The sequence below is a fragment of the Actinoplanes philippinensis genome (assembly GCF_900113015.1).
GTDB classification, from domain to species: domain Bacteria; phylum Actinomycetota; class Actinomycetes; order Mycobacteriales; family Micromonosporaceae; genus Actinoplanes; species Actinoplanes philippinensis.
The window spans coordinates 1-55,830 of the sequence record NZ_FONV01000031.1 but is presented as its reverse complement, the minus strand read 5'-3'; the positions used below and the strand labels follow the sequence as shown (position 1 = coordinate 55,830).

Genomic DNA, 55,830 nt, shown 5'->3' with positions numbered 1-55,830 from the left:
GGCTGGCCGCGCACCTACTCCAGCTCGCTCGGCAACGGCTACTGGTACATGGGCCGCCAGGCGGTCAACCAGGGCTACCATCCGCCGCGGATCTCGGCGCACGAGTTCGGTCACATCCTCGGTCTGCCGGACCGGCGCACGGGGCTGTGCGCCGACCTGATGTCCGGCAGCAGCGCCCCGGTGAGCTGCACCAACGCGAACCCGAACGCCACCGAGGCGCGCACCGTGAACAGCAACTTCGCGAGCGCGGTGGCCGTACCCCCGCAGGTCTTCGCCTGGCGGTGAGCAGAAACGGCCCGGAGGCGAAAGTGCCTCCGGGCCGTCCCGCATCGATTTCTCAGGACGCCGGGGCGTCCCAGAAGACATAGATCGAGCCGTACGGAACGGACGCCTTCTGCCCCGCGGTGCAGCTGCCGGACGGGGCGACGCCACCGGACGTGCGCAGCCGGTTGATGTAGTCGGCCCGGCTGAGAACGCCCTTGCCGGAGTGGGTCTCGACCTTGAGCAGCAGCTCCGGGATGGCGCCGTCGACGTTCACGCCCGCCGCTCGCGACGCGGTGACCAGCGAGCCGTCCCGCAGCGACTGCCAGGTCGGGCCGCCGAAGTGGTGAATGCGGCCGCCGGTGCCGATGAGCTGAGCCTCCGGCACCGACGGGGTGCCGGTGAACACGCCGGTCGCCGCGCCCTCCGGAACCGCGCAGGTGTAGGTCTGGGTGCCGCTGACGACGATGTACGCCCCGACCAGCTTGGACCCGGCCGGCGGCCGGATCTCCTTGGCGATCAGCGGAACGCCGACCTGACGGGAGCTGGCCTCCACGCTGTCGGTGTGCACCCCGGCGAGCGCGGGGCTCGCCACGGTGGCCGCGCCGATCGCCGCGGCGACGGCGACAGCACTGATCCGGGAACGGGTGGTGAGCATGACTTTTCCCCTGCCTGCTCGGGTGGGCGGAGCGGCCCACCGTCGTTCGACGGTGGCGGAGCTGCCGACCGTCATGGCGGCGGCGGGCGGAAGCTGCCCACCGTCGCGACATGACACGGACCCGAGCCGCGAACGGTTCGAGATCAATCAGTATTTGATCGATCGTTCACCCGGCGAGGGACGGACGGACCCGGCCGGCCACCGCACCGAGTCCCACGATCGAGCCGCCCGGCCCTGGCGCGGTCGCCGTGATCACCACCTCGTCGCCGTCGGCGAGGAAGGTTCGCCGCGAGCCGTCCGGCAGGTCGACCGGGTTCGTGCCGTTCCAGCTCAGCTCGATGAGGCAGCCCGGTGAGCCGCCGCTGATCGTGCCGGAGGCGAACAGGTCGCCGGTGCGCAGCGAGGCGCCGTTGGCGGTCATGTGGGCGAGCATCTGCGCGCCGGTCCAGTACATGCCGGCGAACGACGGCCGCGACACGACGTGCCCGTTGAGGCTGATCTCCAGGCGGATGTCGAAACCCCACGGCTGCGCCTTCTCGTCGTCGAGGTACGGCAGCAGCGGCACGGTCCGCTCCGGCGGGGCGACCCGGGCGTGGTCGAGCGCGGCCAGCGGCAGGATCCACGGGGAGATCGACGTGGCGAAGCTCTTGCCGAGGAACGGGCCGAGCGGAACGTACTCCCAGGCCTGGATGTCGCGGGCGGACCAGTCGTTGACCAGGCACACCCCGAACACGTGCCGGTCGAAGGCGCCCAGCTCGACCGGCTCGCCGAGGGCCGAGCCGATGCCGACCACGTAACCGAGCTCGGCTTCGATGTCGAGCCGGCGGGACGGGCCGAAGGTGATCTCGCCGTCCGGGCTGCGGCGCTGGCCGCTCGGCCGGGTGATGTCGGTTCCGGACACGACGACAGTGCCCGCCCGGCCGTGGTAGCCGATCGGCAGGTGCTTCCAGTTCGGGGTGAGCGGCGCCTGGTCGGGACGGAACATCCGGCCCAGGTTGGTGGCGTGCTCCTCGGAGGCGTAGAAGTCGACGTAGTCGGCGACGGTGAACGGCAGGTGCATGATCGCGTCGTCCCGGACCACGAGATGAGACCGGTGCACCTCGTCGGTGACCCAGACGGTCAGCAGGTCACGCAGTTCCGCCCAGACGTCCGGCCCGGCGGCGAGCAGCGCGTCGAGCGACGGCCCGGCGACCGCGCCGGCCAGCGACGGGGCCAGCCGGCGGACCGTGGCGGGCAGGTCGATGACCTGGTCACCGATCGCGACACCGGTCCGCGGGTGCGGGTCGGCGGGTGTGCTGAACACCCCGTAGGGTAGGGCGGCGACGCCGAACGGATGGCCGGCCGGGATGTCGAGCCATGTCACAGCGCTGCCTCCGAGATGAGTCCGTAGCGTCGCAGCCCGGCTGCCGGCTCGTCGATGCTGCAGGTGCCGAAGCTGATGAAATGGTGCCGGACCGCCTTGGCCAGCACGTCGTCGATCCCGGCGACCGCGGCCGCGACCCGGTCGCCGTCCTGGTCGGCGAGCGCCCGCTCGATCTCGTAACCCTGCAGGGCACGTGCGGTGGCGAGCAGCACGTTGAGAAAGCCGTGGTGTTCGAAACCGGTCACCGGGTCTCGATGACGGATCGGGTCGTGCAGGCCGGCGGTCAGCTTGAACGCGAGGCCGCCGCGCACCGCCGCCCAGATCGCGCCAGCCAGCTCGCGCTCCCTCGGGAACGCGTCCGCGCGTACCCCACCGGTCCTGATCTTCAATCGCAGGCCGGCCTCGCGCAGGGCCGCGACGCGCGTCGCGGTGACCTCCACGCACGGGATCTCGACGTACGTCGTGAGCGCCCCGCGGCCGAGCGAAGGTCCCTCCACCGCCACGATCTCGACGCCGCCGGCCGCGGGCAGGGCGTCGACCGGCCCCGGCAGCACGAGCGACACGCGCAGCGGGGCCCCGCCCGTGCAGGAGGCCAGTTCGTCGAAGCGAGCCAGCGAGCACACGAACGGCCCGACCAGCGGCGACCCCTGCCGGGCCCGATGGGCGGCCACCGCCTCGGCCATCGGCACGTTGCCCGGCGGGAAGATCGCCGCGTCGTCGAACAACCCCGCGAACAGGGTGCTCACGAGTTCCGTGCCCAGGTCCAGGCGTAGACACCGTCGTCGCAGAGCCGGCCGGCCTCACCGAGCCCCAGCGGCCGGAACGTGTCGACCATGACGGCCAGCTCGTCGAACCGTTCGGCGCCGAGGCTGCCCTCGATGGCGCGCGGCTGCGGCCCGTGCGAGTGCCCGCCCGGGTGCAGCGACACCGACCCGACGTTGATCCCCGACCCCTTACGCGCCTCGTAGTCACCGCCCACGTAGAACATGACCTCGTCGCTGTCGACGTTCGAGTGGTAGTACGGCACCGGCACGGCCAGCGGGTGGTAGTCGACCTTGCGCGGCACGAAGTTGCAGATCACGAAGTTGTTGCCCTCGAAGACCTGGTGCACCGGCGGCGGCTGGTGGACCCGGCCGGTGATCGGCTCGAAGTCGGCGATGTTGAACGCGTAGGGGTACAGGCAGCCGTCCCAGCCGACCACGTCGAACGGGTGGTGCGGCAGGACGTGCACGGTCCCGGCGAGCCCGGCCGGCCCGTCACCGCGATGCTTGATGTAGACCTCGACGTTCTCCCCCTCCACGACATGAGGGGCATCGGGGGTACGCAGATCGCGTTCGCAGTACGGCGCGTGTTCGAGGAACTGGCCGTACCGGGAGAGGTACCGCTTCGGCGGCGCGATGTGGCTGTTCGCCTCGATCGTGTAGAGCCGCAACGGCGCGTCCCCGGCCGGCGCCCACCGGTGCGTGGTGGCCCGCGGCAGGATGACGTAGTCGCCCGCGCCCACCTCCAGATCGCCGAAGACCGTCTCGACCGTTCCGGCGCCGGCCTCCACGTAGACGCACTCGTCACCGGTGGCGTTGCGGTACAGCGGTGACGCGGTGCCGGCCACCACGTACCCGATCCGCACGTCGGCGTTGCCGAGGACCAGCCGCCGGTCCCGGACCGCGTCGCACGACTTCCACTCCTCGCCGTCGAAGAGCTCGTGCAGGCGCAGGTGCCGGGGCAGCAGTGGCTGGTTCGCCTCGGTCGCCTGATCCGGCAGCTGCCAGATCCGCGCGCCGGCGACCGCCGACGGCACGTGCCGGTGGTAGAGCAGCGACGAGTCGGAGGAGAACCCCTCCTCGCCCATCAGCTCCTCGTAGTAGAGCTTGCCGTCCGGGTCGCGGTGCTGGGTGTGCCGCTTGGCCGGCACGTTGCCCATTCGTTGGTAGTGCGCCATCAGAAGTTCCCGCGTTTCGCCTGCTCCCGCTCGATGGCCTCGAACAGGGCCTTGAAGTTGCCCTTGCCGAACCCGAGCGACCCGTGCCGCTCGATCAGCTCGAAGAACACGGTAGGCCGGTCACCGATCGGCTTGGTGAAGATCTGCAGCAGATAACCGTCCTCGTCCCGGTCCACCAGGATGCCGCGCTTCTGCAGCTCCTCGATCGGCACCCGCACCTCACCGATCCGGGCCCGCAGCTCCGGGTCCTGGTAATAGGAGTCCGGCGTGGCGAGGAACTCGACACCCTCCTCGACCAGGGCGTCGACCGCGCCGAGGATGTCGTTGGTGGCCAGCGCCAGGTGTTGCGCACCCGGCCCGCGGTAGAACTCCAGGTACTCGTCGATCTGCGACTTCTTCTTGCCCATCGCCGGCTCGTTCAGCGGGAACTTGACCCGGTGGTTGCCGGACGCGACGACCTTCGACATGAGCGCCGAGTAGTCGGTGGCGATGTCGTCGCCGATGAACTCGGCCATGTTCGTGAAGCCCATGACCCGGTTGTAGAAGTCCACCCACTGGTCCATGGCGCCCAGCTCGACGTTGCCGACGATGTGGTCGAGAGCCTGGAAGATGCGCTTCGGCGCCCCGGGCCGCTTACGGTGCGTCGTGGTCCGGGCGACATAACCGGGGAGGTACGGGCCGGAGTAGTGCCGCCGGTCGACCAGGGTGTGGCGGGTGTCCCCGTAGGCGGCGATGGCGGCCGTCCGGACCGTGCCGTGCTCGTCGGAGACGTCGTGCGGCTCCTCGAGGATGGTGGCGCCCTGTGCGCGGGCGTGCTCGATGCACTTGTCCACGTCCGGAACGGTCAGGGCGATGTCGGTGATGCCGTCGCCGTGCACCGCGTGGTGGGCGATGACCGGGCTGTCCGGGTCGACGCCACCGTTGATCACGAACCGGATGGCGCCGCTCTTCAGCACGTACGACATGTGGTCGCGGTTGCCGTTCTCCGGGCCGGAGTAGGCGATCAGCTCCATCCCGAAGGCGGACCGGAAGAAGTGCGCGGTCTGGGTGGCGTTGCCGACCGCCCACACGATCGCGTCCCACCCGGTCACCGGGAACGGGTCGCCGGCGGAGTCGTACTCGACGAGCCCGACGAGCTGCTTGAGGGTGTCGAGATCAAGCTCCGCGAGGCGTTCCTCGCTGGTCAGCGTCTCGTTGACGGACATCGGCGCTCCCTTCAGCGGCCTTGCTGATGCCCCCAGCTTTACGAGACGCCGGTCACTGCACAACAAGTGGAGATTTCGCCGGGCAGATTGCTCAGATCAGCAGGTCCGACGGCCCTGGTGCTGGTCAGTTTGCCCAGACCCGGCCGCGACCGTCGTGCTTGGCGTGATAGAGGCTGCGGTCCGCGTCGGTCAGCAGCGTGGGCAGCTCCCGCCGGCTGCCGTGGTGCACGCCGATGCTCACCGACACCTTCAGCCCGGCCGCCAGGTCGTCCCACGGGTGCGACCGGACCGCGTCCAGGACCTGCTGGGCCCGTGCCGCGGGGATCCCGGTGTGCACGTCGGCCAGGATCACCACGAACTCGTCACCGCCCAGCCGCGCGGCCAGGTCGATCGGGCGCACGTGCAGCGCCAGGATCTGCCCGAGCCGGGCCAGCACCAGGTCACCCACGTCGTGGCCGAAGGTGTCGTTGACCGCCTTGAAATGGTCGACGTCGATCATCATGACCGCGTACGCCTGCTCGTCGGTCCGCTCACCCAGGCCCGACAGGAACGCCTGGTAGCCACGCCGGTTCGCCAGGCCGGTCAGCTCGTCCACCACCAGATCCCGGCGCAGCTGCTCGTGCTCGCGGCGGCGGCGCTCCACCGCGATCGCGTCGCGCATGCCGGACATCCGGTCCAGGCGGTCGTTCCAGCGCAGCACGGCCAGCTCGTCGCCGTACCGGATCGCCTCGGGATTGGTCCCCGGCCTCTTGGCGGCGATGCCCAGACGCAGCAGCGTCGTGCCGGTCGGCAGGGTGATCCCGACATCGTCGCCGGCCCGCACCGCCAGCCGCGCCGCAGCCGCCGCGTCACCCTCGCGCGCCGCCGTGAACGCCGTGCCCAGCACGGCGATCCTGCCCTCCGCCGCGACGGGCGGATCCCCGGCAAGAGCGGCCAGCAGATGCCGCATCGCATGGATCTCCGCGACCCAGGACGGCGGCCAGCCGGGATCCGTCGGATCACCGAGAGCCAGCGCGGTACGGGCCCGGGCCGCCGCCGCCTCCCAGTGGCCGATCGCGGCCAGGCAGCTCGCCCAGTCCAGCGTCAGGTCCACGGTGTTGTAGGCGACCACCCGCGCCTGCCGGGGCAGCGTCTCCGCCCAGCGGCCACCCGCCTCCTCCGCCATGCACCGGTCGGTGAGCTGGTAATACTCCTGCGCCAGCTCCCAGAACCCCAGCTCGTGAGCCACACAGGCGACCTGGATCAGCGCCGCCGCCCGGTGCACCACCAGGGTGTCCGCCGCCTCGTCGAGCAGCACCACCGACTCCACCAGCAGCGCCGCCGCCGACTCGCCGGTCGTCGCGATCCGGCGGCGGCCGGCACAGCGCAGCGCCTTGAGCGCCACCGCGAGCGCCAGCAGCGCCGGATCCCCCAGCAGCATCCCGGCGGACACCATCGCGTCGACGTGCTCGGTGTCGTCGACCCCGTCCTCCAGGCACGCCAGCGACCTCGCCAGATGCAGCAGCAGCCGGACATCGTCCCAGCCGCAGGCCCGCGCCTCGTGCTCGGCCCGCTCCACCGCGGCGGCGTCGTGGTGCCCCTGCGCGGCCTCGATGAGCAGGTAGGCGTGCTCGATGGCCGCCTCGTGGCCTCTCCTCAGCTCGCGGTCGGGCACCGGTGTCCTCACATTCCGCCGCCGTCACCATACCGGTCACCGATCGTCGAAGTACGCGAACCGGTACCGCCGGTCGATGTCTGCGAGTGCGTGGCTCCGCAACGGCGCCGCCCTCACCCCGGTTGCGGTTCGTGACCGGTGGGCGGGGAAGATCGGTGGCATGCCCGTTTCGAGCGCACCACCGGTACTCGCCGAGGTCACCGGCGGGCTCGGCCGGCTCACCCTCAACCGGCCGGCCGCGATCAACGCTCTCACCGCGGAGATGGTGGGCACGCTCCGGCGTACGCTCGCGGACTGGTCGGAAACGGACCGGGTCCGGACCGTGCTGATCAGCGGCGCCGGACCGCGTGGCCTCTGCGCCGGAGGCGACCTGCGGGCCATGCACGCCGACGCCGTCTCCGGCGGCACCGGCATCCTCGACTTCTGGGCCGACGAGTACCGGCTCAACGCCGAACTCTCCGCCTATCCGAAACCGGTCGTCGCGTTCATGGACGGCCTCGTCATGGGCGGCGGCATCGGCGTCTCCGCGCACGCCTCGCTGCGGGTCGTCACCGAGCGTTCCCGCCTGGCCATGCCGGAGGTCGGCATCGGCTTCCACCCCGACGTGGGCGGCTCGTGGCTGCTCTCCCGCGCCCCCGGCCGGATCGGCGTCCACCTGGCCCTGACCGGCGGCACGATCGGCGCCGCCGACGCCGTCGTCGCCGGCCTCGCCGACTTCTTCGTCCCCAGCACACGCCTCGACGACCTGGCGACGGCCCTGCAGACCGGCGACGCCGCCGAGGTCGTGGCATCGTTCGCCGGCCCCCTGCCACCCGGGGACCCCGCCACCGAGACATCACCGGCTGCCTCACCGCCCGGTGCCGGAGCAACATCACCCGGCGCCGGAGCAACATCACCCGGTGCCGGAGCAACATCACCGGGTGCCGAGGCAAAGTCACCCGGCGCAGTGGCTACATCGCCCGGTGCCACTGCGGTACCGCCCGGTGACCTTGCCGCTGCCCGCTATTGGATCGATGAGTGCTATGCCGGCGACGATGTCGCGGCGATCGTCGACCGCCTCGCGTCCTCCTCCGCTGCCGGAGCACAGGCGGCGGCCAAGGAGATCGCCACCAAGTCACCGACGTCGCTGGTCGTGGCCTTGCGGTCGATCCGGTCGGCGGCTGCCATGTCCGATCTCCGCGAAGCCCTCGACCAGGAGTACCGTCTGTCGGCCGCCCTCCTACGCCTGCCGGACCTGGCCGAGGGCATCCGCGCCCAGATCATCGACAAGGACCGCCGTCCCCGCTGGCAGCCGCCCACCCTCGCCGAGGTCTCCCCAGCCGTGATCGATGCTTGCTTCGCTCCACCGGCAACGCGCTGAGCCCTACCCCGCCACCGCACGGTCAGCCTTCCCCACCACCGCGCGGTCGGCCTTACCCACCAACGCACGGTCAGCCCTCGCCACCGCTCCCACCCGCCGCCGCTCGGTAAGCCCAACCGCCGCTCGGTAAGCCCAACCAACCACCGCACGGTGAGCCCAACCACCGCCTTGCGACCCGTCTTCGCCTCCACCTGCCGCCATCGCCTAGCTCCATGCGCTTCACTTTGACCCGATTCGCGGCGGCATGACCCCCGGCTTACCCCGCTCACCGCGACGCGATCCGTTTCGTCCTTCGGTAGGCCGTCGAGCCGCCGTTCCGAGGCGAGGGGTCACCGTTTCGGCCGACATTTGGCACTTCGAGCCGGGAACCAAGTCGGACGAGCCGACGACCACCCGGTAGCCCGCGCCTAGGGTGAACCGACCGCCGCCGCACCTCGTATCCGGGCACGGACCAGAACAGCGACCATCCGGGCACGGCCACGACAGCGACCATCCGGACACGGACCACGACAGCGAGAGGACCCCGCCGCATGGCCGACGCCGACCTGACCGCGTATGCGTTCGCCGCCGGCCGTGGCGACCGGGATGCGGCCGCCGCCCTGCTCCGCGCCACGCAGTTCGAGGTGGCCCGGTTCGTGCGGACGCTGTCCGGTGACGCGGACGTCGACGACCTCGTGCAGGACACCTTCGTGCGGGCGTTGCGGGCGCTCCCCGATTTCGAGGGCCGCTCCTCGGTACGGACGTGGCTGTTCGCCATCGCCCGCCGGGTAGCCGCCGACCACGTCCGCCACCTCACCCGGCGTCCCCGGATCGCGGCCGTCACCGACTGGGTGAGCAGCGCCGACGCCGCCGGGTCCGCCGGCCGGCCCCGCTTCGAGGAGGAGCATGCCCTCACCGCGCTGCTGGCCGCCCTACCCGACGAACGACGCGAGGCCTTCGTGGCCACGCAGGTGCTGGGCCTCTCCTACGCCGAAGCCGCCGAGGTCTGCGGCTGCCCCGTCGGCACGATCCGCTCGACCATCGTCACGGCGAGGGTGGGCGGCCCGGCGGTGGTCGCCCGGACCCCCGCTCCCGGCGGCCGGGCCTTCGTCCGATTCGACGTGACCGCCGGACAGTGGCTCGACGTGATCGTCCGCCCGGACCGGCCCGCCGACCTGGGCGCCGGCCTCCGGGTGCTCTCGCCGGACGACACCGACGACTACGGTGGCCGGGTCGCGCTCGCTTCCGGCGACGCGGACGGCGAAACCGTCACGTTCACGCCGCCGGCCTCCGGCACCTATCTGCTCGAGGTCGACCCCGATGAGGACCGGAGCGGGTCGGTGAGCGTACGGATCAGGAAGCATTAGGGTCTTGCGGTGTGACGATCCAACTCTGCGTGCTGTTGTGGGCACGGCCGGGCCGGGCCGACGCGATGGCCGCCTACGAGGACACCGTTCTGGCGCTGCTCGGCGAGCACGACGGCCGGCTGCTGCAGCGGGCCCGCACCGCGCCCGGCGCGCCGGACGGCGTCCCCGACGAGACGCAGCTGATCGAGTTCGCCGGCCAGGCCGGGTTCGACGGGTTCCTCGCCGACCCACGACGCGCCGCGCTGTCCTCCGAACGGGACGCCGCGATCGCCCGTACCGAGCTCTACCCGGTGACGCTCGACCGCGCCTGAGCTGTGTGGACGGCGGTGAGCCGTAATATCGGCGGATGCTGCGGTTCGAGGTGCTGGGACCGGTGCGGGTGTGTTCCGGCTCCGGCGAGCTGACACTGCCGCCGAAACCGCGTGCGCTCCTCGCCGTCCTGCTGGCCGCCCGCGGACGGCCGGTCACCGTGGAACGGCTGCTCGGCGAGCTGTGGCCGGACGGCGCGCCGTCGACGGCGAGCGCGACGCTGCAGATGCACGTGTCGGCGCTGCGCAAGGTGGTCGGTGACCGGATCCGCACGGTGCCGGGCGGTTATCAGCTCGACCTGGGCGGTGCCGGGTTCGACGCCGCCGAGTTCGAGGACGCCGGTGACCTGGGGCTGTGGCGCGGGGACGCCTACGAGGGGGTGCCCGCGGGGCCGTCGGTGGCGGCGGACGCGGCCCGGCTCGGCGAGAAACGGCTGGCCGCCCGGCTGCGGTGGGCCGAGCAGGCGCTCGACCAGGGGCGGCACGTCGCGGCGGCGACCGAGCTGGCCGGGTGGGCGGCCGCGGAACCGGCCGGTGAGGGCCTGGCCCGGTTGCTCATGCTGGCTCTGTACCGGTCCGGGCGGGCCGGGGAGGCGCTGGGCGTGTTCGGCCGTACCGCGAAGGCTCTGCGGGATCTCGAGGCCCGGCCCGGCGCTGAGCTGGAGGCGCTCGCGGCGGCCGTGCGGCGGCAGGATCCGATCCTGGACCGGCCGGCGCCGGGCCTGCCGGCGCAGCGCAACCGGTTCATCGGGCGGCGGGCCGAGCTCGATCGGCTGCTCGGCCTGCTCGGCGAGGCGCGGTTGCTCACCGTGGTCGGCCCGGGCGGGGCCGGGAAGACCCGGATCAGCCTGGAGGTGGTCCGGGAGGCCGCCGGAGAGTACGACTCGGTGCACGTCATCGAACTCGCCGAACATCGCGAGGGTCCGCTGGCGGTCCGGGTCGCCGCGGCCGCCGGCATCCGCGAGGAGCCCGGCATCCCCATCCTCGACACGGTGATCGCCCGGTTCAGCGGCCGGATCCTCGGCCCCGCCCCAGAGCCCGCGAAGAACGACCCGGCCCTCACCGCGACCGCAACGCCCGCGCGAGACGGCCGGCCCGACGAGCCCGCGGCGGGCGGCCGGATCCTGATGATCCTGGACAACTGTGAGCACGTCCGGGCCGACGCGGCCGAACTGGCTCACCTCCTGCTGGCGGCGTGCCCCGGCCTGCGGCTGGTGGCGACCAGCCGGGAGCAGCTCGGCCTGCCCGGCGAGGTGATCTTCACGCTGGGCGGCCTCACCACGCCGTCACCGGGAGTGACGGACCCGCAGGCCGACGCGGTGCGCCTGCTCGCCGACCGGGTCACGGCGGCCCGGGGCGGGGCCGGTCTGACGCCCGCCGAGCAGGCCGTCGCCGCCGAGCTGGTCCGGCGGCTGGACGGGTTGCCGCTGGCGATCGAGCTGGCCGCGGCCCGGCTGCGGGCGCTGCCGCTGGCCGAGATCATGTCCCGTCTGGACCGGCGGCTCGACCTGCTGACCGGCACGTCGCCGGTGGCGCGGCACCAGACGATGCGGGCCGCGATCGATTGGGGGTACGACCTGCTGGACCTGCCCCAGCAGGACCTGTTGCGGCGGCTCGGGGTCTTCGCCGGCGGCTTCGATCTGGCCGCCGCGGAGGCCGTGCACGGCGGCGACCCGCTGGACCCGCTGACCCAGCTGGTCGACAGGTCGATGGTCGAGTGGCGCGACGGGCGATACCGGCTCATCGAGACCATCCGGGCGTACGCGCGGGAGCGGCTGGCGGGCGACGAGCGCGTTCACGCGTACCGCCGGCTCGTGGAGCTCTGGGTGGAACGCCTCGCGACGCCGCCGCCCTCGGACGGACCGCGGCACACCGCCTGGCTGAGCGGCATCGCCGCTGATCATGACACGATCGTGGCGGCGATCGACTGGTCGTTGCGGGACGGCGATCCGGAGCGCGGACTGACCATCGCGTCGGGTATGTGGTGGTACTGGTGGATCGCCGGTCGCATGATCGAGGGCCGGGAGTGGCTCGGCCGCGCCCTCGAGGCCGCCCCGTCGGCCGCGCCGTCACTGCGTGGCCGGGCGCTGCGGGCCGCCGCCGCGCTGGCCCGCAACTCCGGGGACCTTTCCGACGCGCGCACGCTCGGTGAGGAGTGTCTGGTGACGTTCCGTGAGGCGGACGACCGCGCCGGTGTGCTCGCCGCTCTCAACAACCTGCTGATCACCGCGCAGGCGCAGGAGGACTATCCGGCGTCGCTGGAGTTCGGGCAGGAGGCGATCCGGGCCGCCGAGGAGGCCGGCGACCAGCGCATGATCGCCGCCGCGTCGAACAACACCGCGGGCACGCTGCGCTGCATGGGCCGCCTGGACGAGGCGGAGCCGCTGTTCCGCCGGGCGCTGGACGGTTTCCGCGCGCTCGGTGACCGGCGTGGCGAGGCGGCGGCGCTGTCGAACCTGTCGACCACCGACCGGCGGCGCGGGCGGCCCGCTCCGGCCCGCGAGGCGATGCTCGCCGCGCTGACGATCTACACCGACCATGGCATCACGGAGGGTCAGCTCGACGCCGTGGAAGGTCTCGCCCAGTTGGACATCGCGGCCGGCGACGCGGCGGGCGGCCTGCGCCTGCTGGCCCTCGCCGAACGCGAGCGCGCCACCCTCGGCGCCCCCAGCTTCACCCCCGACGAGATCGCCGACAAGGAGTCGGCCGAGGCCACCGCAAGATCATCATTGGGTACGGCCGAACGCGCCGCCATCTACCGCGAGGCCGACGCGCTGACCCTTTCGGAGGTGGTGAACGCCCTGCTCCGGTGAGTCTTTGGGGTTTCTTTGGCGGGCCGGCGGATCGTTCTCGGCAACGGCAACCGCCTCACTTCTTCCACCAGGAGAAACCCATGAAGCACCGCCTCGTCGCCCTGACCGCCGTCGTCGCCGTCGCGTTCACCGGCGGATGCGGCGTGCTCGGCAGCGCCGCCGGCGCGTCCGGCATCGTTTCCGCAGCGCCGGAGTCCACCGGGGCGCCGTTGCCCACCCCGGGCTCCGGCAAGCCGAAATCCGACAAGTCCGATTCCGGAAAGAGCGGCGCCGGAGCGGGAGCCGACACCGGTAAGTCCAAGTCCAACTCCGGCTCCGGCTCCGGCTCCGGCTCCGGCTCCGGCTCCGGCTCCGGCAAGGATGCCGGCAAGTCTCACTCCGCGCGGGACGCCGGCGACATCCCGGACCCGTGCACGCTGCTCGGCGAGGACGAGGTCGTCGACCTGACCGGCCGTGAGATCACCCAGATCGACGAGGACGGCGGCGCCCCCGGCGACCCGGTCCGCTACTGCCAGTGGCAGCAGTCCAGCGGCCAGCTCGCCGTGTTCCTGACCCGCACCACCGCGGACGACTTCCAGGTAACGATCGACGAGGCCGAGTGGGTCGACGGGGTCGGCCAGGATGCGTACACCCACTCGGGTCATCTGTACGTCCTGTACGGCACGGTCCAGATCGACGTCTACTCCCGTGGCGCCTCCGACGCCCGGAACCTGGCCGACGCCAAGAGGGTCGCGACGACAGTGATCCCGCGGATCTGACCAGTGCGGCCGGATCAGCCGAACAGACGGGTTTCGGCTGATCCGGCCCCCGCCTCGCGGCCGCGTGGTGACCTGGAACGATGATGAGGACAGCCACCGTGCTCGCGGGCCTGGCGCTCGCCGTCCTGCCGGCCCCGGCCCAGGCGGCCGCCCACGTGCCGGAGCCCGGCGAGGTGACCTGGTCGGCCGTCCAGCGGCGCAGCGCCGACGCGGAGACGCTGTGCAGCGAGGGCCGTGCCACCATGAAGGCGACCTACACCGGCGTGAACGGCATGACCGCCCTGCTGAAGTACGGCTCGAAGGCGGACTATCCCGACTACGACGCGTTCAACCGGGGCCCGCTGCTCTTCTCGTCGAGCACGTTCACCGGCCCGGACAGCCACAGCTCGTACATCAGCGTGCCCGCGCCGAGCAGCCCCGACGCCGACGGACCCGCCGTCCTCGGCCTCGAGGTGCTCGATCTGAGGTCGAACCGGTTCTTCTGGTTCTCCAGCTGGGACTTCCCACTGGCCTGCGGTTACGACTACGAGCTCACGATCGACGACGTGGCGACGAGCCCAGCGGCGTGAACCGGACGCCGGAGGTGTCGCTGTAGATCGCCGCGAAGCCGACGAGCATCAGCGCGGCGCGCCGGGACTGGACCGGCAGTGCCCGTGATGGCTCCCGGCTTCGTGCCACGCCCTCGTGCCGCCGCGGTCCTGTTGATCACGATGGCCCTAGAGTGCCGCGAAAGGCGCCCACCAGGGAGGAAACCGTGTCGGACCAGCACGCTTCACCATCATCGAGAGGCCGGCGGTGGTTCTTCGCGGCCCTGCTGATCCTGGTGACCCTGGCGACGGCGGCGGGACTGGCGCTGGCCCGCACCCGGGATGCCGACGCCGGGACGGGTCCGGATCCGGGCACGTCGTATTCTTTCGCGCCGTGACCCGCTAACGCGGAACGTTGTCCTCCACGTCGTCCTCGTCGAGGTCGTCGTACTCGTACTCGAAGTCTTCCCGCAGCTCAGGGGCCTCGTCAGCCAGCCACACGGGCACCGGCAGGCGCAACCCGAGCAAGTGGATGTCCTGGCGGGCGGCAACAGACATGGGAACTCCCCGAGAATGAGCCGGAATTTCGCTGAGAAAGACCGTAGGAAAGCGAAACGGAAACGGTCAACGAATCCCGCCACTCCCTTACGTCATTCCTAGTCGATGCACAGTGCTCGCACAGTGGAATTCGCGGGACTGCGGTGATCTACGCCTCTTCCCCGTCAGGGCTTGCGTGACCAGGTGTTTTAGGGCAGCCTAACCAAGGCAAGGCTAAGCAAAACAAGGGATCCACGGTCGATGTACGTCTGTATCTGCCACCACGTCCGCGAGCGCGAGGTTCGTGCCGTCATCCGTGCCGGCGCGCGCACCGAGGAAGCCGTGGGCGACGCCTGCGGCGCGGGGACGGGTTGCGGCAGCTGCCTCGACCGGATCTGCGACCTGATCGAGGAGGAGACCACCGACACGCGCCTTTCAAAAGTCGCATAGCGTCACCAACCCGTTACGATCAACTCCAGTCAGGCCATGACTGGGGGTATTTGGCATGCAAGGTGACGCCCGTGTCATCGAGTTCCTCAACGAGCAGCTCACCGCGGAACTGACCGCGATCAACCAGTACTTCCTGCACGCCAAGATGCAGGAGAACTGGGGCTACACCGTGCTGGCGAAGCACACGAAACACGAATCCATCGACGAGATGCGGCACGCCGAGGTCCTCACCGACCGCATCCTCTTCCTCGAAGGACTGCCCAACTACCAGAAGCTGTCCGTGCTGCGGATCGGCGAGACGGTCAAGGAGCAGTTCGAGTGCGACATGAAGATCGAGGTGGAGGCGGTCGACCGGCTGCGCCGCGGCCTGGAGTACATGCGCTCCATCGGCGACGTCACATCCGCGCGGATCTTCGAGGACATCCTGGCCGACGAGGAGCACCACGTCGACTACCTGGAGACCCAGCTCGGCCTCATCGAGAAGCTGGGCGAGCCGCTCTACCTGCAGAACGTCACGGAGCACCCGGAAGCCGGGTGAGCCGGCACGCTAGCCGGCCAGCAGCTCCGACAGGGTGACGGGCTCCAGGCCACGACGCCGGAGCCCGGCGAGGACGGCCGGCAGCGCGTCATCGGTGTACAGCGCGTTCGCCTCGGTCACGTGCATGATCACGATCGAGCCCGGCTTCACCTGCGACAGCACCGCATCGACCACCGGCTCCGGCCCACGGGCGAACGGGTCGCCGCTCACCACGTCACCGTCGACCACGGTGACCCCGAGCGGCGCCAGCGCCCGCAGCGCCGCCCGGTCGTGGCACAGACCCGGGAACCGGAAGTACCGGGTCTGCCGCCCGCCGAACGGCTCCAGCACCCGGAACGTCTTCGCCACGTCCTCGGTCATGCCGGCCGGCGCCACCCGGGGCAGGTCGTAGCAGTCGCCGGTGAACGCCGCATGCTCGTAGCTGTGGTTCGCCACCTCGAACAGCGGGTTCTTCACGATCCGCCGGGTGACCTCGGGATACTCCTCGGCCCACTGGCCGGTCACGAAGAACGTCGCCGGGATCTGCCGCTTCTCCAGGATCCCGAGCAGGCGCAGGTTCGCGTACGACTTCACCTCGCCCCGCCGCAGCCGGGCCGCCATCGCGTCGGTCATGTCCGCGTCGAACGTCAGCGCCACCCGCTTCACGTCGCGCGGGCCGTGCTGCACGACGGCCGGATCCTTGCCCGCCTCCGCGGCCCCCGGGATCACCGCCGGCGCAGCGGACGGGGTGGCTTCCACGATCGGTGACCGCGTCACCGCCGGCTGCCCGGTCCTGGGCGCGGGCTCGGCACAGCCCGCCAGCATCACGACCGCCATCAGCGCGAGCACCCGCCGAGGCGCTCTCCGGTTACTCCTTGACACCCACGGCACAGTACTGGTTGACGTCCTCCCCGGCGTCCCCGTCCGGGCGCCACCGGTTGCACGGGACGACACCCGGCTCGAGCAGACGCAGCCCGTCGAAGAACGCCGCGATCTGCGCCGAGCTCCGATACTTGATCTTCGGGGTGCCCCGCTCGTTCCAGAAGTCGACGATCCGGTGTGCCTCGTCGGTGTTGATGTCGTGGCACCCGTGCGCGATCACCAGAAAGCTGCCCGGCGCCAGCTCGTCGACGAGCCTGCGGACCACCGCGAGAGCCGTCGCGTCGTCCCGGATGAAGTGCACGATCCCCAGCAGGGTCAACGCGACCGGCTGCGCGAGGTCGAGCGTCTCCCGGGCCGCGCGCAGGATCGCCTCCGGGTCGTTGAGGTCGGCCTCGACATAGTTGGTGACACCCTCCGCCGAGCCGGACAGCAGCGCCCGGGCGTGCACCAGCACCAGCGGATCGTTGTCGACATACACGACCCTGGTCTCCGGCGCCACGGCCTGCGCGACCTGGTGGGTGTTGTCGGCGGTCGGCAGCCCGGTCCCGATGTCGAGGATCTGCCGGATGCCGCCGTCACGCACCAGGTGCTCCACCGAGCGCCGCAGGAACTTCCGGTCCTCCCGGGCGAGCGCGACGATCGACGGCAGCATCCCGGCGATGGCGTCCCCGGCATCCCGATCGGCCTGGAAGTTGTCCTTGCCGCCGAGCCAGTAGTTCCACAGCCGCGCCGAGTGCGGCGTCCCGGTGTCCAGATTCGTCGCCGTCGGCTCCGCCACGAGCGTCCTCCGTCAGTCCACGGTGCATATCGACGGCGATCATCATGCCATCCCGGCGCTCCCCGCGCGGTGCGGCGGCTCCGCGCACGGCTTTCTCCACCCCGATCTCCACCCCGCGACGGTGCCGCTCCACCCGGCCCGATCCGTAGCGTCCGGGCCATGGACGAGAACCGTAGAAGAGCCGTCAACTACCTGCTCACCGGCGACCGGGAGGGCTCCCGCGGCACCCGCATCGCCGGGGAGATCCTGGGCCGGGTCGCCGATCGCGACGGCGGCCGCGTCACCGGCCGGGTCGTCGTCGCGTTCCTGGTCATCCTCGGCGTGGCGGGACTCGCCTTCGTCGCCTACCGTCTGCTGATGCTGGACCTGATCCTGACCCTGGTGGGTGAACGCGGTTGACGTTGCGGGACGGCCTCCGGCGGATCCGGGCCGACGATCCGGAGACCGGCTGGCTGGTCCGGATCGTCCTCACCGCCCTGATGGCGTGGGCGTTCCTGACCGCCGGCCCGGCGAGCCCCGGCGTGCGGCCGGTGCTCGCCGCGGCCCTCGGCTGCTGGATCGTCTTCCTGCTGGCCGATCACCGGTCGCCGCGGGCGGCCCGTCTCGCGCTGGCCGGGGCGGCGCTGCTCCCGGCCACCGTCGCCGGACTGCCCGACGACGCGCACGCGCTGCTCTACCTGTATGCGGCGCTGTTCACGTTCGTCCTGCTCCCTCGCACCCCGATGCGGGCGATCCTCACCCTGACCGCGGCCGTCCTGACCACCCTGCTCACCGGGTTGTGGCTGGCCGGGCGCGGGCCGGCGGCGATGCTGACACAGCCGGCGCTGATCGCCGTGCTCGTGCTGTTCAGCCTGCACCGGCGCGAGCACCGGCTGCGCGCCGAACAGACCGCGCTCCTGCTGGACCAGACGTCCCGCACCCAGCAGGCCCAGGCCCGGGCGGCGGCCCTCGACGAACGCGCCCGCATCGCCCGGGAACTCCACGACGTGCTGGCCCACTCGCTGGGGGCGCTGGGCGTACAGCTGGAGGCCGCCGAAGCCCAGCTCACCGAGAGAGGCGATGTCGACGGCGCCGCGGCCCGCATCCGGCGGGCCCGGCGCCTCGCCGCCGAAGGCCTGGCCGAAGCCCGTTCGGCGGTGGCCGCGCTGCGGGCCGACGTGCCGCCGCTGCCGCGGGCGCTGGACACCCTGGCCGCCGCTTTCCGCACCGACCACGCCACCGCCATCACCCTCAGCACCGAAGGCCACCGTCGCAGTCTGTCACCGGCGGCGGAGGTGGCGCTGCTGCGCATCGCCCGCGAGGCGCTGACGAACGCGGCGCGGCACGCCCCGGGCAGGCCGGTGGCCCTGACCCTCGATTACCGCACGGCAGGCGTCCGCTTGACGATCCGAAACCCTTTCGACGGTACGGCTACGCCCGGCCCACCGGACCGGACGGACTCCCCGCCTCCCCCGCCCCGGGAAGGCGGGACCGACGGCGGAGCCGGGCTGGGGGCGCACGGGCTGGTCGGGGTGCGGGAACGGGTCGCGCTGGTCGGTGGGAGCATGCGGGCCGGTGTGACGGACGGGGTGTGGGAGGTCGTCGTGGAGGTTCCGGCGTGAGTGACCGGCCGTTGCGGGTGCTGGTCGTCGACGATCAGGCACTCGTCCGGGAGGGGCTGACCGCCCTCCTGGAGATCACCGAGGGTGTCGACGTTGTCGGATCGGCCGCGGACGGTGAACAGGCGCTGGCGCACGTCGCCGACCGCCGGCCGGACGTGGTCCTGATGGACCTGCGGATGCCGGTTCTCGACGGGATCAGCGCCACCGCCCGGATCCGCCGCGACTTCCCCGAGGTGGCCGTGGTGGTGCTGACCACCTACGCCGACGACGAGTCGATCGCCGGAGCACTGGCCGCGGGCGCTCGCGGCTACCTGACCAAGGACGCCGGCCGTGCCGAGATCACCCTGGCGCTGCGGGCCGCCGCGGCCGGGCATGCCATGTTCGACCCGGGTGTGGCCGGCCGTCTCGCCGACGCCATGTCCCGTCCGCCGGCCGCGCCGCCCGCGAACCGGCTTCCCGACGGCCTCACCCAGCGCGAGGCCGAGGTCCTCGGCCACCTGGCCGCCGGACACACCAACGCCGAGATCGCCGCCGCCCTGTTCGTGGCCGAGGCCACCGTCAAGACCCACATCAACAACGCCTTCGCCAAGATCGGCGTCCGCAACCGCACCGAGGCCGCCCGCTACGCCACCCGCCACGGCCTGAGCCACTGACCGCCCGTGTCTCGATGTCCCTACCGGGGACTGCTCGGCCGCTTCGCCGCGCGCGGCGTGCGGCCGGTCGTGCCAGACTGCGGTGGGGAGGTGGGTGCCGATGATCAGGCAGGACTTCCTGGAGACGGCCGCGGTCGCCACCACGCTGCTGGGCGCCCCGGCGGTCGGGCGGGCGTGGGGACAGTCGAGTGCGGTGCGGGAGTTCCGGATCAGCGGGCTAGCCGGGCATCTGGCCGGCCAGGTCACCGTGATCGCCGCAGTGCTCGACTCCGCCCCGCCGGATGCCGCGCCGATCTCGCTCGTCGACCATTACGGCCGGTCGGCGTGGACCGACGGCGACATCCACAGCCGCCTCAACACCGGCATCCGGGAGGCCGGTGAGCAGACCGCCGCCGTCGGCCACACCACACTGCACCGGCAGACCGCCGCGGCCCTCGCCGATCTGCGTGAGCGCCTGCCCGCCGAGCCGGCCGGACGAGTGATCGCACTGCCGTTCGGCCCGTGGGCGCTGACCCTGGACGACTTCCTGGCGACGCGCATGCTCGAGATCGCCGTGCACTGCGACGACCTGGCCGTGAGCCTCGGCATCCCCACGCCGGAACTGCCCAGGTCGGCGGCCGACACCGTCCTGACCCTGCTGTGCCGCTGGTCGGCGGCCCGTCACGGCGACACCGCCCTGCTGAGAGCCCTGGCCCGCACCGAACGAGCACCCGCCAGGATCAACGCCCTCTGATTCCCCTCCGGGCCGCCCGGCCGGCGGCAATCATGATCACCGCCCGGCGAGGTGACCGGTGCAGCGGCGCGACGCGATCGCGGCGGCACGGCGGCGCTGTCCGGGTGGCGGGAGAGGGCGGGCGTGGTGGGGTTCGGGGAGTGCTCCGGGCGTACCCTGGAAGGAAGGTTTCGGGGTCAAGCGGCGTGCCCGGACTGGGCCGCGTGGGCTATGGCCCGGCGCAGCACCGCAACCGACACCGTGAGGTCACCGGCCATGTCGGTGAGGCCGAGTTCGATCCACTCGCGGATCAGCTGGGAGTAGGGGATGCCGGCCTGGTCGGCGGCGGCCCGCACGCGCTGGGCCAGCGCGGGTGGGACCCGGATGCCGAGGGGGACCATCGGCTCGGCCTCGGGGGCCGGGGGCAGGGTCACCCGCACACCCTCGTGGTAGGTGACGTCCCCGGCGGCGAAGGCCGCCGCGGCCGCCGAGATCTGGTCGTCGCTGTACTGCTGGCTCATGACGCGTCCGCCTCCCATGCCTTGAACCGCACCAACTCGTCGGGGGTCATCTCGCGAGCGCCGATGATCTGCTGCCGATGCCCGCCGAGCAGTCGCACGGCGACGACGAGCGGCCGGCCGTCGACGGTGCGCCCGCTGATCGTGAGGAAGTGCACCCCGGCGCTCTCCGCGGCCAGCGGCAGACGCCGCCGGGCCGAGAGGACCTGGGTGACCTCCTGCGACTCGATGTCACGCAGACGCGCCAAGGCCTCGGTCAGCCATTCGTACCCCACGCCACCAGCGTAAAACGTTCGTTTGACGCCGTCCATCGGCCCTGCTGTGACAAGACCGTTGTTATTTGCTGGTAGACAACCATCCGTGGCGGACGACTACTTCACGATCGCGCTCGAACCAGCCGGTGGGAGCGCGACGTCGCGTGTCCTGCTCGGGGGCGCGTTCGACATCGGCACCCGCGAGGACCTGCGCGAGGCCCTCCTCGAACTGGTCGGCGGTGATCCCGGCCCGCGGATCACCGTTGACCTGCGGCAGGTGACCTTCATCGACTCGGAGGCGATCAACGCGCTGATCGAGGGCTATCTCGCCGCCGAGCGGGCCGGAGTCGTGTTTCGGCTGGCCGGGGCCCGGGGCATCGTCGACCGGGTGCTGCGGGTGATCGGCCTGGACCATCTGCTGGACCCGCCGGAAACCGGTGGTGATCCGGCAGACGGGTGATCGGGCGCTAACCTCGGCACGCGGGAGAGCACGCGGGAGCACGAGGAAAGGGGCCCTGGGGTCTTGGCGAACGGGGACGACCTGCGCCTGCTGCGCGCGTACGAGCCGGTGGCCAGGTTCACCGAGGGTGAGTACTTCTTCCCCGTCTCGGTCGAGCGATACGTCAGCCGCGCCAGCCTGTGGCGGCACGAGCCCGGGCAGGGCCCGGTGCAGATCGCCGCACCCGGTGACCTGAGCCTCGACGGGCTGGCCACGGCAGGCGGGGCCGAACAGGGACTCGGCTACGCGCTGTCCGGTATCGGCACCGGCGACAAACATCTCACGCACATCCCGCTGCGGGACCGGCCGCCACACCTGTCCCGTTCCAGCCGACTCGGCGCGGTCGGGCTCACCGGGCGGCTCGTCGACACGCTGAACCGTTTCTCGCTGCTCTTCCGGGGCAGTGTGCCGGGCGGTTCGGCGGCCCGGTCGTTCCTGCTGCAGCGCGACCACCTCGACACGAGCGTGCCCACCTACTACGGGCGGGTCGTGCGGGACGGGTCGTGGATCGTCTGCCAGTACTGGTTCTTCTACAACTTCAACAACTGGCGGTCCGCGTTCGGCGGGGTCAACGAGCACGAGGCCGACTGGGAGCAGGTGACCGTCTTCGTCGACGCGGCCGCGCCGGACGGGCCGGACGGGCTGCCGTCACCGTCGTGGGTGGTGTTCTCGGCGCACGACGAGGTCGGCGACGATCTGCGGCGCCGCTGGGACGACCCCGATCTGACGACGGTCGGCGGGCGGCACGCGGTGGTGTTCGTCGGCGCCGGCTCGCACTCCGGGGCCTATCTGCCCGGCGACTATCTGATCACGGTCAAGCCGCCGCGGCTGCGCGGCCTGGTCGGTGCGTTGCGGTGGTCGGCGCGGCTCCTGGCGCCCTGGTCGCCCGAGGATCAGAGCAACGTCGGGATTCCGTACGTGGACTACGCGCGCGGTGACGGACGTGCCGTCGGCCCCGGCCAGTCCGAGTCGTGGCACCCGGTGGTGATCGACGAGGAGACCGGCTGGGTACGGGACTTCCGCGGCCTGTGGGGACGCGACACCCGCGACCGCCTCGGTGGCGAGCGCGGGCCGGCCGGGCCACGCTACGCGCGCGACGGCACGGTGCGGCCCGCCTGGTCGGACCCGGTCGGGTGGGCCGGCCTGGCCAAGGTCGTCCCGGATCAGGCCGAGGAGCGACGGCTAGTGGCCATCCGTACCCAGCGTGATCTTGATCGTCTCGCCGAGCTCGACGAGGAGATAGACACCCTGCGGCACGAACTGACGGTGGCCGCCGCGGGCCTGCCCGCCGCGGCGCCGGAGGTGCGGGCGCTCGCGCCCCGCGAGCAGAGACTGCTCGGCCTGCGGATGGAACGCACCCGCCTCGCCGACGAGCTGCGCCGGGCCACGACGGCCGAGCCGGTCGCCCAGCATCCGCACGCCCATCTGCTGCACCGTCGCCTGCCGATCGAGCAGACGGCGGGTTTCCTGGGCCGAGCCCGGTCGTGGTGGGCGGTGCTGAGCACGCCGCTGATCCTGCTGGCCATCGGTGCCGTGGTCGCGCCGCCGCCGGTGTCCGGGCAGCAGACGGCGCTGGTCCTGCTGCTGGTGATGCTCGGCGTGGAGGGTCTGGTCCGCGGCAAGTTCCTGGCCGTGGTGCTGCGGATCCTGCTGGCGTTCGTGCTGATCCTGGCACTGGCGGTGCTGTGGTTCGAAGGCCGCTACGTGGTCACCTTCGCCTGCTCGGCGGCGGCCCTGCTGGTGCTGCTGGTGAACATCCGCGAGGCGACCCGCCGCTGAACCCCTGGCGGTTGCCCACCCGCGACGGTAGCCGGCCGGCTCCGCGGGCTCCCCTCACGCCCTCCCGAGCCGGCATCCACAAGGCGACACGCCGCCCACGGGCTTCCGCCTCACGCCGGTCCCGAGCCGGCATCGGCGAGGCGACACGCCGGTCATGGTGGGATGCGGCCGGCCGCTATCGTCGGCCGGTGGCCACCGTCCGTGTTGAGACCGCCCTGTCCGTTTCCGTTCAGCAAGCCTGGGAGGCGGTCGCCGACGTCGGGGCCGTGCACGAGCGCCTGCTGCCCGGCCGGGTGGCCGCCGCCCGGATCGACGGCGACACCCGCATCCTGACCATGCCCGACGGGTGGGAGGTCCGGGAGCTGATCATCGCGGTCGACCACGAGCAGCGGCGCCTGGCGTATGCCGTGGTGGACGGCCAGCGGCTGCCGCTGACCTACCATCACGCGTCGTTCCAGGTCTTCCCGGAGGGCGACGGCAGCCGCCTGGTGTGGATCACCGACGTGCTGCCGCACCCGATGGCCGCGCACGTCGAGGCACGGGTCTCCCGCGGCATCTTGGAGATCAAGCAGGTCCTCGAAGCAGCCGCCTAGCCAGCCCGCCGACGGTGGTCGGCTCACCACCGCGAACGGCGCCCGAACCGACCATGATCCGACGATCGGGTCCGGGCGGGCCACCGCTCAGGACAGGGCGGCCGGTGCCCGGAACCGGTCAGGCCGCCGCGTCAGGGGGTGGGGAACTCCTTCTCCGGCCGGTCCTGCATGTAGTCGGCGAGGGTCTCGTAGACGGCCGGGTTCACGATGCCGTGGGACATGCGGTCGGTGTGGGCCGCCCAGTCCGGGTTGGCCAGGTAGCCGGCGACGACCAGGTCGCGGGTGCCGACGACCAGGGCGGCCGTCTTGTCGCCGTCGGTGGTGCCGGTCTTGCCGAAGACCGGGTGGCCGACGACGCTGCGGACCTGCGGGGCGGTCGATCCGGCGCAGTTGCCGAGCTGGGCGCGGTCGCCGACCGGGCAGCGGGCCGCGTCGAGGGCCTTGCGGGCGACGTCCTTGGTGGTGGCGCGGGAGCAGGCCGACTTGCCGGTGTCGATCGTCGTGCCGTCAGCCGTGGTGATCTGCTGGATCGGGGTGGGCGCGCAGTACATGCCGTCGGCGGCCAGCGTGGCGTACGCGTTGGCGATGTCCAGCGGGGTGGACGCGGACACGCCGAGGCTGAACGCGCCCCACTCGTGCGCCTGCGCCGGGTCGTTGGCGCGGGTCGCGTCGTCGGCGGCCCGGAACAGCACCCCGAACCGCTTGGCGACGGCGACCACGTTTTCCGCGCCGGCCCGCTCCTGCAGCGGGATGAAGTAGGTGTTCACCGACCTGCCGAACCCGGTCCACATGTTGAAGTTGCCCTGCTCGGAGAGGGAGGCGTTGGCCGGGCAGTAGTAGCCGCCGCACCCGGCGGGGGCCGCCGAGTCCAGGTAGCGGGACTTGTAGCGCGGCGGCGAGTAGATGGTGGTGTCCAGGCCCATGCCCTTCTCCAGGGCGGCGACCATGGTGAACATCTTGAACACCGAGCCGGCCTGGTAGCCCGGGACACCGGTGCTGCCGGTGATGATGGGGTTCGTCGTGTTCGGGTAGGTGCCGCGGATCCCCTCACGAGCCTGCGCGGGGTTGGACGAGAGCCTGTTCTGCGGGTCGTCCGCGTCGTCGATCTTGAACTTGCGGTTCGTGGCGAGCGCCCGGACGGCGCCGGTGCCCGGCTCGACGGCGGCGAGCATCAGCGCGTTGCGGTCGGTGTCGGCGATGTGCTCGGTGACCCGCTTGCGCGCCGCGGACTGGGCCTTCAGGTCGAGCGTGGTCACGATGCGGTATCCGCCGCTCTTCAGCAGGCGCTCCCGGTCGTACGTCGTCTCGCCGAAGGCCTTCTGGTCCAGCCACCACCGGTAGAAGTAGTCGCAGAAGAAGCCCCAGTGGTTCTTGGCGACCGACACGCAACCCCGGCTGGGCCGCTTCGCCGTCCGCGCGACCTTCTCCTTCTTCGCCTCGGCGCCCTGGGCGGCGGTGATCTGCCCCAGGTCGACCATGTTGTCGATGATGTAGTCGCGGCGGGCCACCGCCTGCGGGTAGCCGCTGTCGGTGGTCGGGTCGAACGCGGTCGGCGCCTTCACCATGCCGGCCAGCAGCGCGGCCTCGCCGATCGTCAGGTCGGCCGGCTTCTTGCCGTAGTAGACCTGGCTCGCCGCGTTCACCCCGTAGGCGCCGTTGCCGAACGGCGCCATGTTCAGATAACGCTCCAGAATCTGCTGCTTGGACAGCTCTTTCTCGACCTGGATCGCATACTTCATCTCGTTCAGTTTTCGCTGGGCGGTGTCCTTCGTCGCGTTCACCACCTGCTGCGGATCGGTGGTCGAATAGGCCAGCGCCATCCGCACGTATTGCATGGTCAGAGTGGACGCGCCCTGCTTGCCGCCGCCCTGGTTGTTGTTCACGAATGCGCGGGCGACACCTTTCAGGTCGACACCGTTGTGCTCGTAGAACTTGTGGTCCTCGGCGGCGACGATCGCGTCCCGCATGCTCTTGGACATCTGCGCCAGCGGCACGTCGCTGCGGAACTCGTCATACATGAGCGCGATCTGCGTCTTTCCGTCGGACGCATACACCCGGGAGACCTGCGGCGATGTCTGCGCGGTGAGCGCCGGGGGCATCTCGCCGAGCTCCTCGGCGCCGGCCTTGGCCGCCAACCCGGACATCGCGACGGCCGGGAAGGACGCGGCGGCGACCACGAGACCGGCTATCAGGCCACAGGTGGCGAGCACTGCCACACTGCGGAGGACACGACGTTCAGGAACTGGCATTCCGGTATTCACTCCACTCAGGCTAACGAGCAGGAACGGCAACGTTCAGGGTTAGGGAAATCCGTCACACGCGGTATCCCGGAACCCCGTTGCGCAAACCTGTGCGGTGCCTGGGAAATGGCTTTGAATCAGCGGCGCAACCAGCGCGGCCCGCCCCCGGCCGGCAGCAGCTCACGGCGCCGCAGATCGGCCAGCAGCCAGGACGGGGCGGGTCCCCGGTACGACCGGAAGGCGTCCGCGGCCACCGGCACCGGCGTCAGGTCCAGCCAGCTGTCCTTGACCAGCACACCGCCGGTCCGGTTACGGGGCAGCGGCAGGAACCCGTCGAGATGACCCTTGTCCTGACTGGTGATCTTGAGCACGGTCACCGTGTCGCCACCGCTGAGGACCAGCACCGGCCGGTCCTTGCCCACGCTGTCGTCCTCCTCGAACGTGACGAACGCGTTCCAGATCTCGCCGGCCGCCGGGGTACGCCCGGTGGCCGGCAGCACACCGGGCGCGAAGTGCCGGATCAGCGCGACCGCGAGCAGGATCGCCGCCAGCAGGACCAGGGGCTCGACCAGCAGCATCACCCACATCGTGCGCGCCGAGGCGGTCTCCGGGCCGGCGAACACCGGCTCTGAGTTGGCCGCCGCCCACGCGGCGACCAGGCCCGCCAGCGCCAGTGCCACGAACGCCCGGGTCACCAGCGGCAGCACACCCGGCCGGCGCACGAGCACGAACGCGGTCGTGATGAGCAGGAACGCGGCGAGCGAGATCGCGGCCGCCGGCCAGAAGGCATCCACCGGATAGCCGGCCACGTGTGCCAGATAGCGGGTGCCCGTGCAGCCGGCCAGCAGGACCAGCGCCCGCACCGCGAGGGCGGCCGGCGGCTCGGCCCGGCGCGGGCGCAGGCGCCGGGCCACCAGCAGCGCCACCCCACCCGCGATCAGCACGTCCAGCCAGACCTCGGCGGCGCTCTCCGGAGCGGCGATGAGCAGGTCGGCCGGGGCGGCCAGGAGCAGGGCGGCGGCACCGTACACCGCCACCGTGATCGGGGCGACGAGCAAGCCGATCGGGCGCAGGAAATAGCCGATGCGGTCCTGGAGGATCACGCCCAGCAACACTCCGACGATCATCAGGGTGATGACGAACAGCGCGCTCGTACCGCTCAGCAGCTCCATCGGGTCAGCCTGCCATGCCACCGTCCTGTTCGGACATCGGCTCAACCGCCGGTTATGCTCCAGTGCCACGCCTCGGACGGCAGGTTCACGAAGCCGTACTCGGCGGCGTGCGCGGTCATCCACGCGAAGGCCTTGCTCTTGCGGGTGAGTGTCCGCCCGCCCGAGGTCACGTCCACGGCCAGACCGATCTCGTGCAGCGACCGGCCCGGGATCGCGGTCGGCACGCGGCACGACGACGCGGGGGCGGTCCAGACGTCCGGGCAGCCGTTGATGGTCCGCAGCTCGATCTGCCGCTCCTTCGTCCGGAAGCCGCCACCGGACAGCACGACGCCGTCGGCCCGGGCGTCGTCGACCATGCGCTTGAAGGCGAACGCCACGTTCTTGTGCACTGTCGTGCCGTACACGCTGGTGGTGTCGGCGACGGTGAAGACCGGCCGGACCTCGTCGACGACGCTGCGGCTGATCGCGGCGGCCTGGGCGGCGTAGCCGGCCGCGGTGCCGGCGGTGGCGATCCGGTTCTGGGTCTGCGTGACCGCCCGGGTCGCCCGGTCGGCCGCGGCGAGCGCGTTGATCACCGCGGAGGTGGTGGCGCCGGCGACCTTCTTCGCGGCGCGCAGCTCGGTGGCCGCCTGGTGCAGCCGGGTCCGGCGGGCGTCGCGGACCGTCGTCGCCGCGGCCACCGCCCGTTTCGCCCGGGCGATCGCGGCGTTGTTGCGGGGCCGCTGTTTGGACTGCCGGGCCACCGCGTTCTTCGCGTCGCTGAGGGCCCGCTCGGCCGATTTGAGCTTCTCGTGCACGGCCGAGTGCCCGGCGGTCACGGTGGCCAGCTTCTTCTGCGCGCTGTCGCTCGCCTTCTGCGCCTTGCCCGCCGTCACGGTGCGTTTCTTCAGATCGGCCTGCTGCTCGATCAGCGTGGCACGCAGCTTCGCCATCGTCGCGTCGGCGGTCAGGCTCCGGTACATCAGGCTGCTGTAGGACTTCGCGACACCGGGCACCGCGGCCTGCGCCGCCACCGGCGCACCGGCCATCGGCGCGACGCCGGTGAGGGTCATGGCGGCAGCGGCGACGAGACGGATTCCACGGTTGCGCTTCTTCACCGGGCGTACGCTCCTCAAGCTCAGTCGGCAGTGACATCCGACTGTGCTCAGCGGGAGGTGCGATTACGGCCCGGTAGCAGTGCGGGACGGTTGCACCGGTCTATCCGGCTGTGAGCCGGCCCACCAGGGACTGCGCCGCCGCCGTGACCAGACCCCGGTCGTAGGTCACCACGAACTCGAACTCCCGGTCCCGGTCGGCGCCGGTGTCGCCCAGGTCGAGGGCCATCAGGGCGGCCGATGTGTGGGCGCCGAGGACCACCACGGTCCACTCCCCCGCCAGCGGGTCCCGCGGCGACAGCGCGGCACCGCGGACCCCGGGCACCGGCGACGGCGGCATGCCGACCCCGAGCGCCGCCACGAACGGCAGCCGCGCGGCCAGCTCGGTGAACCGCCGTGCCGTCGACGGCCGGAAGAACCGGACGTCCTCGAACGCGGCGAGCACCACCGGCGGCACGCTCGCCTCCAGCGCCATCAGCTCCAGCGTCTTGGAGACCGGCACGAGCAGGTGTTTCGGCGCGTGGCGGATCCGCCGGCCGGCGCCGATCAGCTGGTACGGCGTGCCCGCCAGCGCCGCACCGATCGGCCGTGCCGCGAACCGCTCCGGCTGCGACTGCGACGGCCCGAACGCCCGCTCCCCCCGGCTCCACAGCCAGCCCTGACCGAGGGTCGCGCCGAGCACCTGCGCGCGGATCAGGTCGTCCGGGGTCTCGACACCCTCGGCGACCACCTCGGCGCCGGCCTGCTCGGCGTAGGAGCGGACCGCTCCGGCCACCACCACGGTCGCCGGGTCCTTGACCGTCCGCAGCAGCTTCAGATCGAGTTTGACCACCTCCGGCCGCAGCAGCGGGATGAACGCCAGCGACTCGGGGTGCACCCCCACGTCGTCCAGGGCGATCGCGCAGCCCGCCGCCCGCAGCTCCTCGGCGCCGGCGAGCACCCCGGCCAGGTCCTCGGCCAGCGCCCGCTCGGTGATCTCCACGACCACCTGCACGTGCCCGGCCCGGGCGGCCAGCGCCTCCAGGACGACGTCGCGCCGCCGGGTCAGCGTGTCCGGCTCCAGGTTGACGAAGAGCGTCACCGGCCGGCCGTCCGAGAGGCGGGCGGCGTCGCCGAGGGAGGCCCGCAGCGACGCCCGTTCCAGGTCGGCGAGCCGCCCCGCCGCACGGGCCGTGTCCAGCAGCTCCACCGGCGACTGCCAGCCGGAGCCGGCGGGCGCCCGCAGCAGCGCCTCGAAGGCCGTCACCGCCCCGCTGTCCACGTCGACGAACGGCTGGTAGACGCAGTACAGCCCGTCGTCACGGAGCAGGGCGTCGAGGCTGATGCGACCGGCGGTGCTCGTGGAACTCACCAACTACCCATCGGCACCCCGCCCGCACCGCTGAGTCAGACGTCGATCACGTCACCCAGAGGACGCCGCGGGGTCGCCACCGTCGGACGGCCGTAACCGGCCCGCAGCACCATCTGCGCCCACACGCCGGCACCGGTGTCGGTGAGCTGCTCGCGGATCGCCGGGATCTCCACCGGCTGGCTGATCGGGGTGGTGGCCAGATTGTGCCAGGTGGCGGTGAGCAGCACGCGCTGCAGCGCCTGCCCGGCGGCGAGCCAGGCGGCCCGGTCGTCGCCCGCGGTGGCCAGGACCATGATCACCGGGTACGGCTCGAACGCCTCGGTGGGCCGGGCCGGCGCCGGCCGCAGCAGCCCGAAGTCACGGATCGGCATCGTCTCCAGCGCGTCCCACGGCCCGGCGGCGGTGTGCGGGACCCCGTCCCGGTGCGGCTGCCGGTGGGTGGTCCAGCGGGCCAGCTCGGCCCGGTACCCGCCGGCGGCCCGCAGCCTGCGGTCGGCGACCTGGGACAGGGCGATGATCGCGTTGCGGCTGACCGGGTTCGCCACGGTCAGTGTCGCGTCCTCGGCGACGGCCGCGGCGCGCAGCGCGTCCAGGACATCGGCGGGGATGGTCGCCCGGGCGAACGGCTGCCGGTTGGTGTGCCGGTGCTCGATCGCCGCCGCGAGCCGCAGCGTCTCGTCCGGCGCGGCGACCGGCTCCCCGGTGGTCACCCGGGCGACCAGGTCGGGCCGCTCCGCATCCGGGAAGTACGCCACCGAGGGCCGCAGCCCGTCCGCCAGGATCCGCAGGCGCAGGGTGAACACGGCGGCCCCGACACTGATCATCAGCTCCCGGCCGCCGGGGTCGAGCACGTCGAGCCGCCGTCCGGGGTCGGCGAACACGTCGACCACGCCGTCGGAGATCCGGAACCGCCAGGGCTGGCTGTTGTGCAGCGACGGCGCGAGGGTCGCCGCCCGTACACAGTTCTCCAGCACGACCCGCTGCTGCCCGCTGCTCTCCACGATCATCACGGCCTCCCGGGGCTGGCGTAACGTCTCGACGCCTCCGAGTGTTCGCCGGATCCGCCCTCCCGCGAGAGGGCCGTCGGCCCCGGCCTTCCGGGCCGTCCCGCCGGGCCGTGACCGCGCGGGCGGGGCGGCCCGGCATGGTGGGGCGGCACGGGAGGGGCGCTTCAGGGTGAGCGGGCGCCTGCGGTGACCGGCCGGCCGGTCAGTCGGTGTGGATCGGCAGCCGCATCCGGACCCGGTAACCGCCGTCCGGGGTGGGGCCGGACTCCAGGGTGCCGCCGAGCAGGTCGGCGCGCTCCTGGAGGCCGATCAGCCCCTGGTGGGCGCCGGGCAGCGGCAGGGACGGGCGGGTCGGCGGGCCGTTCGTGACGGTCACGCCGACGTGCTTTCCGTCGTGCCACAGTTCGACGGCCGCGACCGCGCCGGGCGCGTGTTTGCGCACGTTGGTGAGCGCTTCCTGGACCGTACGATAGATGGCTCTCTGCCGTGGTGTGCCGACGGCGAGGCCGAGGTCGCCGGTGAGGTCGACGTCGATGCCGCTGTTGGCGATCAGGGTGCACAGGTCGGCGAGGGTCGGCTGCGGGGTGAGCTGGGTGATGTCGTCGCCGGAGGCGCGCAGCAGGGTGACCATGGTGCGCAGCTCGTCGAGCGTGCCGACGCTCAGCGACCGGATGGTGCGGGCCGCCTCGCGGGTGCCCTCGTCGCCGGCCGACACCTGCAGCGCCCCGGCCTGGACGGCGATGAGGCTCACCTGGTGCGACACGACGTCGTGCATCTCCCGGGCCAGCTGGGCGCGCTCCTCGGCGAGGATCGCCTGCGCGTGCAGCACCCGCTCGTGCTCCTTGACCTCCTCGATCTCCTCGAGGCGGTGCGACAGGTCGTGGCGGGTCTGCACCAGCTGCCCGAGCAGCACCGGCAGGACCACGGTGGCCAGGGCGTAGACGAAGTAGACGACGCTGTCGCCGATCGGGTCGGCGTCCGGTTCCAGCGGCGACGGCGCGGCCGAGGCGATCGCGGCCAGCACCACGCAGATCGACAGCAGCACCCGGTTACGGGAGCGCTCGGCCAGCGTGTAGAGGGCGACGCAGGGCGCGACCAGGGCGGCTTCGAGGAGCGTGGCCGGCAGGGTGAGCAGCACGACGGCCAGCGCGAACCGCCGCCGGACGGCGAGGGCGGCGCAGGCCACCACGGCGGAGGCGATGCTCACCGGATGGTCGCTGTACAGGTCGACCCAGATGTCCGCGGCGGCCGCGGCGATCAGGGCGATTTCGATCAGGCGGGCCCTCATCGGCCGGTGTCCAGCAGGCCGGCCCGCTGGGCGAGCAGCGCCGCCTGGACCCGGCCGGACACCCGCAGTTTGGTGAGCAGGGCGCTGACGTGGTCCTTGACGGTGCCGGTGCCCAGGTGCAGGCGGACCCCGATCTCGGCGTTGGACAGGCCTTCGGCGAGCAGCACGAGCACGTCGCGCTCCCGCTCGGTGAGCCGCTCGACGCGGGTGTCGGCCCGGTCGGCGGCGGCCTCGTCGGTGCGGGGCAGGCTGCGCAGCAGGGTCCGGGACGCCTTCGGCGACATCACCACCCCGCCCATGGCGAGCGTACGGACCAGCTGGGCCAGGTGCTCCGGCTCGGTGTCCTTGAGCAGGAACCCGGCGGCGCCCAGGTGCAGGGCCTTGAGCACGTACTCGTCGGCGTCGAAGGTGGTCAGCATCGCCACGACCGGCGGTTCGGGCAGCTCACGGACCCGGCTGAGCACGGTCAGGCCGTCGACGTCGGGCATCCGGATGTCGACGAGCACCACCTCCGGCCGGTGCTCGCGGACGGCGTCGAACGCGCCCGCGCCACTGGTGGCCGCGACGACCTCGATGTCCGGCGCCGCGTTCAGGATCATCCGGAAACCGGACCTGACCAGCGCCTCGTCGTCGACCACCACGACCCGGATCACGTACACCGCCGCTCTGCCCCGCTGAGTTTGCCGGTAGCACCCTAGAGCGTTCCCGCCGGCCGGCCACTCCGCCGACCGGCGGGAACGTCCCCGCCACCGGGCTGGATCAGCCGGTGATCCCGTACACCTTCGGCACCGAGAGGGTGCGCCGGCCGGCCGTGCCGCCGAGGACGATCTTGCGCAGCGCCGTGTTGTTGGCGGTGTTCAGCTCGCCCAGCCGCTTCGCCGGGTTGGCGACGACCTGGATGTAGTAGGTGCCGTTCGGCAGGTTCGTGATGTCGAACGACTGGCCCGGACGGTCCTGGCTGTAGGTGTCGCCGTTGCCGATGTCGAGGACCTCACGGACCGCGACGACGGTGTTGGCGCCGCACGAGGTGGACAGGTCGGTGTTGTCCGGCCGCCACTTCGCGCTCTTGACGGTGTAGTCGACAGCGTCGGTGTTGGCGAGGCAGAACGCCTCCTTGCCGCTGCGGACGGCGAACTTCTTGTCCGACTTCAGCAGGTTGTACTGCGCGAAGTCGGTGAAGTGCCAGTGCATGTGGCCCTCACGCGGGTCCCACTGCATGGTGCCGGCCGGCCGGGAGCCGACCTGCTTGCCGTTCGCGTCGAAGTAGTACTGGTAGGCGTCCATCAGCTCGGTGCCGGTACGCCGGAACCCGTCCACAACCAGGGGAGACGTGCCCGCGTTCCAGACCGTGGCGCCGAAGTTGACGTACCACCTCCGGTTCTCCTGCGACAGGGAGATGCCCCAGGCCGGCAGCGACCGCAGGTCCGGCTTCGGGCCGGACTTCGGGGTCGCCTTGAGGGTGGCCGGACGGCTGGCGGCCGCCCGGAACTCGGGCCGGAACGACGACACCTGACGGCTCGCGTCGCCCTCGGCCGTGTGCCGGTCGTGACCGCCGGCGGTGACCGCCTGGGCCAGCGCCGGCTCCTCCCGCGCGTCCCGGGACCGGGCCTCGGCCACCCCCTGCTCGTCGGTCTTGACGTCGACGACGTTGACGGTGACCTTGGCGGTGGCGTTCTTCGCCGGGATCCCGAACGCCTTGCGGTACTTCGGGTTGACCGAGGCCTCGGCCGTGTACTTCCCGGCGACCAGCTTCGCCAGCGGCGCCGACGAGGCGGGCTGGTCCGGCACCGGCGCGTTCCAGCCGGCCTGGACGCCCCAGACCGAGCCGAGGGTGAACGGGTTCTCGCCGCCGCACCGGGTCGGGTACGGGTTGGTCGCCGGAGCGTCGCGCCGGGTCCGTGCCGAGCTGTACGAGTTGCCGCAGAACGCCGTCTTGTAGCTGGTGACGACCTTGCCGGCCCTGTCCTTGATGGTGATCGTGGTGAAGTCGGCCAGCCCGGTGAAGTCCCGGACCGTCCCGGCCGGAAGCTTGACCTGGGTGTTCTTGCCGTTCTTGCGAACCGTCCGGTACGCCACGATCGGCTTGTCGTAGCCGGCCCGCTTGGCCCGGATCTCGAACGGGTCCTTACCCGCGATCACGTGCAGGCCCAGGTCGAGGGAGACGTACACCTCCCCCTCCGCGGCGTAGCGTTCCGCCGTGACCGTGCCGGTCGCGGCGACGAAGCTGAGCGCGGGCGGCGTCGTGGCCGCCTCGGCCACGCCGACCCCGCCCCCGGCGAGTACGAGCGCGCCCGCCGCGACGCCGACCACCGGCCAGCGCGTCCGACGACGGCGGTTCTGCGCGTCAGTCATCCGGTCTCCCCTCGATGTGGCCGGACCCGCTCCGGCCGTCCGAAAGGGATCCCACGCCACCGGCTGTGAAGGCCCTGTGAAACCGGGCCCCGGGGGCACGAATCCGGTAGAGAGTCCAGCCGTCCGGCGGGGGTCGCCCCGCCGGACGACGGGGAACCGGCGTATCGGCGCATTGACATGCGCCTGTGCCGCCGCGAGGCTGAGGCTCGATCGTCGCGGCGAGGAGGCAGGGTGGGCGGGTTCATCCTGGGCGTGGTGGTCGCGATCCTCGTCGGGATGCGGCTGGCCCGTCTGATCGACGCGCGTAAGGGCGCGCGAGGCGACTACAAGAAGGCGGACACCGGGCTGCCCGGCGCGCGGAAGAAGTCACGGACCGCCTTCTTCGCGCTGGTCCGGTTCGTCGCGCTGCTCGTGGTGATCGCCGCCGCCGTGATCTACGGGTTCATCCGGGCCAATGCGCCGACCTGACCGGGCCCTACCGGAACCGGACGCGGTCGGTCTCGTACGCCCACATCGCGATCTCCACCCGGTTGCGCGCCCCGATCTTCGCCATCAGGCTCGCCACGTGCGTCTTCACCGTGCTCAGGCTGATGTGCAGCTCGGCCGCGATCTCGGTGTTGGTGCGCCCGCGGGCGACCGCGCCGAGCACCTCCTCCTCGCGCTCGGTCAGCGCGTCGACCGGCTGCCGCGGCGGCCCGGCCGGTCCCGCCCCGGCGAACGCCTTCAGCAGCCGGGTCGTCACGCTCGGCGCGATCAGGGCGTCCCCGGCGGCCGCCGCGTGCACCGCCTGGGCCAGCAGCGCCGCCCCGGCGTCCTTGAGCAGGAACCCGCGCGCCCCGGCTCGCAACGCCGCGTACACGTACTCGTCGAGGTCGAAGGTCGTGATGACGACCACCGCGAGCGGATCGGCGACGGCGGGCCCGGCCAGCCTGCGGGTCGCCTCGATGCCGTCGACGCCGGGCATCCGGATGTCGAAGAGGCACACGTCCGGCCGCAGCCGCCGGGCCAGCTCCACCGCCCGCAGCCCGTCGGCGGCCTGGCCCACCACCTCGATGTCCGGCTCCGCGTTGAGGATCATCGTGAGCCCGGTCCGGACGATCTCCTGATCGTCGGCGACCACCACCCGGACCGTCGTCACGCGAGACCCCGCGGCAGCACGGCGGTCACGGTCCAGCCCCGCCCGGCGGCCGGCCCGGCCTCGCAGACGCCGCCCAGCAGTTCGGCCCGCTCGCGCATCCCGGCCAGCCCGAACCCGCCGCCACGGACGGTCCCGCCGTCGCCGTCGTCGGTGACGCACAGCCGGACCGTGGCCGCGTCGGCCGACACCCGCACCGCGATCCGGGTGGCGTGGCGGCCGTGCCGGCGGGCGTTGGTCACCGACTCCTGGGCCAGCCGGAAGATCGCCGTGCCCACCGCCGGCGACAGGTCGCCCAGCTCGCCGTCGATCGCCACGGTCACCTCCGGGCCCTCCGGCGACGGCCCGGCCAGCGCGGCGAGATCCGCGATCGCCGGGCTGGGCGTCAGCTCGGCCGGGTCACCGCCGCGCAGCGCGCGCACCATCGTGCGCATCTCGCCGAGCGCCCGCACCGCCTCCGCCTCGATCACCCGCAGCGCGTCGACCGCCGCCTCCGGCGAGGTCCGCGACACCGCGATGCCCGCCTGCGCACGGATCGCCATCGCCGACACGTGGTGGGCCACGGTGTCGTGCAGGTCACGGGCCAGCCGCTCGCGCTCCAGCAGTTTCACCTGGTCCACCTCACGAACCCGCAGCCGGGACCGGTAGCGCATGGCGGCGGCCAGCGCGAACACCGCGGTCATCACCAGGAGCCCGGCCACCAGATCGGCGCCGCGGGCCGTCGCGGCGATCTTCACCAGGATCAGGACCGTCCCGGCCACGATCTCCCGGCCCGACCCCCAGCGCACCACCGCGTAGGCGAGCAGCAGCACGAACGCGCCCGACACCAGCTCCGGCTGATGCCCGATGAGCAGCGGGAACACCCAGCTCACCCCGAACACGACCACCACCGTGAGCAGCGGCCGCTCGCGGCGCCAGAGCAGCGTCGGCACCAGCGCCGCGGTCATGATCACGGTGGCGGCACGGTCCGGCAGGCCGGTCCGGACCAGGCCTTCGACAGCCACCGCGACCAGCAGGGCGGCGGCCAGCAGCAGATCGCGGCGGTTGCGGGCCGGCGGCCCCGGCGGGCGCGGTTCGGCGAGCAGCGCCCGGAGCGGTTCGACCACGAGCCGATGGTACGCACGGAGCACGATCCCCGGATTGGCCTGAAGTACGGTCGCCGTCCCGCACTTTCGGCCGGTGCGATCCCGGCCCGCGCTCCGATGAGCACGATCCCGCCCGCGGCCACCATCGGTTCATGAAGTCCTCATCGAACTGGCTGATCCCGGCCGGGCTGCTCGGGCTCACGCTGGTGCCGGTGGCCGCGGGCGCGCTGCGGCTGTCCGAGATGGCCGGCGGCGCCGCGGTGCTGCCCGACGGCGACCGGGTCACCCAGTCCCCGGTGGCCCTGGTGGCCCACATCGTCAGCGTGACCGTCTTCGGAGTGCTCGGCGCGTTCCAGTTCGCGCCGGGCGTACGCCGCCGTCTCCCCCGGTGGCACCGCATCGCCGGACGGATCGTCGTGCCGGCCGGGCTGACCGCGGCGGTGAGCGGCCTGTGGCTCACCCTGTTCCTGCCGGCCGCCGCCGTGGACAGCGTCGTGCTGGCCGCCATCCGGGTCGTGGTCGTCACCTGGATGCTGATCGCGCTGGTCACCGGCTTCGTGGCGGCGCTGCGCCGGGACTTCGCCGCCCACCGCGCGTGGATGATCCGTGGCTACGCCGTCGGGATGGGCGCGGGCACCCAGTTCTTCACCCAGGGGGCGTGGCTGGCCACGGCCGGCGCGTTCACCCCGACCAGCCGGACCGCGACGATGGCCGTCGCCTGGCTGATCAACGTCCTGGTCGCCGAGTGGCTGATCCGGCGCCGGGGCGCGCCGCCACGCCGCCGGACAGCGCGGTCACGCCGCGCCCTGGTCCGCGCCGGACAGCCCCGGCTCGACGCTGCGCAGGATCGGCGGGTTCAGCGCGGCGGCGGGCCCGGACCGGTAGAGGGCGGCGGGGCGGCCCACCTCGGGCATCCGCTTGCCGCCGGTCGCCTCGACGAACCCGGGGGTGCCGAGCACCTTGCGGCTGAAGTTGCGCTGGTCGACCCGCCGGCCCCAGACCACCTCGTAGACCTCGCGCAGGTCGCCGATGGTGAACTCGGCCGGGCAGAACGCGGTGGCCAGGGTGGTGAACTCGAGCCGGGAACGGGCACGCTCGACCCCGTCGGCCAGGATCCGGTCGTGGTCGAAGGCCAGGGTCCCGGCCAGCTCGGCGACCGGCGCCCAGGAGGCGGTGCTCGCGTCGGACCCGGCGGTCGGTGACGGCGGGTTGGGCACCAGGGCCAGGAAGGCGACGCTGACCACCCGGCCGCGCGGGTCGCGGCCGGGAGCGCCGTACACCGAGAGCTGCTCGAGGTGCAACCGGTCGCCGTCGACCCCGGTCTCCTCCCGCAGCTCCCGGACCGCGGCGTCGAGCAGGTCCTCACCCGCCCGCAGGAAGCCGCCGGGCAGCGCCGGCCGGCCCCGGAACGGCTCGTTGCCCCGGGTGATCGCCAGCGCCTGCAACTCCCCGTCCCGGACGGTGAGGACCACGAGGTCGACGGCGATACGCAAGTAGAGGTGCTCCCGGTCGGTCACAGCGCCAGCCTAGTGAAAGTGTCGACCTGACACCATTCAGGCGGGCTCGCGCCGCAGCACCCGCCCCGAGGCCCAGATCCGCTCGAACTCGTCCCGGAAGTGCTGATACCAGACCTGATCACGGGCCGCGTGCAGGGTGAGCACCGGCTCCCGCTCGCCGGACGAGTGCGAGTAGATGTCGACGTGCAGGTGCCCGTGCGCCCGCCCGGCGTCGACGGCGAGGATGCCGACGGCCGGGACGAAGTCGAGCAGCCGCACCTCGACCCGGCCCGGACCGCCCGCCGCGGCCAGCCCGGCGAGCAGGTCCAGGGTGGGCTGCAGCCGGTGGGCGAAGATGTCGACGGCGCCCGGCATGCCGCTGCGACGGGCCGCCTCCTGGATCACCGCGCCGTCCGGGTCGATGACCGCGACCCGGACCGTGCCACCGCGCCGGACGCACTCGCGGAGCCGGGCGGCGTGGTTACGCACGGTACGGTTCAGCGTCACGCCGATGATGCCGATGTCGATCGCTCCGGCCAGGTCCACGTCGACACCGGCGGTCGAGGTGGTCAGCAGCCGGTCGGCGGCGGGCGGCTCGGCCAGCCGGCGACCCAGGTCGGCGAGCTCCGTGTTGGTGGCGACCAGGGCACGCATCTGCACCCGGGCGGCCAGCGAGCCGGCGGCGAGGACCGCGAGGGTGGCCAGGGTCGCGCCGGCCACCACCTCGTCACCGGCCAGGTCGAGCATGCCCAGGACCCCGACCGCGAGAGCGACGGCCGCGGTGACGATGAGATCGAGTGAGCGCCAGATCCTCATGAACCCACTTTACGTCATGCTGACAATAAAGTCGCTCCTGGAACGCCGTCGACAAATAGCACAGCGCCGTCAACGAGTTCGGTCATGGCGTCCGGGCCCAGCGAACCGGGGTCGGCGACGCTGGACAGATCATCGTTCGGGTCGGTCATGCCCGCGTGATCCCCACCCGCGCGACGTCGACACCTGTGTTCACCGAGGGTTCATCCGGCCGGCGCGGCGCAGGCTCCCCGCCGCTTCAGTAGAGGCTTCCCGAGGGTCGGGGTGGGTGCGGAAACAGCGACATGACCAGGGCGGCCAGCCCGGCGGCGATGAGGGCGGCCTTAATGGCGAGCCAGCCGTCCTGCAGGTCCCTCACGAGGTCGGGCCACGACCGCAGGTCCTGCACCGCCGCCACGTCCGGCTCCCTCTCCGTGATCGTGGGCCACGAACCGGGATTCTCGACCACTGACGGAGTGGCACCCCATGCGTTCAAGTCGGCGGGCCAGATCATCTCGACGGACCTCAGAGGAGTGGCTTCCCACCGCAGCTCGACTGCGGGGCTGAACTGCGCCTGGAGCGGATCCATGTCACTCAGCGACGTGAAGCCGGTCCATGCCAGAGCCCCCACGGCGATCAGGCCCACAGCGGCCGGCCGCCACCGCGCGCCCGAGGTCAGGGCGGCACCAACGGCAAGGCACAGCGTGGCGAGCCCGAGCGCCACCGGCATCAGAACGCCCAGGCGAAGCCCGATGTCGGGCGCGATCATGTCGAGCGGGACTTCAGGATGCAGTGCGGTGACGGCGACCCCCACGAGCACGGCAACGCCGGCCACGGCCCCCGGCAGGTTCCGCCACCGGACCAGACGCCCGACCCGGCCCAGCACTGCCGCGGCCAGCATCGCGGCCGCGGTGACCAGCAGAACGGCCTCGACCACCTGGGAGGTGCGGGCACGGCCCTGCGCCAGCCAGGCGAACTCGCCACCGGCGACCCAGAGCGGCCAGCCGAAGCCGTCGGTACGAAAGTCGGCCAGCAGAGCCGCCACGGTCAGCAGCGTCAGGCCACCGACTGCGGTGTGATGTGTCCAGGCACGGGCGGAGGCCGGTCTCCTGGCGCCTGTCACGAGGGCCAGGAGCGCGGTCATCGCAACCGTCCCGGTGAAGGGAACCACCTCCGTACGGACGTACTCCGTTGCCACCTGAAGCGCCGTGGCCATTAGGAACGTGAGCTGTAGCAGTCTCGTACGGTGCACCGCACGATGATGCCCACGCGCACCGCGCCCACCCCATCGGTAACCCGGCCCCGGTACGGCGCTCACCGGTGTCCCGTGGCCACTGAGACACCGGTGAGCGCCGTACCGGGACGGTGGGACGGTCGTACGAACGGCTGAAAGATCAAGAAAAGCTCAAGCCCACCGGTGTCACGCCGATGCCAGGCACCATGCCGAAGTTCAAGATGATCGCCTTCCCGGAAGCCAGCGTTCTGGACCGCCGCGTCGCCGTGATCCTGCCGCCGCAGCATGTGTGGGTGCGCGCCGTGGACGAGGCGCCGGAACCCGTCGCCGCACTACCGGAACTGACCGCGGCCGGGTAACCGATGGCCGCACGGCACCTGTGGGCCACCGGGCTGGCCCTGCTCCTGACCGGGTGCGGCACCGCGCCGGCGCCCCCGGCCTCAGCGCCGGCCGTCACACCGTCCCGCGCGTCCCCCTCCGCGCCGGGCTCGCCGGCGCCGTCGCCGTACCCCTCCCTGCCGTCCTCCCCTGCCGCGTCGCGCACGGCCTCGGCGCCCGCCTCCCGGGCGACGCCGTCCCGCACCGTCCGCAGCAGCGCCGACTGGGAGATCACCGTCTACTACACGGCGGTCGAGGAGTTCCACGACGGCGAGCCGCAGCGGGTCGTCGGCTGCCGGACGATGGACTGCTCCGACGGCGACGACGACCTGGGCTCCTATCCGGCCGACTTCGTGGACGCGGTCCACGACGAGGGCACCGGGCGCACCGCGTCCGGGCGATACCTGAACTGGTCGTACGACACCGGGTTCTGGATCGACTCGGCCCCGCGCACCAGCAGCGGCGGGTCGCTGATCCCGTTCGTGTCGGCCGCCGCGGACCCGGACGTGCTCCCGCGCGGCACCCGGTTCACCGTCGCCGGCTGCGGCAGCCAGGAGGACGGCTCGACCACGCCGCGGGCGGTGTGCGCGGCCCTGCGTGACGCCTCGTGGACGGTGACCGACGAGTTCACCCCCGGGCTCGGCGGGCCGAAGCACCTGGACGCCTACATCGGCGAGGAGACCGGCCCCGGATTCACCGACTCGCAGTGGTATCTCACGCTCACCGGCGCACAGCTTCAGCTCCGCTAACCTCGGGTTCATGATCGTGCCCGGTGGAACCGTGTGGCTGCGTCATCTCCAGCGCCGGAGGATGGCCCTCGTGGCGCCGTTCCGGGCCGTCGCCGACGTGGACGACGCGATTCTGCTGTGGATGCCGGCCGGCGCCACGGCCTGGCACTTCACACTGCCCGACGGCCGTGGCATGGCTCAGGTCCCGCTGCCGGAGTGGTCGGCGTCGGACCGGGTCCCGGCGCGGCACACCATCGACCACGGGGTGCTGAGCTGGCATCCGCGCGGCCGTGACTACTCGATCCGCTGGTTCTTCCGGCCGGACGGCGGCTTCTTCCGGTGGTACGCGAATCTGGAGGCCCCGCCCGCGCTCTGGCGGCACGGTGACCTGACCGGCCTGGACACCACCGACTGGGACCTGGACGTGGTGGTCGAGCCGGACCGTACGTGGCGCTGGAAGGACGAGGAGGAGTTCGCGGCCCGGCTGACCCTGCCGGAGGCGTACTGGGTGGACGACGAGGAGCGGGTACGCCGCGCGGGCCGGGAGGTGATCGCGCTGGCCGAGTCAGGCGCGTTCCCGTTCGACGGCACGTGGCGCGACTTCCGCCCGGACCCGTCCTGGCCCGCCCCGCCCCGCGAGCTGCCGCACGGCTGGGACCGCGTCGAAACCTGATCGCCGGTGAGGGCTTCGTGACTTGCTGAATCCATGATTGACAATGGCTGCCGAACTCTTCCGCGGCGGCGCGGCGACCCGGCCGTCGCGGCGTGACGATGGCCTGGTGACCGAGACAACCGTGATTCTGCTGCTGGTGGTGGTCACCGCCCTCGGGTTCGACTTCACCAACGGCTTCCACGACACCGCGAACGCGATGGCGACGTCGATCGCCACCGGAGCCCTCCGGCCCAAGGTGGCCGTCCTGCTGTCCGCCACGCTCAACCTGGTCGGCGCGTTCCTCTCCGTCGAGGTGGCGCTGACCGTGACCAACGCGGTCATCCGCATCCAGAACTCCGACGGCACACCGAAATCGGAGCTGCTCACCGGCGGCGGGACGGCGCTGCTGCTGATCGTGCTGGCCGGCGTGATCGGCGGCATCCTGTGGAACCTGCTGACCTGGCTGCTCGGTCTGCCCTCCAGCTCGTCGCACGCCCTCTTCGGCGGCCTGATCGGCGCGGCGATCGCCGGTCTCGGCTGGGCCGGCGTCGACTGGACCGGCGACGGCTCCAAGCTCGACGGCGTGGTCGGCAAGGTGGTGCTGCCGGCGGTCATGTCACCGGTCATCGCCGGGACGGTGGCCGCGGCCGGCACCTGGCTGATCTACCGGATCACCGTCGGGGTGGCGACCCGGTTCACCGACAACGGGTTCCGCTGGGGGCAGATCGGCAGCGCGTCGCTCGTCTCGCTCGCGCACGGCACGAACGACGCGCAGAAGACGATGGGCGTGATCACGCTGGCCCTGCCCTGTCCACCACGCACGTCGCCACCGGGTCGATCCTGGGCAGCGGCGTGGGGCGGCCGGGCGCGACGGTGCGCTGGGCGGTCGCCGGGCGGATGGTGACGGCCTGGCTGATCACCCTCCCGGCGGCCGCTGTCGCCGGCGCGCTGATGTGGACGGTCGCCGACCTGATCGGCGGGACGGCCGGCGCGGTGACGATCTTCCTGGTGCTGCTGGCGCTGTCGGCGCTGATGTGGCTGCGCTCGCGCCGGGCCCCGGTCGACCACACCAACGTCAACGACGAGTGGGACGCGCCCGTCCCCGGCCGTGAGCCGGCCGGCGCGGCGAGCTGAGGAGGAACAGCGTGCACAATCTGACCCTGGCCCTGGAGGGCGCCTGGAAGGTGCTGCTCGCGGGGCTGATCCTGGGCGCGGGGCTGCCGGCCCTCTTCGCCGTCGGCATCCGGTCGCTGGCGTACGGCGCCGACGGCCCGGCCCGCCGGCCGGCCGGCACCGTCGCGGGGTACGCCTGCTTCGCCCTGGTCCTGGCCGGGGTGCTGCTGGGCATCACGTTCATCGTGGCGTCGGGCTTCGGCAAGCAACTGTCGTTCGACGGCGTGCTCCCGGTCGTCACCGACAAGAAGTGACGGCGATGAGCGAGGAGCGGTCGAACTTCGTGAAGCGGGCCGTCGAGTGGCTGCGGGCGGGCTATCCGGAGGGCGTGCCCCGGCAGGACTACGTGGCGCTGCTGGGCCTGCTGCGCCGCAAGCTGACCGAGGACGAGATCCGTGGCATCGCCCGCAGCCTGGCCGGCCGGCACGACCCGATCACGCCGCGGGACATCGAGGACATGATCAACAGCACGGTCCTGCAGGACGCGAACCCGGAGGACGTGGTCCGGGTCTCGGCACACCTGGCGGCGGGCGGCTGGCCGCTGGCCGACCCGCCGGACGGCTGACCGGTCAGCCGTCCGGCAGCAGGACCTCGTCGAGGGACCGGCGCGGGGTACGCCCGCACCCCCGGCCGTAGCCGACCCGCAGCACCATCTGGGCGTGGACGGCCGGGGACGCGACGGTCAGCGCACGGCGTACCGCGGGGACCTCGACGGGCTGGCTGATCGGCGTCGTGGCCAGGCCGATCAGGGTGGCGGTGAGCAGGACCCGCTGCAGCGCCTGCCCGGCCCCCAGCCAGTCGAGGGCGGTGTCGCCGCGGGTGGCGAGCACCGCGACGGTGGTCCGCGGCCCGAGAAGCGGCACGGTTCCGGCCGCCCAGGCGGGGACGCCGTCGTGCCGGGCGCCGGGGCCGCTCCAGCGGGCGAGCTCCCGCCGGTAGTCGTCCTGCGACCGGAGCCATCGGTCGGCCGAGCGGGCCAGCTCGGCGACGCCCGCCCGGTCGGCGACGGTGAGCACGGCGCCCTCCTCGGCGGCGGCCTCGCGGAGCCGGGCGAGGGCGGCGGCGGGCACCGGCACGGGGGCGAGGGCCTCCCGGTTCGTGTGCCGGTGCGCGATGGCGCCGGCGAGCGAGAGGGTGAGCTCGTCGGCGGGCGCGGGATGGGCGGCGGTCACCCGGGCGGCGAGGGAGGGGATCTCCGGATCGGGCAGCAGGTCGAGACGCGCCCGGTATCCGGCCCGGCTCACGGCCAGGCGCAGGGTGAGGATCGCCGCGCCGACGCTGATCAGTTGTTCGCGGCCGTCCGGGTCGGCGGCGGCGAGCCGGCGGACCGGGTCGGCGTGCACCTCGACGACCGGCCCGCGGATGCGGAACGCCCAGGGCTGGCTGTTGTGCAGGGACGGCGCGGCGGTGGCGGCCCGGACGCAGTCGGCCAGCACCCGCCGCGACGGTGGGGCGAACGATCGGGTCATCGCTCCTCCTCTCCTGCCCCCAGGGTGCGCGCCCGGGAGTCCCGCCGGACAGTGCCCTCGGACCCGGATGTGATGTAAGCAACCGTTTACTTCACCGGGAGCGGGCCTATATTAAGTCAGCGATTGTTTACTACTAGCGTCGAGGACACCATGACCCCCACGATCGAAAACCGCGCCAGGGGCGGCGGCCTCCTGGTGCTCTACCTGGCCCTGGGCGGTCTGGCGTTCGCCTGCCTGCAGTCTCTGGTCTCCCCCGCGCTGTCCACGATCGGCCACGAGCTGAACGTGTCGACCAGCGACGTCAGCTGGATCGTCACGGCGTACCTGCTGTCGGCGTCGGTCCTCACGCCGATCCTCGGGCGCCTCGGCGACATGGTCGGCAAGCGCCGGATCCTGATCGTGGTGCTGTCCATCCTGGCCGTCGGCACTGTCGTCTCGGCGCTGGCCGGCAACCTGACCGTGCTGATCGTGGGCCGGGTCCTGCAGGGCGCCGGCGGCGCGATGATGCCGCTGTCGATCGGCATGATCCGCGACGAGCTGCCCCGCGAGCGGGTGCCCACCACGGTCGGCATGATCTCGGCGATCTTCGGTGTCGGCGCCGGCATCGGCATCGTCGCGGCCGGCCCGATCGTCGAGCACCTCTCCTGGCACTGGCTGTTCTGGCTGCCGCTGATCCTGGTCGGGATCGCCCTGATCGGCGCGATCTTCGGGATGAAGGAGTCGCCGGTCCGCACCCCCGGCAGGCTCGACGTGCTCGGCGCGACGATCCTGAGCGTGTCGCTGGTGGGGCTGCTGCTCGCGATCAGCAAGGGCCAGTCCTGGGGCTGGAGCGACCCGGAGACGATCGGCCTGCTCGCCGCGGGGGTCGTCGGCCTGGTGGTGTTCGTGCTGGTCGAGATGCGGGTCAAGGAGCCGCTGATCGACATGAGGCTGATGCGCATCCGCGGGGTCTGGGCCACCGACCTGGTCGCGCTGATCCTCGGCTTCGCGATGTTCGGCACGTTCTTGCTGGTCCCGACTCTGCTGCAGCTGCCGGAGATCACCGGCTACGGGTTCGGCAAGTCGGTCTCCGAGGCCGGCCTGTTCCTGCTGCCCACCGTGGTCATGATGGTGCTTTTCGGCCCGATCGCCGGTCTGCTCAACCGCCGGTTCGGCCCGAAGGTCCCGATGTTCCTCGGCTCGGTGCTGGTGGTGGCCGCCTTCGCGCTGCCCGCTCTGGGGCACGGCGAGATCTGGCAGGTGCTCGCCTCCGGCCTGCTGACCGGCGCCGGCATCGGCTTCGCGTTCGCCGCCATGTCGAACGCGATCATCGAGAGCGTCCCGCCGTCGCAGACCGGTGAGGCGACCAGCGTCAACTCGATCGCCCGGACCATCGGCAGCAGCATCGGCACCGCCGTGGTCGCCGCGGTGATCACCTCGAACACCACGCCGCAGGGCCTGCCGACCGACGCCGCGTTCACCGACGGCTTCTGGGTCTGCGCCGGCGTCGCCGTCCTGGCGATCGTGGCGGCGCTGCTGCTGCCGGGCGCGCACCGGCGGCACGAGCAGGCGGTCGCGGCCGGCGTCACCGACGTGCCGGACGAGCCCGACGAGATCCACGTCCTGCACCGCGCCAACGTCTGACCGGCGACAACGGCCACCTCCGTCTCACCGGAGGTGGCCGTCGTCGCCTATCCGCCGGTCACCTCGCCGATCGCCTGATCCAGGATCTCCAGGCCCAGATCCAGCTCACCCGTCGTCGACGTCAGCGCCGGCGCGATCCGGAACACGCCACCCATCCCGGGCAGCTGGACCACGTTCATGTGCAGCCCCAGCTCCAGGCAGCGCCGCGTCACCGCGGCTCCGATCTCGTCGGCCTTGCGGCCGCCGTCCTCGACCAGTTCGAGACCGATCAGCAGGCCGCGGCCACGCACGTCACCGATCACCCGGTGCCGGGTCGCCAATTCCCACAGACCCTTGCCGAGGTACGACCCGAGCTCGCCCGCCCGCACGTCGAGCCGCTCGGCCGTCAGCACGTCGAGCACGGTGTTGCCGACCGCCGCCACCAGCGGGTCGGACACGTGGGTGGTGAAGAACAGGAAACCCCGGTCGTGGGCGGCCTGCTCGATCTCCGGTGTGGTCACGACGGCGGCCAGCGGCAGGCCGGCGCCGAGCGTCTTGGACAGGGTGAGGATGTCCGGTGTCACCCCGTCGCGCTGGAACGCATACCAGTCCCCGGTCCGGCACAACCCGGTCTGCGCCTCGTCCAGGATCAGCAGCCCGCCCCGGGCGTGCACCCTCTCCCGCAGCGCGCCGAGGTAGCCGGGCGGCAGGTCGATCACCCCGCCGGAGCTGAGGATCGGCTCGACGATGCAGGCCGCGAGACTGCCCACCGACTGCGCGTCGAAGAGCTCGAACGAGAAGTCCAGCTGCCGTCGCCAGTCGAGCTCGCCCTCGGGTGTGGTGAAGTCGGGCCGGAACGCGTTCGGCGTGGGGATCGCGAAGTTGCCGGGCGCGGCCGGACCGTACCCCTTGCGCCCGGAACTGTAGGTGGCGCCCGCCGCCGCCTGCGTCATCCCGTGCCACGACCGGGCGAACGAGATGATCTCGTGGTTGCCGGTGACCAGCTTGGCCATCCGGATCGCCGCCTCGTTCGACTCGGCGCCGGTGGTCAGCAGCAGCACCTTGCTCAGCGGCTCGGGCAGCGACTCGGCGAGCCGCCGGGCCAGGTCGACGACAGGCCGGCTGAGCATGCCGCTGAACAGGTGGTCGAGGGTGGCCGCCTGCCGCTGGACGGTCGCGACGACGGCCGGGTGCGAGTGCCCGAGGATCGCGCTCATCTGCCCGGATGTGAAGTCGAGGAGCTTACGGCCGTCGGCGGTCCACACGAAACTGCCCTCGGCCCGCTCGATGATCTCCGGCACGAAGCTGCTCGCGCCGATGTAGCGGACCAGGTGACGCTCGGCGTCGGACCAGAAGGTTTCAGACATGCCTCCGACGCTAGAAACCACCGAGCGTCACGTCCATCTCACGTTTCCGCCGCTGCTGTTAAGCGGGGCCGTACAGTCCGGGGTCGTGACCCTCAATCCGTGGCGGCTACGGCTGCTCGCCGACCTCGCCGCCCACGGCACCGTCCGGGCCGTCGCGCGGCGCGGCAACCTGAGCCCGTCGGCGGTCTCCCAGCAGCTCGCCACCCTGGAGCGGGAGACCCGCACCACGCTGCTGGAACGCACCGGCCGCCGGGTCCGGCTGACGGCCGCCGGGGTGCTGCTGGCCGGCCGCGCCCGGGAGATCCTGGCGCTGATGGACGCCGCCGAGGCCGAGCTGCGCGGCCTGGCCGACGAGCCGGCCGGCACGGTCACGCTCGCCGCCTTCCAGAGCGCCGTGCACACCCTGGCCGAGCCTGCGATCACCCGCCTGGCGGCGCTGCACCCGGACGTCACGGTGGTCCTGCACGAGCTGGAGCCGCACGACAGCATGCCCGCCCTGCGCCGCGGCGAGGTCGACGTCATCATCACGACCACCGACTTCGCCGGCGCCGAACTGGACCCGGCGATCGACCTTGTCCCGATCGCCACCGACGAGATCGTGCTGGTCCTGCCGCCGGACCACCCGCTCACCGGCCACGAGGCGGTGCCGGTGCGGGCGTGCGCCGACCAGCGCTGGACCTTCGAGGCGGCCGGCGCCTACATGTCCGAGCTGGCCACCCGCCTGTGCCGGGAGGCGGGTTTCGAGCCGGCGGTGGTGTGCCGCTTCAACAACTACATGCTGGCGCTGGGCCACGTGGAGCGCGGCCGCTCGATCACCCTGCTGCCCGGTCTGGCCGTGGACCCGCGCTACCGGGTGGCGACCCGCCCGCTCGACCCGCCGGTGACCCGGCGCATCATCGCCGCCGCCCGGCGCCCGCCCACCCCACGCCCGGAGGTCACCGCCGTCCTGACCGCTCTCCGCGCCGGCCGTTCCCCCCACCCGCCCGACGGGACAAGCCTGCCCTGACCGCGCTCACCGGCCGTTACGGCAGGTCCGGGCCGAGGAGTGACCAGCACGGCCCCTCTCCGGACCGGCGGTCAGTGCCGCCGCAGGCCGGTGATCCGGACCGGCCGGACGTGGCCGGTGGTCAGTGGCGCAGCAGGCCGGTGATCGGGACCGGCCGGACGTGGCCGGTGGTCAGTGGCGCAGCAGGCCGGTGATCGGGACCGGCCGAACGTGGCCGGTGGGCGGGAGCGTCAGCGCGAGTGTGATGCCGATGTCCACCAGGGACGAGCGCGGGCGGTGCGGGACCTCGGACAGCGGAGTCCAGCACGGCTCGGTGGTGTCGCCGCTGGGCTCCGGGCGCAGCGTGCCGCCGGTGATCCGGATCCGGTAGAAGACGCCGACGTTCTGATGGTCGGCGGTCCGCTCCACCCGCTCGGCAGCCGGGATCACCCGGGAGTCCACGCCGAGCAGGCGCTCCACCACCGCCTCGTAGCCGGTCTCCTCCGCCACCTCCCGGATCACCGCGTCGAACGGGTCCTCGTAGGGGTCGACACCGCCACCCGGGAGCGTCCAGTGGGTGACGTCGTCGTGCGGGGACACCCAGCGCGTCAGCAGCACCTCATCGTTCACGATGCACACGCCGTAGGAGGCCAGCCGGAAGGTCACGCAGCGACCCTATCCGCAGCCACGGCAGAAGACCGATCAGGAGCAACAACAACAGCAGGGGTACGCGCCACCCGCCGCCGATCACCGCCTCGGGAGCCGGGGGCGCCGGGGTGGTCCACGGGACGGCCGTCTTCGACCAGGCCAGGAACGCGTCACCGATCGGGAGCAGGCCGAACGCGTACCGCTTGGTGCGCCACGTCGTCACCGGGACCCCGGCGAGCTCCCCGAAGTTGGCCAGCGCCCCGGCCAGCGACCGGTCGCCCTGCACCTGGGCCGCGCCGATCGCGACGACGGTGGTGGACAGGCTGATGCCCCGGATCAGCGGGCCCGAGTCGACGTCCCCCTCGCCGTCGACGCCGTGCGGATACTCGCGGATCGCCGGGCCCAGCCACAGCGGCCGGTCCAGGAACCCGTCCCGGAACAGCAGGTACTGCTCGCGGGCGAAGGCCGGGTCGACGTCGACCAGGAACCGCTGGATGATCGCCTGCGACGTGCCGCGGGCGCCGTCGAGCAGAGCGCCGGTCGCCGGGTCCACATAGTGCGGGAGCAGGCCGGTCGCCGGGTCGAGCAGCCGTCTCGCCCGGGTCACCCAGCGGTCCACGGTCGGCGCGAACCGTGTCCCGGCCAGCCGCAGCGACGCGATCGCCACCGTCGAGTCGCACGGCCACGCCTGCCCCGGATAGGCGGTGAGGAACGGTGTCGGTGACGCGTCGAACGCGGCCGCCAGCGTCTGCGAGTCGGCGTCGAACCGGGCCCGCTGTGCCGCGTCCTCGCGCAGGGTCAGCAGGCCGCCGCGCAGCCAGTTGGTCCAGCCGGTGTAGAAGACGCCGTACGGCGGGATCGCCGACGCGTCGAACGGGGCCCGGCCGGCCGGAGACTCCATCCGGGACAGCGCCCACGCCGCCTCGTCCGCGGCCCGCACCGGCTCGACGCCCCGCTTTCCCAGGTCGACCCAGGTCAGGCCGTAGAGGGCGTTGAGGAAGAAATAGCCCTCGGGGAAGAGCGTCTGCGCTTCACTGTCGGCGCCGCGCTCCAGCCTCTCTCGTAGGAAGGCGAGTTGTAGCCGTACCCCCGAAGGCTCTTGATCCGGCGACGTCGCCGGAGCGACGAGCCGGACCGCTCCGACCACCGCGAGGATCGTCAGGAGCGTGGCGAGAGCCTTCCGGAGCACGGACATCGGCACAGGATGTCAGACCTGCGCCTTGATCCACCGCTGGGCGCCGGTGGCGTTGCAGGTGTAGAGCTGCGGGCGGACGTTGTTGTCCGGGCTGCTGCCGGGGATGTCCAGGCAGCGGCCGGACCGCGGGTTCAGCAGGGCCCCGGCCGCGGTGTGCTGCCAGCGCTGCGCCGGGTCGCCGTTGCAGGTCTCCAGCTGGATCGCCGCGCCGTTCGTGGTGGCGCCGCCGACGACGTCGAGGCACAGGTTGTTGCGGGTGAGGATGCGCTCGTCGGAGTGGATCCACTGCTGCGCGGCGGTGCTGTTGCAGGTGTAGAGCTGCGGGCGCACGGCCCGGGTGAAATCCGACCCGGGCACGTCCAGGCATTTGCCGAGCGCGCTGGTCAGCGTGATCGTGTAGGTGGCGGTGTCCCACAGCGGCGTGGCGTCACGGTAGAAGACCAGGTTGCCGTCGTCCTGCAGGCGCAGCGTGCCGGGGCCCTTGCCGGCGGTTCCGGAGGCCCAGATCGCCGGGTTGGCGTAGGCGTCGCCGGCCTTGACCGTGTGGTCGTGGGTGTGGTCGTAGAGGACCAGGTTGCCGTCGTCCTGACTGGTCAGGCGGTACGCCTTCTGGCCGCCGCGGGCCCACAGCACCCGGCTGCCGTCGTAGAGGACCAGGTTGCCGTCGCCCTGCATCCACAGGTGGTATCTCCCGTTGGGCGAGCGCAGCGCCGCACCACGGAACAGCGAGCGGCCGGGCGCCAGAGTGGACGGCCACGGGTCGCCGCGCAGCGCTACGCCGACGTCGGTGTACATCGGCTCGCGCGGCGTCCCGGCGGCGTCGCGCAGGCCGAAGGCGCACTCGCCGGGGATCCTCGTGCAGATCTCCGCGTCCGGGTCGGGGCTCTGGAAGGCGTAGAGGAACAGCGGTCCGGCGTACGACCGGGTGCGCCAGTTGCGGACGCCCTCCTCCAGCGCGTCCCGGACGTAGCGCAGCGCCAGCGGCTCGCGCGGGCCGAGCGTGGAGAAGCCGAACTCGGTGGCCCAGATCTTCTTGTCCCCCTGGCCGTGCCGTTGCAGCACGTCGTACAGGGCCGCCGCGCCGCCGCACTGCGGGTCGCCGTCGGGGCCGAACCCGGACCAGAACCGGTACCAGATCGTCCCGGTGCAGGTGGTGCGGGAGAAGGTGGGCAGATGGCCGCCGCCGATGTCGGGGTACGGGTGGTAGGTGACGGCGTCGAACGTGCCGCCCTTGCCGAGCGTGTAGGCGTGCTCCAGCCAGTCGGCGGCCTCGTTGTCGTTGCGGATCGGGCTGACCGTGGTGTCGGCGTCGCCCCCCGCGGACCCGCCGGCCAGAACCACACAGCCGGGGCACCGCGCGTCGATCACGTCGTGCGCGATCTCGACCAGCCGCCAGTAACGCCCGGCCCGCTGGGCGAGGCTGTTGTCCCCGTAACTGCCGAAGTTCTTGAGGTTGGGCTCGTTCCACACCTCGTACGCCTGCACCTTGGGCCCGAAGTGCTCGACCGTCGCGGTGACGATCGTGCGCCAGTCGTCGTCGCCGGTGGGCAGCCAGTTGTGCTCGCCCTCGTGCCCGCCGGCCCAGGACGGCGCGTAGTCGAGGATCAGCAGGACCCGGACGCCCTGCTCGTGGGCGGCGTTCACCCGGTCGTCGAGGCGCCCGGCGTTCCAGTCGATCGGCCCGCCTCGCTGCGGCTGGAGCAGCTCCCAGAACAGGTCGAGGCGCAGGATCGGCTTCTTCGGCCCGAGGTAGTCGTCCATGGCGGCGATCCGGCCGACGGAGGTGTCGGCGTCACCGCCGTCGGCGAAGCCCACGTCGTCGGCGGTGAACACGTACGGATCGGGTATCGGGACGGGCGCGGCGGCGGGCGGCGCGGGCAGCACCAGGAGCGCCGCGATCAAGGATTTCCACACAGGAGAGTTATAGCGACGACCGCGCATTCTCACCGCCCCGCCGGTGATGCCGGCGATGATCCGGCGCCGGGCCAGGACGAGCGTGACGAACGGCACAGGTCCACGGTCACCCCGGGATCGGCGGCCGGCTGTGCGGCACGTCCCTCCGGTGCCGTACCGGAATCCTCAGATCAATTTCGGCCGTGCCGATCCTCGATTTGCGGCGGAATTCGAGCATCACGGGGAGGCGATGTGGCATCTACGACGCCCCTCCTCCGGTGGCGATCCTGGTACGTGCCGTTCGCGGTGCTGATGGCGGTGGCCGACGTGCTGCTGATCGTTCTCGGCACCCGGACGGGATTCCACCGGCTCGTGGTGTGGGTGCCCGCGGTCTGCGGCGTGGCCACCGCGGTGGCCTCCTTCGCCGCGACCGCCCGCGACGCCGACGGGCCGCTCGCCGCGTTCTGGCGGCGGGTGGCGGTGGCGATGGGCGCGGTCCTCGCCGGCGCGGTGAGCCACACCGTCGACGTCGCCCTGATCCCCTTCGACGGGATGCCGCCGCTCGGCGCGCGCACCCTGCTCTGCTACGTCGTCGGCACGCTGCTCGCCATCGTCGCGCTGCTGCGGCTGCCCGGCGGCGGCCGCAGCTGGCGTCAGCTCACCACGGCCTTGCTCGACCTGGCGGTGGTCGCGGTGACCGCCGGCGTGGCGGCCTCGGAGTATCTGGGCTGGGCCGTCGGCCGGTTCGGCGGGCAGGCGTCGGCATGGTGGCTCAACCTGGCCATGGTCGCGATCGGCGTGGCCGGCGTGACCGTCGTAGTCAAGATCATGTCGGCCAGCCGAAGCCCCGCCGCCCGTGCCGCGCTGTGGTGGCTGTCGCCGATCGGGATCGCCGGGCCGCTGTCGATGATCCTGATGACCGTCCTGCTGCCGTGGCCACACCTCAACGGCAGCGCGGTGGTGCTGCCGTTCGTCGGCCTCTTCGGCACCCTGGCCGCGTACGCCCAGCAGCGGGTGCTCACCGGGCACGGGGCCTCGTCGGCACGGGTCGCGCATCCGGCCGTCTATCGCCGGGGCGCGGCCATCCCGCTCTTCGCCACCGGGATGACGAGCCTGCTGGTGGGCGTGGTCTATCTGCGGACCGGGCACCTCACCACGATCCAGGTGGGCGGCACCACGCTGCTGCTGCTGCTCGTGGTGGCCCGCCAGGCGTTGGCGCTGGCCGAGAACGCGACCCTGCTGGAGACCGTCGCGCACCAGGCCATGCACGACGAGCTGACCGGCCTGTACGGCCGCCGGTCGTTCGCCGCGTCGGTGGCCGGCGCCGAGGGCCCGCACACCGTCGTGCTGATCGACCTCAAGGACTTCCGGTCGATCAACGACAGCCTGGGCGCGGGCGCCGGTGACGCGCTGCTGACCGGGTACGCCCGGCGGCTCACCGCGATCGCCGGGGAGCAGGCCGTCGTGGCCCGTCTCGGCGGCGACGAGTTCGGGCTGCTGCTGCCCGGCGCGCCGGACGCCACCGCGGGCACCGTGGCCCGCCTGGTCGCCGCCGGTGACGAGCCGCTGAGCGCGGCCGGTCACGAGGTCGTCGTCGAGGTGTCGATCGGGATCGCCGACGACACCGACCTGTACCGCCGGGCGGAGATCGCGCTGCGGGAGGCGGCCGGGCACGCCGACGCCCGCGTGGTGCGCTACGACGCCTCGCTGGAGCGGCAGATCAACCAGCGTGCGACGATCGCCGCCGACCTGCGCCGTGGTCTGCACACCGGCGAGTTCCACATGGTGTACCAGCCGATCGTGGCGCTGCCGCACGGCCTGATCACCGGGGTCGAGTCGCTGATCCGGTGGACCCGCGCGGACGGCCGGACCATCTCGCCCGCCGACTTCGTGCCGGTGGCCGAGGAGACCGGGCTGATCGTCGAGCTCGGCGAGTGGATCGTCGACGCGGTGTGCGCGCAGGCGGCCGACTGGCACCGGCGGTACGGCCCGGATGTCCTGGGCTCGGTGGGCGTCAACGTGTCGGCACGCCAGCTGCTCGACCCGGGCCTGCCGGACATGGTCGCGTCGGCGCTGGCCCGGCACGGTCTCCCGGCACAGCACCTGACCGTGGAGATCACCGAGACCGCGGTCTTCGGCGGCGGCCGTGCGCTGGCATCGGTGCAGGCGCTGTCCGACCTGGGTGTGCGCATCGCCCTGGACGACTTCGGCACCGGGCACTCGTCGCTCGGCCTGCTGCGGACCTGCCCGGTCGACGTGATCAAGGTCGACAAGTCGTTCGTCGACGGGCTCAACGGGACACCGCAGCAGGAGGCGATCGCGGGCGCCATCGCCGACATCGCCGAGAAGATGGAGCTGAGCACGGTGGCCGAGGGTGTGGAGCGGCCGGAGCAGGCCCGCCGGCTGTTCGAGCTGGGGTACCGGCGGGCGCAGGGCTTCCTGTTCGCCCGGCCGATGTCCGCCGCCGGCATCGACGCGCTTCTCGATCCGGGGGTCGGTGTCGCGGCCTGACGGTCTCTATACATGAAGTGATGCGCTGAATGCGGCTCTTACGCCGATTCGGAGCGGATTGCTGCGGTAGACGCCTATAACGGGTATAGGCCAGAAGTATCCGCATCCGCAGCCGAGGAGCTTTTGCATGACTACCGTCGCGCCGCGACCGGTGCCCGTCCGGCCACATCCGGTTCGCCGACAGGTCAAGGGGTCCGCGCTGGCGCGTATCCTGCGCACCACGGACGCGAAGCAGATCGGAATCATGTACCTGATCACGTCCGTCGTCTTCTACATGGTCGGCGGTCTGATGGCCCTGCTGCTCCGGGCCGAGCTGGCCAAACCGGGCATGCAGATCCTGTCGCCGGAACAGTACAACCAGCTGTTCACCATGCACGGAACGGCGATGCTGCTGTTCTTCGCCACCCCGATCGTGTTCGCGTTCGCCAACTTCGTGGTGCCCATCCAGATCGGCGCCCCGGACGTGGCGTTCCCCCGGCTCAACGCGTTCGCCTACTGGCTGTACCTGTTCGGCACGCTGACGGCGATGAGCGGGTTCATCATGCCGGGCGGGGCGGCGGACTTCGGCTGGTTCGCGTACACGCCGCTCAGCGACAGCCTGCACTCGCCGGGCATCGGCGGCAACGCGTGGGTGGTCGGCCTGGCGATCGGTGGCCTCGGGTCGATCCTCGGCGCGGTCAACCTGATCACCACGATCCTGTGCCTGCGGGCGCCCGGCATGACCATGTTCCGGATGCCGATCCTCACCTGGAACATGCTGGTCACCAGCCTCCTGGTGATCCTGATCTTCCCGTTCCTCGCGGCCGCGCTGTTCGCTCTCGCCGCCGACCGGGTGCTGCACGCCAAGGTCTTCGACGTGGCGACCGGCGGCCCGATGCTGTGGCAGCATCTGTTCTGGTTCTTCGGGCACCCCGAGGTGTATGTCATCGCGCTGCCGTTCTTCGGCATCATCACCGAGGTCATCCCGGTCTTCAGCCGCAAGCCGGTCTTCGGCTACAAGGGCCTGGTCGCCGCGACC

General features: G+C 72.2%; 56 protein-coding genes and 3 pseudogenes (1 of these 59 only partly in view). 29 read left to right on the top strand and 30 right to left on the bottom strand.

Features of this window, described 5'->3' with window-relative positions; genetic code table 11:
- Positions 1-285, top strand: partial view of a snapalysin family zinc-dependent metalloprotease gene (locus tag BM290_RS44670; RefSeq protein WP_093622085.1) — the 3' portion only. It extends 243 nt beyond the left edge of the window; 285 of the gene's 528 nt are visible here — the last part of the coding sequence; its start codon lies off the left edge, out of view; it ends in the stop codon at positions 283-285.
- Between the two features lie 52 nt (positions 286-337).
- On the opposite strand, the gene BM290_RS44665 is transcribed toward BM290_RS44670, so the two are convergent.
- The 6 genes from BM290_RS44665 to BM290_RS44640 all read right to left on the bottom strand — a co-directional run bounded on the left by BM290_RS44665 (position 338) and on the right by BM290_RS44640 (position 7,080).
- A complete protein-coding gene (locus BM290_RS44665; protein ID WP_093622084.1) occupies positions 338-919 on the bottom strand; it encodes a DUF3455 domain-containing protein in 582 nt (193 codons plus the stop codon).
- A 166-nt stretch (positions 920-1,085) separates the two neighbouring features.
- Positions 1,086-2,282 carry a fumarylacetoacetase gene (fahA, locus tag BM290_RS44660; protein ID WP_093622083.1) on the bottom strand — a complete coding sequence of 399 codons (1,197 nt, stop codon included), beginning with the start codon at positions 2,280-2,282 and terminating at the stop codon, positions 1,086-1,088.
- On the bottom strand, positions 2,279-3,028 hold the full coding sequence (locus tag BM290_RS44655) for a hypothetical protein (protein WP_093622082.1): 750 nt from the start codon (positions 3,026-3,028) through the stop codon (positions 2,279-2,281). The genes fahA and BM290_RS44655 overlap by 4 nt, the downstream gene beginning before the upstream one ends.
- Positions 3,025-4,221: a homogentisate 1,2-dioxygenase gene (locus BM290_RS44650; RefSeq protein ID WP_093622081.1), complete on the bottom strand. Its 1,197-nt coding sequence runs from the start codon at positions 4,219-4,221 to the stop codon at positions 3,025-3,027. The genes BM290_RS44655 and BM290_RS44650 overlap by 4 nt, the downstream gene beginning before the upstream one ends.
- The gene (gene hppD, locus BM290_RS44645; protein WP_093622080.1) at positions 4,221-5,426 is read right to left on the bottom strand and encodes a 4-hydroxyphenylpyruvate dioxygenase; all 1,206 of its coding nucleotides are present in this window, start codon (positions 5,424-5,426) and stop codon (positions 4,221-4,223) included. Before hppD ends, BM290_RS44650 begins: the two co-directional genes overlap by 1 nt.
- 124 nt (positions 5,427-5,550) lie before the next feature.
- Entirely contained in the window at positions 5,551-7,080 is a 1,530-nt protein-coding gene (locus BM290_RS44640; RefSeq protein ID WP_093622079.1) for a GGDEF domain-containing protein, read from the bottom strand.
- A 76-nt stretch (positions 7,081-7,156) separates the two neighbouring features.
- On the opposite strand from BM290_RS44640, the gene BM290_RS44635 reads away from it, so the two are divergent.
- The 7 genes and pseudogenes from BM290_RS44635 to BM290_RS48925 all read left to right on the top strand — a co-directional run bounded on the left by BM290_RS44635 (position 7,157) and on the right by BM290_RS48925 (position 14,590).
- On the top strand, positions 7,157-8,440 hold the full coding sequence (locus tag BM290_RS44635; RefSeq protein WP_239144034.1) for an enoyl-CoA hydratase/isomerase family protein: 1,284 nt from the start codon (positions 7,157-7,159) through the stop codon (positions 8,438-8,440).
- A gap of 530 nt (positions 8,441-8,970) precedes the next feature.
- A pseudogene (locus BM290_RS50455) lies at positions 8,971-9,525 on the top strand (sigma-70 family RNA polymerase sigma factor); the annotation flags it as partial.
- Between the two features lie 272 nt (positions 9,526-9,797).
- Positions 9,798-10,097, top strand: a complete 300-nt coding sequence (locus BM290_RS44625) for a hypothetical protein (RefSeq protein WP_093622077.1) — start codon at positions 9,798-9,800, stop codon at positions 10,095-10,097.
- Positions 10,098-10,132: 35 nt separating this feature from the next.
- Positions 10,133-12,907: an AfsR/SARP family transcriptional regulator gene (locus BM290_RS44620; protein ID WP_093622076.1), complete on the top strand. Its 2,775-nt coding sequence runs from the start codon at positions 10,133-10,135 to the stop codon at positions 12,905-12,907.
- Positions 12,908-12,987: 80 nt separating this feature from the next.
- The gene (locus BM290_RS48930) at positions 12,988-13,665 is read left to right on the top strand and encodes a hypothetical protein (RefSeq protein WP_177320170.1); all 678 of its coding nucleotides are present in this window, start codon (positions 12,988-12,990) and stop codon (positions 13,663-13,665) included.
- Positions 13,666-13,748: 83 nt separating this feature from the next.
- On the top strand, positions 13,749-14,234 hold the full coding sequence (locus tag BM290_RS44610) for a hypothetical protein (RefSeq protein ID WP_143134187.1): 486 nt from the start codon (positions 13,749-13,751) through the stop codon (positions 14,232-14,234).
- Positions 14,235-14,419: 185 nt separating this feature from the next.
- The gene (locus tag BM290_RS48925; RefSeq protein WP_177320168.1) at positions 14,420-14,590 is read left to right on the top strand and encodes a hypothetical protein; all 171 of its coding nucleotides are present in this window, start codon (positions 14,420-14,422) and stop codon (positions 14,588-14,590) included.
- A 4-nt stretch (positions 14,591-14,594) separates the two neighbouring features.
- Here BM290_RS48925 and BM290_RS48920 read toward each other — a convergent pair whose 3' ends face one another.
- A complete protein-coding gene (locus BM290_RS48920) occupies positions 14,595-14,750 on the bottom strand; it encodes a hypothetical protein (protein WP_177320167.1) in 156 nt (51 codons plus the stop codon).
- Between the two features lie 240 nt (positions 14,751-14,990).
- Between BM290_RS48920 and BM290_RS44605 the strand changes: the two genes are divergently transcribed.
- Both BM290_RS44605 and bfr read left to right on the top strand, forming a co-directional pair.
- Positions 14,991-15,179, top strand: coding sequence for a (2Fe-2S)-binding protein (locus BM290_RS44605; protein ID WP_093622074.1), 189 nt, complete (start codon positions 14,991-14,993; stop codon positions 15,177-15,179).
- Positions 15,180-15,234: 55 nt separating this feature from the next.
- Positions 15,235-15,717 (top strand): bacterioferritin, encoded by a 483-nt coding sequence (bfr, locus tag BM290_RS44600; RefSeq protein WP_093622073.1) that lies wholly within the window; start codon positions 15,235-15,237, stop codon positions 15,715-15,717.
- Positions 15,718-15,726: 9 nt separating this feature from the next.
- On the opposite strand, the gene BM290_RS44595 is transcribed toward bfr, so the two are convergent.
- On the bottom strand, positions 15,727-16,533 hold the full coding sequence (locus BM290_RS44595; protein WP_244903962.1) for a polysaccharide deacetylase family protein: 807 nt from the start codon (positions 16,531-16,533) through the stop codon (positions 15,727-15,729).
- A 31-nt stretch (positions 16,534-16,564) separates the two neighbouring features.
- Entirely contained in the window at positions 16,565-17,356 is a 792-nt protein-coding gene (locus BM290_RS44590; protein ID WP_093622072.1) for an SAM-dependent methyltransferase, read from the bottom strand.
- A gap of 159 nt (positions 17,357-17,515) precedes the next feature.
- On the opposite strand from BM290_RS44590, the gene BM290_RS44585 reads away from it, so the two are divergent.
- The 4 genes from BM290_RS44585 to BM290_RS44570 all read left to right on the top strand — a co-directional run bounded on the left by BM290_RS44585 (position 17,516) and on the right by BM290_RS44570 (position 20,343).
- A complete protein-coding gene (locus BM290_RS44585) occupies positions 17,516-17,755 on the top strand; it encodes a hypothetical protein (RefSeq protein WP_093622071.1) in 240 nt (79 codons plus the stop codon).
- Positions 17,752-18,957, top strand: coding sequence for a sensor histidine kinase (locus BM290_RS44580; protein ID WP_143134186.1), 1,206 nt, complete (start codon positions 17,752-17,754; stop codon positions 18,955-18,957). Before BM290_RS44585 ends, BM290_RS44580 begins: the two co-directional genes overlap by 4 nt.
- Positions 18,954-19,610 (top strand): response regulator transcription factor, encoded by a 657-nt coding sequence (locus BM290_RS44575; RefSeq protein WP_093622069.1) that lies wholly within the window; start codon positions 18,954-18,956, stop codon positions 19,608-19,610. The genes BM290_RS44580 and BM290_RS44575 overlap by 4 nt, the downstream gene beginning before the upstream one ends.
- A gap of 100 nt (positions 19,611-19,710) precedes the next feature.
- Positions 19,711-20,343, top strand: a complete 633-nt coding sequence (locus tag BM290_RS44570) for a maleylpyruvate isomerase N-terminal domain-containing protein (protein ID WP_203779784.1) — start codon at positions 19,711-19,713, stop codon at positions 20,341-20,343.
- A gap of 176 nt (positions 20,344-20,519) precedes the next feature.
- On the opposite strand, the gene BM290_RS44565 is transcribed toward BM290_RS44570, so the two are convergent.
- Positions 20,520-20,843 (bottom strand): hypothetical protein, encoded by a 324-nt coding sequence (locus tag BM290_RS44565; RefSeq protein ID WP_093622067.1) that lies wholly within the window; start codon positions 20,841-20,843, stop codon positions 20,520-20,522.
- Complete coding sequence (locus tag BM290_RS44560) at positions 20,840-21,115, bottom strand: hypothetical protein (RefSeq protein WP_093622066.1); 276 nt, start codon at positions 21,113-21,115, stop codon at positions 20,840-20,842. Before BM290_RS44560 ends, BM290_RS44565 begins: the two co-directional genes overlap by 4 nt.
- An 85-nt stretch (positions 21,116-21,200) precedes the next feature.
- Here BM290_RS44560 and BM290_RS44555 point away from each other — a divergent pair, with 85 nt between their 5' ends.
- The 3 genes from BM290_RS44555 (at position 21,201) to BM290_RS44545 (ending at position 23,965) form a co-directional block, all read left to right on the top strand.
- The gene (locus BM290_RS44555) at positions 21,201-21,554 is read left to right on the top strand and encodes an STAS domain-containing protein (RefSeq protein WP_177320166.1); all 354 of its coding nucleotides are present in this window, start codon (positions 21,201-21,203) and stop codon (positions 21,552-21,554) included.
- Positions 21,555-21,617: 63 nt separating this feature from the next.
- On the top strand, positions 21,618-23,372 hold the full coding sequence (locus BM290_RS44550; protein WP_093622064.1) for a hypothetical protein: 1,755 nt from the start codon (positions 21,618-21,620) through the stop codon (positions 23,370-23,372).
- Positions 23,373-23,560: 188 nt separating this feature from the next.
- Positions 23,561-23,965: an SRPBCC family protein gene (locus BM290_RS44545; protein ID WP_093622063.1), complete on the top strand. Its 405-nt coding sequence runs from the start codon at positions 23,561-23,563 to the stop codon at positions 23,963-23,965.
- A gap of 131 nt (positions 23,966-24,096) precedes the next feature.
- Here the strand turns inward: BM290_RS44545 and BM290_RS44540 are convergent, their stop codons facing one another.
- The 8 genes from BM290_RS44540 to BM290_RS44505 form a co-directional block, all read right to left on the bottom strand.
- Positions 24,097-26,214 (bottom strand): transglycosylase domain-containing protein, encoded by a 2,118-nt coding sequence (locus BM290_RS44540; RefSeq protein ID WP_093622062.1) that lies wholly within the window; start codon positions 26,212-26,214, stop codon positions 24,097-24,099.
- A 128-nt stretch (positions 26,215-26,342) separates the two neighbouring features.
- Positions 26,343-27,377 carry a hypothetical protein gene (locus BM290_RS44535; protein ID WP_093622061.1) on the bottom strand — a complete coding sequence of 345 codons (1,035 nt, stop codon included), beginning with the start codon at positions 27,375-27,377 and terminating at the stop codon, positions 26,343-26,345.
- Positions 27,378-27,418: 41 nt separating this feature from the next.
- Positions 27,419-28,474 carry a M15 family metallopeptidase gene (locus BM290_RS44530; protein WP_239144032.1) on the bottom strand — a complete coding sequence of 352 codons (1,056 nt, stop codon included), beginning with the start codon at positions 28,472-28,474 and terminating at the stop codon, positions 27,419-27,421.
- A gap of 100 nt (positions 28,475-28,574) precedes the next feature.
- Entirely contained in the window at positions 28,575-29,822 is a 1,248-nt protein-coding gene (locus tag BM290_RS44525) for a sensor domain-containing phosphodiesterase (protein WP_177320165.1), read from the bottom strand.
- Between the two features lie 35 nt (positions 29,823-29,857).
- Positions 29,858-30,829, bottom strand: a complete 972-nt coding sequence (locus tag BM290_RS44520; protein ID WP_093622059.1) for an Acg family FMN-binding oxidoreductase — start codon at positions 30,827-30,829, stop codon at positions 29,858-29,860.
- A gap of 202 nt (positions 30,830-31,031) precedes the next feature.
- The gene (locus BM290_RS44515) at positions 31,032-32,117 is read right to left on the bottom strand and encodes a sensor histidine kinase (protein ID WP_093622058.1); all 1,086 of its coding nucleotides are present in this window, start codon (positions 32,115-32,117) and stop codon (positions 31,032-31,034) included.
- Positions 32,114-32,776 (bottom strand): response regulator, encoded by a 663-nt coding sequence (locus tag BM290_RS44510; protein WP_307837982.1) that lies wholly within the window; start codon positions 32,774-32,776, stop codon positions 32,114-32,116. Before BM290_RS44510 ends, BM290_RS44515 begins: the two co-directional genes overlap by 4 nt.
- 100 nt (positions 32,777-32,876) lie before the next feature.
- Entirely contained in the window at positions 32,877-34,469 is a 1,593-nt protein-coding gene (locus tag BM290_RS44505) for a lysyl oxidase family protein (RefSeq protein ID WP_093622057.1), read from the bottom strand.
- A gap of 231 nt (positions 34,470-34,700) precedes the next feature.
- Here BM290_RS44505 and BM290_RS44500 point away from each other — a divergent pair, with 231 nt between their 5' ends.
- Positions 34,701-34,937, top strand: a complete 237-nt coding sequence (locus BM290_RS44500; protein WP_093622056.1) for a hypothetical protein — start codon at positions 34,701-34,703, stop codon at positions 34,935-34,937.
- Positions 34,938-34,944: 7 nt separating this feature from the next.
- On the opposite strand, the gene BM290_RS44495 is transcribed toward BM290_RS44500, so the two are convergent.
- Together BM290_RS44495 and BM290_RS44490 are read right to left on the bottom strand one after the other, a co-directional pair.
- The gene (locus BM290_RS44495) at positions 34,945-35,607 is read right to left on the bottom strand and encodes a response regulator transcription factor (protein WP_203779782.1); all 663 of its coding nucleotides are present in this window, start codon (positions 35,605-35,607) and stop codon (positions 34,945-34,947) included.
- The gene (locus BM290_RS44490) at positions 35,604-36,710 is read right to left on the bottom strand and encodes a sensor histidine kinase (RefSeq protein ID WP_093622094.1); all 1,107 of its coding nucleotides are present in this window, start codon (positions 36,708-36,710) and stop codon (positions 35,604-35,606) included. Before BM290_RS44490 ends, BM290_RS44495 begins: the two co-directional genes overlap by 4 nt.
- A gap of 131 nt (positions 36,711-36,841) precedes the next feature.
- Here BM290_RS44490 and BM290_RS51170 point away from each other — a divergent pair.
- A pseudogene (locus BM290_RS51170) lies at positions 36,842-37,384 on the top strand (DUF2306 domain-containing protein); the annotation flags it as partial.
- 99 nt (positions 37,385-37,483) lie between these two features.
- On the opposite strand, the gene BM290_RS44480 reads toward BM290_RS51170, so the two are convergent.
- The 4 genes from BM290_RS44480 to BM290_RS44470 all read right to left on the bottom strand — a co-directional run bounded on the left by BM290_RS44480 (position 37,484) and on the right by BM290_RS44470 (position 40,022).
- Positions 37,484-38,206, bottom strand: coding sequence for an NUDIX hydrolase (locus BM290_RS44480; protein WP_093622055.1), 723 nt, complete (start codon positions 38,204-38,206; stop codon positions 37,484-37,486).
- A gap of 36 nt (positions 38,207-38,242) precedes the next feature.
- Complete coding sequence (locus BM290_RS44475) at positions 38,243-39,001, bottom strand: DUF5919 domain-containing protein (RefSeq protein ID WP_093622054.1); 759 nt, start codon at positions 38,999-39,001, stop codon at positions 38,243-38,245.
- A 14-nt stretch (positions 39,002-39,015) separates the two neighbouring features.
- Positions 39,016-39,150 carry a hypothetical protein gene (locus tag BM290_RS50900; protein ID WP_275413324.1) on the bottom strand — a complete coding sequence of 45 codons (135 nt, stop codon included), beginning with the start codon at positions 39,148-39,150 and terminating at the stop codon, positions 39,016-39,018.
- Between the two features lie 86 nt (positions 39,151-39,236).
- Positions 39,237-40,022 carry a hypothetical protein gene (locus BM290_RS44470; RefSeq protein WP_143134185.1) on the bottom strand — a complete coding sequence of 262 codons (786 nt, stop codon included), beginning with the start codon at positions 40,020-40,022 and terminating at the stop codon, positions 39,237-39,239.
- 320 nt (positions 40,023-40,342) lie between these two features.
- Here BM290_RS44470 and BM290_RS47895 point away from each other — a divergent pair, with 320 nt between their 5' ends.
- From BM290_RS47895 to BM290_RS44445, 6 genes and pseudogenes are all read left to right on the top strand, one after another.
- Positions 40,343-40,570, top strand: a complete 228-nt coding sequence (locus BM290_RS47895; protein ID WP_143134184.1) for a hypothetical protein — start codon at positions 40,343-40,345, stop codon at positions 40,568-40,570.
- Between the two features lie 3 nt (positions 40,571-40,573).
- Positions 40,574-41,338, top strand: coding sequence for an RlpA-like double-psi beta-barrel domain-containing protein (locus BM290_RS44465; RefSeq protein WP_093622052.1), 765 nt, complete (start codon positions 40,574-40,576; stop codon positions 41,336-41,338).
- A gap of 10 nt (positions 41,339-41,348) precedes the next feature.
- Complete coding sequence (locus BM290_RS44460; protein ID WP_093622051.1) at positions 41,349-41,990, top strand: ribonuclease FAU-1 family protein; 642 nt, start codon at positions 41,349-41,351, stop codon at positions 41,988-41,990.
- Positions 41,991-42,096: 106 nt separating this feature from the next.
- Positions 42,097-43,103: pseudogene (locus BM290_RS44455) on the top strand (inorganic phosphate transporter).
- Between the two features lie 11 nt (positions 43,104-43,114).
- On the top strand, positions 43,115-43,396 hold the full coding sequence (locus BM290_RS44450) for a hypothetical protein (RefSeq protein ID WP_093622050.1): 282 nt from the start codon (positions 43,115-43,117) through the stop codon (positions 43,394-43,396).
- Between the two features lie 5 nt (positions 43,397-43,401).
- Positions 43,402-43,707: a DUF3349 domain-containing protein gene (locus BM290_RS44445; protein WP_093622092.1), complete on the top strand. Its 306-nt coding sequence runs from the start codon at positions 43,402-43,404 to the stop codon at positions 43,705-43,707.
- Between the two features lie 4 nt (positions 43,708-43,711).
- On the opposite strand, the gene BM290_RS44440 is transcribed toward BM290_RS44445, so the two are convergent.
- A complete protein-coding gene (locus BM290_RS44440; RefSeq protein ID WP_093622049.1) occupies positions 43,712-44,611 on the bottom strand; it encodes a nitroreductase family protein in 900 nt (299 codons plus the stop codon).
- Between the two features lie 150 nt (positions 44,612-44,761).
- Between BM290_RS44440 and BM290_RS44435 the strand changes: the two genes are divergently transcribed.
- On the top strand, positions 44,762-46,234 hold the full coding sequence (locus BM290_RS44435; RefSeq protein WP_093622048.1) for an MFS transporter: 1,473 nt from the start codon (positions 44,762-44,764) through the stop codon (positions 46,232-46,234).
- Between the two features lie 47 nt (positions 46,235-46,281).
- Here the strand turns inward: BM290_RS44435 and BM290_RS44430 are convergent, their stop codons facing one another.
- Positions 46,282-47,580, bottom strand: coding sequence for an aspartate aminotransferase family protein (locus tag BM290_RS44430; protein WP_093622047.1), 1,299 nt, complete (start codon positions 47,578-47,580; stop codon positions 46,282-46,284).
- Positions 47,581-47,665: 85 nt separating this feature from the next.
- Between BM290_RS44430 and BM290_RS44425 the strand changes: the two genes are divergently transcribed.
- The gene (locus BM290_RS44425) at positions 47,666-48,586 is read left to right on the top strand and encodes a LysR family transcriptional regulator (protein ID WP_093622046.1); all 921 of its coding nucleotides are present in this window, start codon (positions 47,666-47,668) and stop codon (positions 48,584-48,586) included.
- Between the two features lie 171 nt (positions 48,587-48,757).
- Here the strand turns inward: BM290_RS44425 and BM290_RS44420 are convergent, their stop codons facing one another.
- The 3 genes from BM290_RS44420 to BM290_RS44410 are packed head-to-tail and all read right to left on the bottom strand — an operon-like array spanning position 48,758 to position 52,418.
- Positions 48,758-49,231, bottom strand: coding sequence for an NUDIX hydrolase (locus BM290_RS44420; RefSeq protein WP_093622045.1), 474 nt, complete (start codon positions 49,229-49,231; stop codon positions 48,758-48,760).
- Positions 49,185-50,408 (bottom strand): hypothetical protein, encoded by a 1,224-nt coding sequence (locus BM290_RS44415; RefSeq protein WP_093622044.1) that lies wholly within the window; start codon positions 50,406-50,408, stop codon positions 49,185-49,187. Before BM290_RS44415 ends, BM290_RS44420 begins: the two co-directional genes overlap by 47 nt.
- Positions 50,409-50,420: 12 nt before the next feature.
- Positions 50,421-52,418 (bottom strand): ricin-type beta-trefoil lectin domain protein, encoded by a 1,998-nt coding sequence (locus BM290_RS44410; protein ID WP_093622043.1) that lies wholly within the window; start codon positions 52,416-52,418, stop codon positions 50,421-50,423.
- Between the two features lie 135 nt (positions 52,419-52,553).
- Here BM290_RS44410 and BM290_RS44405 point away from each other — a divergent pair, with 135 nt between their 5' ends.
- Both BM290_RS44405 and BM290_RS44400 read left to right on the top strand, forming a co-directional pair.
- Entirely contained in the window at positions 52,554-54,812 is a 2,259-nt protein-coding gene (locus BM290_RS44405; protein WP_239144031.1) for a putative bifunctional diguanylate cyclase/phosphodiesterase, read from the top strand.
- A 127-nt stretch (positions 54,813-54,939) separates the two neighbouring features.
- A partial coding sequence (locus BM290_RS44400; protein ID WP_177320163.1) for a cbb3-type cytochrome c oxidase subunit I occupies positions 54,940-55,830 on the top strand: 891 nt, incomplete at its 3' end.

Coding starts and splice junctions, on each gene's coding strand:
- BM290_RS44665 (WP_093622084.1), bottom strand. CDS start 919: ATGCTCACCACCCGTTCCCGGATCAGTGCTGTCGCCGTCGCCGCGGCG.
- BM290_RS44650 (WP_093622081.1), bottom strand. CDS start 4,221: ATGGCGCACTACCAACGAATGGGCAACGTGCCGGCCAAGCGGCACACC.
- hppD (WP_093622080.1), bottom strand. CDS start 5,426: ATGTCCGTCAACGAGACGCTGACCAGCGAGGAACGCCTCGCGGAGCTT.
- BM290_RS44635 (WP_239144034.1), top strand. CDS start 7,157: ATGTCTGCGAGTGCGTGGCTCCGCAACGGCGCCGCCCTCACCCCGGTT.
- BM290_RS44620 (WP_093622076.1), top strand. CDS start 10,133: ATGCTGCGGTTCGAGGTGCTGGGACCGGTGCGGGTGTGTTCCGGCTCC.
- BM290_RS48930 (WP_177320170.1), top strand. CDS start 12,988: ATGAAGCACCGCCTCGTCGCCCTGACCGCCGTCGTCGCCGTCGCGTTC.
- BM290_RS44610 (WP_143134187.1), top strand. CDS start 13,749: ATGAGGACAGCCACCGTGCTCGCGGGCCTGGCGCTCGCCGTCCTGCCG.
- BM290_RS48920 (WP_177320167.1), bottom strand. CDS start 14,750: ATGTCTGTTGCCGCCCGCCAGGACATCCACTTGCTCGGGTTGCGCCTG.
- BM290_RS44605 (WP_093622074.1), top strand. CDS start 14,991: ATGTACGTCTGTATCTGCCACCACGTCCGCGAGCGCGAGGTTCGTGCC.
- bfr (WP_093622073.1), top strand. CDS start 15,235: ATGCAAGGTGACGCCCGTGTCATCGAGTTCCTCAACGAGCAGCTCACC.
- BM290_RS44595 (WP_244903962.1), bottom strand. CDS start 16,533: ATGGCGGTCGTGATGCTGGCGGGCTGTGCCGAGCCCGCGCCCAGGACC.
- BM290_RS44585 (WP_093622071.1), top strand. CDS start 17,516: ATGGACGAGAACCGTAGAAGAGCCGTCAACTACCTGCTCACCGGCGAC.
- BM290_RS44570 (WP_203779784.1), top strand. CDS start 19,711: ATGATCAGGCAGGACTTCCTGGAGACGGCCGCGGTCGCCACCACGCTG.
- BM290_RS44565 (WP_093622067.1), bottom strand. CDS start 20,843: ATGAGCCAGCAGTACAGCGACGACCAGATCTCGGCGGCCGCGGCGGCC.
- BM290_RS44540 (WP_093622062.1), bottom strand. CDS start 26,214: ATGCCAGTTCCTGAACGTCGTGTCCTCCGCAGTGTGGCAGTGCTCGCC.
- BM290_RS44535 (WP_093622061.1), bottom strand. CDS start 27,377: ATGGAGCTGCTGAGCGGTACGAGCGCGCTGTTCGTCATCACCCTGATG.
- BM290_RS44520 (WP_093622059.1), bottom strand. CDS start 30,829: ATGATCGTGGAGAGCAGCGGGCAGCAGCGGGTCGTGCTGGAGAACTGT.
- BM290_RS44515 (WP_093622058.1), bottom strand. CDS start 32,117: ATGAGGGCCCGCCTGATCGAAATCGCCCTGATCGCCGCGGCCGCCGCG.
- BM290_RS44505 (WP_093622057.1), bottom strand. CDS start 34,469: ATGACTGACGCGCAGAACCGCCGTCGTCGGACGCGCTGGCCGGTGGTC.
- BM290_RS44475 (WP_093622054.1), bottom strand. CDS start 39,001: ATGAGGATCTGGCGCTCACTCGATCTCATCGTCACCGCGGCCGTCGCT.
- BM290_RS50900 (WP_275413324.1), bottom strand. CDS start 39,150: ATGACCGACCCGAACGATGATCTGTCCAGCGTCGCCGACCCCGGTTCG.
- BM290_RS44465 (WP_093622052.1), top strand. CDS start 40,574: ATGGCCGCACGGCACCTGTGGGCCACCGGGCTGGCCCTGCTCCTGACC.
- BM290_RS44460 (WP_093622051.1), top strand. CDS start 41,349: ATGATCGTGCCCGGTGGAACCGTGTGGCTGCGTCATCTCCAGCGCCGG.
- BM290_RS44445 (WP_093622092.1), top strand. CDS start 43,402: ATGAGCGAGGAGCGGTCGAACTTCGTGAAGCGGGCCGTCGAGTGGCTG.
- BM290_RS44440 (WP_093622049.1), bottom strand. CDS start 44,611: ATGACCCGATCGTTCGCCCCACCGTCGCGGCGGGTGCTGGCCGACTGC.
- BM290_RS44435 (WP_093622048.1), top strand. CDS start 44,762: ATGACCCCCACGATCGAAAACCGCGCCAGGGGCGGCGGCCTCCTGGTG.
- BM290_RS44430 (WP_093622047.1), bottom strand. CDS start 47,580: ATGTCTGAAACCTTCTGGTCCGACGCCGAGCGTCACCTGGTCCGCTAC.
- BM290_RS44415 (WP_093622044.1), bottom strand. CDS start 50,408: ATGTCCGTGCTCCGGAAGGCTCTCGCCACGCTCCTGACGATCCTCGCG.